General features: G+C 62.1%; 48 protein-coding genes and 5 pseudogenes (1 of these 53 running past the window's edge). 16 read left to right on the forward strand and 37 right to left on the reverse strand.

Features of this window, described 5'->3' with window-relative positions; genetic code table 11:
* From ACDP63_RS09000 to ACDP63_RS09020, 5 genes are all read left to right on the forward strand, one after another.
* Positions 1–681, forward strand: a 681-nt coding sequence (locus ACDP63_RS09000; RefSeq protein WP_409927917.1) for a LuxR C-terminal-related transcriptional regulator, incomplete at its 5' end; no start/stop codon positions are given.
* A 372-nt stretch (positions 682–1,053) separates the two neighbouring features.
* Positions 1,054–1,275, forward strand: a complete 222-nt coding sequence (locus tag ACDP63_RS09005) for a heavy-metal-associated domain-containing protein (protein ID WP_024845349.1) — start codon at positions 1,054–1,056, stop codon at positions 1,273–1,275.
* Positions 1,276–1,361: 86 nt separating this feature from the next.
* Positions 1,362–3,311 (forward strand): heavy metal translocating P-type ATPase, encoded by a 1,950-nt coding sequence (locus ACDP63_RS09010; protein ID WP_409927918.1) that lies wholly within the window; start codon positions 1,362–1,364, stop codon positions 3,309–3,311.
* Positions 3,312–3,408: 97 nt separating this feature from the next.
* On the forward strand, positions 3,409–4,053 hold the full coding sequence (locus ACDP63_RS09015) for a DUF924 family protein (protein ID WP_024845347.1): 645 nt from the start codon (positions 3,409–3,411) through the stop codon (positions 4,051–4,053).
* Between the two features lie 97 nt (positions 4,054–4,150).
* The gene (locus ACDP63_RS09020; RefSeq protein ID WP_024845346.1) at positions 4,151–4,381 is read left to right on the forward strand and encodes a hexameric tyrosine-coordinated heme protein; all 231 of its coding nucleotides are present in this window, start codon (positions 4,151–4,153) and stop codon (positions 4,379–4,381) included.
* 50 nt (positions 4,382–4,431) lie between these two features.
* Here ACDP63_RS09020 and ACDP63_RS09025 read toward each other — a convergent pair whose 3' ends face one another.
* Both ACDP63_RS09025 and ACDP63_RS09030 read right to left on the reverse strand, forming a co-directional pair.
* Positions 4,432–6,783 (reverse strand): heavy metal translocating P-type ATPase, encoded by a 2,352-nt coding sequence (locus ACDP63_RS09025; RefSeq protein ID WP_036749209.1) that lies wholly within the window; start codon positions 6,781–6,783, stop codon positions 4,432–4,434.
* 35 nt (positions 6,784–6,818) lie between these two features.
* The gene (locus ACDP63_RS09030; protein WP_409927919.1) at positions 6,819–8,204 is read right to left on the reverse strand and encodes a mercuric reductase; all 1,386 of its coding nucleotides are present in this window, start codon (positions 8,202–8,204) and stop codon (positions 6,819–6,821) included.
* Between the two features lie 294 nt (positions 8,205–8,498).
* Here ACDP63_RS09030 and ACDP63_RS09035 point away from each other — a divergent pair, with 294 nt between their 5' ends.
* Positions 8,499–9,278, forward strand: a complete 780-nt coding sequence (locus ACDP63_RS09035; RefSeq protein ID WP_024845343.1) for an acetoin reductase — start codon at positions 8,499–8,501, stop codon at positions 9,276–9,278.
* Positions 9,279–9,535: 257 nt separating this feature from the next.
* On the opposite strand, the gene ACDP63_RS09040 is transcribed toward ACDP63_RS09035, so the two are convergent.
* The 3 genes from ACDP63_RS09040 to ACDP63_RS09050 form a co-directional block, all read right to left on the reverse strand.
* Positions 9,536–11,467: a heavy metal translocating P-type ATPase gene (locus ACDP63_RS09040; RefSeq protein ID WP_034330671.1), complete on the reverse strand. Its 1,932-nt coding sequence runs from the start codon at positions 11,465–11,467 to the stop codon at positions 9,536–9,538.
* A gap of 145 nt (positions 11,468–11,612) precedes the next feature.
* Positions 11,613–12,848 carry a chromate efflux transporter gene (gene chrA / locus ACDP63_RS09045; RefSeq protein ID WP_024849400.1) on the reverse strand — a complete coding sequence of 412 codons (1,236 nt, stop codon included), beginning with the start codon at positions 12,846–12,848 and terminating at the stop codon, positions 11,613–11,615.
* 183 nt (positions 12,849–13,031) lie between these two features.
* Positions 13,032–13,955: a LysR family transcriptional regulator gene (locus ACDP63_RS09050; protein WP_409927920.1), complete on the reverse strand. Its 924-nt coding sequence runs from the start codon at positions 13,953–13,955 to the stop codon at positions 13,032–13,034.
* Positions 13,956–14,255: 300 nt separating this feature from the next.
* On the opposite strand from ACDP63_RS09050, the gene istA reads away from it, so the two are divergent.
* Together istA and istB are read left to right on the forward strand one after the other, a co-directional pair.
* Positions 14,256–15,788: an IS21 family transposase gene (istA, locus tag ACDP63_RS09055; RefSeq protein WP_409927921.1), complete on the forward strand. Its 1,533-nt coding sequence runs from the start codon at positions 14,256–14,258 to the stop codon at positions 15,786–15,788.
* The gene (gene istB / locus ACDP63_RS09060; RefSeq protein ID WP_377731491.1) at positions 15,778–16,560 is read left to right on the forward strand and encodes an IS21-like element helper ATPase IstB; all 783 of its coding nucleotides are present in this window, start codon (positions 15,778–15,780) and stop codon (positions 16,558–16,560) included. Before istA ends, istB begins: the two co-directional genes overlap by 11 nt.
* Positions 16,561–16,638: 78 nt before the next feature.
* On the opposite strand, the gene ACDP63_RS09065 is transcribed toward istB, so the two are convergent.
* A complete protein-coding gene (locus ACDP63_RS09065; protein WP_409927922.1) occupies positions 16,639–17,613 on the reverse strand; it encodes a copper ion binding protein in 975 nt (324 codons plus the stop codon).
* A 162-nt stretch (positions 17,614–17,775) separates the two neighbouring features.
* Here ACDP63_RS09065 and ACDP63_RS09070 point away from each other — a divergent pair, with 162 nt between their 5' ends.
* Positions 17,776–17,982, forward strand: a complete 207-nt coding sequence (locus tag ACDP63_RS09070) for a heavy-metal-associated domain-containing protein (protein ID WP_174034565.1) — start codon at positions 17,776–17,778, stop codon at positions 17,980–17,982.
* An 18-nt stretch (positions 17,983–18,000) separates the two neighbouring features.
* Here ACDP63_RS09070 and ACDP63_RS09075 read toward each other — a convergent pair whose 3' ends face one another.
* The gene (locus tag ACDP63_RS09075) at positions 18,001–18,978 is read right to left on the reverse strand and encodes a GlxA family transcriptional regulator (protein WP_409927923.1); all 978 of its coding nucleotides are present in this window, start codon (positions 18,976–18,978) and stop codon (positions 18,001–18,003) included.
* Positions 18,979–19,085: 107 nt separating this feature from the next.
* On the opposite strand from ACDP63_RS09075, the gene ACDP63_RS09080 reads away from it, so the two are divergent.
* The 3 genes from ACDP63_RS09080 (at position 19,086) to ACDP63_RS09090 (ending at position 23,033) form a co-directional block, all read left to right on the forward strand.
* Positions 19,086–19,634, forward strand: coding sequence for a cysteine hydrolase family protein (locus ACDP63_RS09080; protein ID WP_409927924.1), 549 nt, complete (start codon positions 19,086–19,088; stop codon positions 19,632–19,634).
* A 170-nt stretch (positions 19,635–19,804) separates the two neighbouring features.
* Complete coding sequence (locus ACDP63_RS09085) at positions 19,805–20,101, forward strand: hypothetical protein (RefSeq protein WP_409927925.1); 297 nt, start codon at positions 19,805–19,807, stop codon at positions 20,099–20,101.
* Between the two features lies 1 nt (position 20,102).
* Positions 20,103–23,033 carry a UvrD-helicase domain-containing protein gene (locus tag ACDP63_RS09090; RefSeq protein WP_409927926.1) on the forward strand — a complete coding sequence of 977 codons (2,931 nt, stop codon included), beginning with the start codon at positions 20,103–20,105 and terminating at the stop codon, positions 23,031–23,033.
* Here ACDP63_RS09090 and ACDP63_RS09095 read toward each other — a convergent pair.
* The 6 genes from ACDP63_RS09095 to ACDP63_RS09120 form a co-directional block, all read right to left on the reverse strand.
* Positions 23,030–23,347: a nucleoside triphosphate pyrophosphohydrolase gene (locus tag ACDP63_RS09095; RefSeq protein ID WP_409927927.1), complete on the reverse strand. Its 318-nt coding sequence runs from the start codon at positions 23,345–23,347 to the stop codon at positions 23,030–23,032. The genes ACDP63_RS09090 and ACDP63_RS09095 overlap by 4 nt on opposite strands.
* A complete protein-coding gene (locus tag ACDP63_RS09100; RefSeq protein WP_409927928.1) occupies positions 23,348–24,226 on the reverse strand; it encodes a phosphorothioated DNA-binding restriction endonuclease in 879 nt (292 codons plus the stop codon).
* A 163-nt stretch (positions 24,227–24,389) separates the two neighbouring features.
* A complete protein-coding gene (locus ACDP63_RS09105; RefSeq protein WP_409927929.1) occupies positions 24,390–24,551 on the reverse strand; it encodes a hypothetical protein in 162 nt (53 codons plus the stop codon).
* Positions 24,551–25,630, reverse strand: a complete 1,080-nt coding sequence (locus ACDP63_RS09110; protein WP_409927930.1) for a hypothetical protein — start codon at positions 25,628–25,630, stop codon at positions 24,551–24,553. The genes ACDP63_RS09105 and ACDP63_RS09110 overlap by 1 nt, the downstream gene beginning before the upstream one ends.
* Positions 25,620–27,203 carry an ABC-F family ATP-binding cassette domain-containing protein gene (locus ACDP63_RS09115; RefSeq protein ID WP_409927931.1) on the reverse strand — a complete coding sequence of 528 codons (1,584 nt, stop codon included), beginning with the start codon at positions 27,201–27,203 and terminating at the stop codon, positions 25,620–25,622. Before ACDP63_RS09115 ends, ACDP63_RS09110 begins: the two co-directional genes overlap by 11 nt.
* Before the next feature lie 363 nt (positions 27,204–27,566).
* Positions 27,567–27,839: a hypothetical protein gene (locus ACDP63_RS09120; protein WP_409927932.1), complete on the reverse strand. Its 273-nt coding sequence runs from the start codon at positions 27,837–27,839 to the stop codon at positions 27,567–27,569.
* A gap of 245 nt (positions 27,840–28,084) precedes the next feature.
* Here ACDP63_RS09120 and ACDP63_RS09125 point away from each other — a divergent pair, with 245 nt between their 5' ends.
* Together ACDP63_RS09125 and ACDP63_RS09130 are read left to right on the forward strand one after the other, a co-directional pair.
* Entirely contained in the window at positions 28,085–30,235 is a 2,151-nt protein-coding gene (locus tag ACDP63_RS09125; RefSeq protein WP_409927933.1) for an esterase-like activity of phytase family protein, read from the forward strand.
* 300 nt (positions 30,236–30,535) lie between these two features.
* Positions 30,536–31,003, forward strand: a pseudogene (locus tag ACDP63_RS09130) (tyrosine-type recombinase/integrase); the annotation flags it as partial.
* Positions 31,004–31,173: 170 nt separating this feature from the next.
* Here ACDP63_RS09130 and ACDP63_RS09135 read toward each other — a convergent pair.
* From ACDP63_RS09135 to ACDP63_RS09160, 6 genes and pseudogenes are all read right to left on the reverse strand, one after another.
* Complete coding sequence (locus ACDP63_RS09135; RefSeq protein WP_409927934.1) at positions 31,174–32,193, reverse strand: hypothetical protein; 1,020 nt, start codon at positions 32,191–32,193, stop codon at positions 31,174–31,176.
* Positions 32,190–32,870 carry a hypothetical protein gene (locus ACDP63_RS09140; RefSeq protein WP_409927935.1) on the reverse strand — a complete coding sequence of 227 codons (681 nt, stop codon included), beginning with the start codon at positions 32,868–32,870 and terminating at the stop codon, positions 32,190–32,192. Before ACDP63_RS09140 ends, ACDP63_RS09135 begins: the two co-directional genes overlap by 4 nt.
* A gap of 882 nt (positions 32,871–33,752) precedes the next feature.
* Entirely contained in the window at positions 33,753–34,400 is a 648-nt protein-coding gene (locus ACDP63_RS09145) for a hypothetical protein (RefSeq protein ID WP_409927936.1), read from the reverse strand.
* Positions 34,378–37,479: a class I SAM-dependent DNA methyltransferase gene (locus ACDP63_RS09150; protein ID WP_409927937.1), complete on the reverse strand. Its 3,102-nt coding sequence runs from the start codon at positions 37,477–37,479 to the stop codon at positions 34,378–34,380. The genes ACDP63_RS09145 and ACDP63_RS09150 overlap by 23 nt, the downstream gene beginning before the upstream one ends.
* Before the next feature lie 93 nt (positions 37,480–37,572).
* Positions 37,573–37,863: an XRE family transcriptional regulator gene (locus ACDP63_RS09155; RefSeq protein WP_409927938.1), complete on the reverse strand. Its 291-nt coding sequence runs from the start codon at positions 37,861–37,863 to the stop codon at positions 37,573–37,575.
* Positions 37,864–37,926: 63 nt separating this feature from the next.
* A pseudogene (locus tag ACDP63_RS09160) lies at positions 37,927–38,162 on the reverse strand (DUF2274 domain-containing protein).
* Positions 38,163–38,355: 193 nt separating this feature from the next.
* Between ACDP63_RS09160 and ACDP63_RS09165 the strand changes: the two are divergent.
* Entirely contained in the window at positions 38,356–38,661 is a 306-nt protein-coding gene (locus tag ACDP63_RS09165; RefSeq protein ID WP_167874355.1) for a hypothetical protein, read from the forward strand.
* 24 nt (positions 38,662–38,685) lie between these two features.
* Here the strand turns inward: ACDP63_RS09165 and ACDP63_RS09170 are convergent, their stop codons facing one another.
* Both ACDP63_RS09170 and ACDP63_RS09175 read right to left on the reverse strand, forming a co-directional pair.
* Positions 38,686–39,678: an ArdC family protein gene (locus ACDP63_RS09170; protein ID WP_409927939.1), complete on the reverse strand. Its 993-nt coding sequence runs from the start codon at positions 39,676–39,678 to the stop codon at positions 38,686–38,688.
* Positions 39,624–40,247: pseudogene (locus ACDP63_RS09175) on the reverse strand (ATPase, T2SS/T4P/T4SS family); the annotation flags it as partial. The gene ACDP63_RS09170 and the pseudogene ACDP63_RS09175, both read right to left, overlap by 55 nt.
* Positions 40,248–40,458: 211 nt before the next feature.
* Here ACDP63_RS09175 and ACDP63_RS09180 point away from each other — a divergent pair.
* The gene (locus tag ACDP63_RS09180; protein ID WP_409927940.1) at positions 40,459–41,028 is read left to right on the forward strand and encodes an adenylate kinase; all 570 of its coding nucleotides are present in this window, start codon (positions 40,459–40,461) and stop codon (positions 41,026–41,028) included.
* Here the strand turns inward: ACDP63_RS09180 and ACDP63_RS09185 are convergent.
* The 16 genes and pseudogenes from ACDP63_RS09185 to ACDP63_RS09260 form a co-directional block, all read right to left on the reverse strand.
* Positions 41,003–41,479 (reverse strand): CopG family transcriptional regulator, encoded by a 477-nt coding sequence (locus ACDP63_RS09185; RefSeq protein ID WP_111576231.1) that lies wholly within the window; start codon positions 41,477–41,479, stop codon positions 41,003–41,005. The two genes, ACDP63_RS09180 and ACDP63_RS09185, sit on opposite strands and share 26 nt — an antisense overlap.
* Before the next feature lie 9 nt (positions 41,480–41,488).
* Complete coding sequence (locus tag ACDP63_RS09190; protein WP_409927941.1) at positions 41,489–43,480, reverse strand: conjugal transfer protein TraG; 1,992 nt, start codon at positions 43,478–43,480, stop codon at positions 41,489–41,491.
* A gap of 159 nt (positions 43,481–43,639) precedes the next feature.
* Positions 43,640–44,599, reverse strand: coding sequence for a LysR family transcriptional regulator (locus ACDP63_RS09195; RefSeq protein WP_409927942.1), 960 nt, complete (start codon positions 44,597–44,599; stop codon positions 43,640–43,642).
* A 125-nt stretch (positions 44,600–44,724) separates the two neighbouring features.
* The gene (locus ACDP63_RS09200) at positions 44,725–45,267 is read right to left on the reverse strand and encodes an invasion associated locus B family protein (RefSeq protein ID WP_409927943.1); all 543 of its coding nucleotides are present in this window, start codon (positions 45,265–45,267) and stop codon (positions 44,725–44,727) included.
* Between the two features lies 1 nt (position 45,268).
* Positions 45,269–46,615: an autotransporter outer membrane beta-barrel domain-containing protein gene (locus tag ACDP63_RS09205; RefSeq protein WP_409928004.1), complete on the reverse strand. Its 1,347-nt coding sequence runs from the start codon at positions 46,613–46,615 to the stop codon at positions 45,269–45,271.
* 43 nt (positions 46,616–46,658) lie between these two features.
* A pseudogene (locus tag ACDP63_RS09210) lies at positions 46,659–47,966 on the reverse strand (hypothetical protein); the annotation flags it as partial.
* Between the two features lie 116 nt (positions 47,967–48,082).
* Positions 48,083–49,042 carry a helix-turn-helix transcriptional regulator gene (locus ACDP63_RS09215; RefSeq protein WP_409927944.1) on the reverse strand — a complete coding sequence of 320 codons (960 nt, stop codon included), beginning with the start codon at positions 49,040–49,042 and terminating at the stop codon, positions 48,083–48,085.
* A gap of 60 nt (positions 49,043–49,102) precedes the next feature.
* Positions 49,103–50,446 (reverse strand): MFS transporter, encoded by a 1,344-nt coding sequence (locus ACDP63_RS09220; RefSeq protein WP_409927945.1) that lies wholly within the window; start codon positions 50,444–50,446, stop codon positions 49,103–49,105.
* Between the two features lie 297 nt (positions 50,447–50,743).
* Positions 50,744–51,976, reverse strand: coding sequence for a DUF3363 domain-containing protein (locus ACDP63_RS09225; protein WP_409928005.1), 1,233 nt, complete (start codon positions 51,974–51,976; stop codon positions 50,744–50,746).
* Positions 51,977–52,144: 168 nt separating this feature from the next.
* Positions 52,145–52,798, reverse strand: a pseudogene (locus ACDP63_RS09230) (relaxase/mobilization nuclease domain-containing protein); the annotation flags it as partial.
* A gap of 313 nt (positions 52,799–53,111) precedes the next feature.
* Positions 53,112–54,035: a lytic transglycosylase domain-containing protein gene (locus ACDP63_RS09235; RefSeq protein ID WP_390886998.1), complete on the reverse strand. Its 924-nt coding sequence runs from the start codon at positions 54,033–54,035 to the stop codon at positions 53,112–53,114.
* Between the two features lie 4 nt (positions 54,036–54,039).
* The gene (locus ACDP63_RS09240; RefSeq protein ID WP_113501301.1) at positions 54,040–54,375 is read right to left on the reverse strand and encodes a DUF736 domain-containing protein; all 336 of its coding nucleotides are present in this window, start codon (positions 54,373–54,375) and stop codon (positions 54,040–54,042) included.
* A 68-nt stretch (positions 54,376–54,443) separates the two neighbouring features.
* The gene (locus ACDP63_RS09245; RefSeq protein ID WP_409927946.1) at positions 54,444–54,989 is read right to left on the reverse strand and encodes a S26 family signal peptidase; all 546 of its coding nucleotides are present in this window, start codon (positions 54,987–54,989) and stop codon (positions 54,444–54,446) included.
* Positions 54,986–55,504, reverse strand: a complete 519-nt coding sequence (locus ACDP63_RS09250) for a DUF2840 domain-containing protein (protein ID WP_113501299.1) — start codon at positions 55,502–55,504, stop codon at positions 54,986–54,988. Before ACDP63_RS09250 ends, ACDP63_RS09245 begins: the two co-directional genes overlap by 4 nt.
* Complete coding sequence (locus tag ACDP63_RS09255) at positions 55,501–56,991, reverse strand: DNA cytosine methyltransferase (protein WP_409927947.1); 1,491 nt, start codon at positions 56,989–56,991, stop codon at positions 55,501–55,503. The genes ACDP63_RS09250 and ACDP63_RS09255 overlap by 4 nt, the downstream gene beginning before the upstream one ends.
* Positions 56,991–57,671, reverse strand: partial view of a replication initiator protein A gene (locus tag ACDP63_RS09260; protein ID WP_409927948.1) — the 3' portion only. It continues 348 nt past the right edge of the window; 681 of the gene's 1,029 nt are visible here — the last part of the coding sequence; the start codon falls outside the window, past its right edge — the gene reads right to left on this strand; its stop codon occupies positions 56,991–56,993. Before ACDP63_RS09260 ends, ACDP63_RS09255 begins: the two co-directional genes overlap by 1 nt.

Below are 57,671 nucleotides of genomic sequence, written 5' to 3' on the forward strand. Positions count from 1 at the left end.
GGGCGCATGGCGGGGGCCGACGATTATGTGACCAAGCCCATTGATTACGACCTGCTTCGTGCCACCGTTGAAGCGCGCCTGAACCGGATGCAAAGGTTGCGCGCAATGCCGGGAGATCGATCTGGCCTGGCCGCCCTCGACCGCCTGGCTCTTGGTGTGGTGCTGCTCGATGCCAATGGCGGCGTGGTCCATGCCAATCCTCTGGCCCAAAGCTTGTCGGGCGCGGCCGGAATCTCGCTGAGTGGGCGTTTTGCCGCCAGCGGCGAAAATGGCCGGAAGCTGTCCGCGTTGATCGCAGGGTTGGCCCCGGGTAAAGGGATGGCGCCGACGGGGTTGCGCTTGGACGATGGGTGCCAGCTCATGATTATCGGGATGTCGCTGCCAGCGCACTCGCACCATGATGAGGCTGTCGCCATGCTGATACTGAGCGGCACAGACAGCAAACCTCCTATGGACACCGCAACCCTTGGCCAGTTGTTCGGCCTGACGCCGATGGAAGCCCAGGTCGCGTGTTTGTTGGCCGAAGGGTTGCGCCGCAGCCAGATTGCAGACCGGTTGGCGATCTCGGGTACGACCGTCGCCTTCCATCTGCGAAACATCTTCTCCAAGACCGGCGTGCAAAGGCAGGCGGAACTGGTGGCATTGATTCTGTCAGTACCACTGGCGCAGCCCGTGACCTGAGTGAAGCGGCGCATTGAATATCTGACACAGCGATCAAGACCGTTCCGCAACGAACACGAAGGACTTGTAGTCAGTATGTTCTCATATGTTCTCGGGTGCTTCCCAGAAGAAGCGAACCGCTCAGGGATTGCCGGAGGCGTTTTAGTTTGAGTCACGCGGCCATGGGTTGGGCTTCCAGCATGGCGTAATAGCGTTCCTCGGCTTCGGCCGGAACCGACCCCAAAGTGGTCGCCCGATGATTCAGAACCAAGGCAGTGGCCTGTGTATTCGTGCAAGCTTGGCTTGCCGGTTTCGCCAATCGCAATGCGGGTTCGAACCCTTAGATCAATGAGGCAGGGGACACCCCTCCCCACTATCGAAAGGAACCCGATCATGACCCAGAAAACCATCCTTCGCAGCGACGAACTTTCGTGCCCCTCCTGCGTGCCGAAGATCGAGAAAGCGCTCAACGCCCTTCCTGGTGTGGCAAAGGCCGAGGTGCGCTTCAACACCGGCAAGATCGAGGTCGAGCACGACCCCGCGCAATCGAGCGTTGAAGCGTTGGTCGAGGCGGTGCGCGGAACCGGCTATGAGGCACAGCCTGCCGCCTTCTGATCGGCACTCCACCTTTTTCGCCGCGCCGCGCGCCGGCGCGGCCGGCACGCTTTTCCGGCATGGTTGAAGATGAAAGGAGCGATGAGATGAGCAATCTTGTCAGCAGGATCAGGAGCGCCTTCGTGCATCCGGCACGGCGACGCTTCTGGTTGACGGTCGGCAGCGGCGGGTTGATCGCGGCCGGCCTTCTGGCGCGCTACGGTTTCGGCATGGTCGAGGCATGGACGGCGCTGATGGTCGCGGCAGCTTTTGTTGCCGGCTCCGATATCGCCATCCGCGCCTGGCGCTCGCTGCGTGTAAGGCATTTCAGCATCGAACTGCTCGTCACCGTCGCGGCGGTCGGCGCGTTGTTTATCGGCGAGGTCTGGGAGTCGGCGGCCGTCACCTTCCTGTTCATGTTCGGTGGCTGGCTTGAGGCGCGCACCATGGGACAGACCCGAGGGGCGCTGAAGGCATTGCTCGATGGCGCGCCCGCCACCGCGACCGTGCTGCGCGACGGCGATCCCGTCGAAATGCCGGCTCATATGGTCCAGCTTGGCGAGACCGTGCTGGTCAGGGCCGGTCAGCGTATCCCGGTGGACGGCGAGGTGACCGAAGGCACCGCCGCCGTGAGCGAGGCAGCGATTACTGGTGAGCCGATGCCGGCCGAGAAAGCGCCGGGCAGCCACGTTCATGCTGGAACGATCGCCGAGAACGGGTTGCTGCGCATCCGCGCCACCAATGTCGGCGCCGACACCACCCTTGCCCGCATCATTCAGCGCGTCGAGGAGGCGCAGGAGGAAAAAGCCCCGAGTCAGCGCATGATCGAGCGCTTCGCGCAATGGTATACGCCCTCGATCATCGGACTTGCGGTCGTCGCCTTCGCCGTGACGCAGGATATCCGTCTGGCGCTGACGCTGCTGGTCGTCGGCTGCCCCGGCGCGCTGGTGATCTCGACGCCGGTGTCCATCGTCGCCGGCATCGGCCGCGCGGCGCGCAGCGGCATCCTGATCAAAGGCGGCCAGCATCTGGAAAGTGCGGGCCGGATCGACACGCTGGCGCTCGACAAGACCGGCACGCTGACGGAAGGCAAACCGCAGCTCGCCTCCATCGTCGCGCTGGGCGGAGTGACGGAAGCCGAGTTGCTGCATCTGGCCGCAACCGCCGAGGCTGGATCGACCCACCCGCTCGGGCGTCCGATCGTCGAGGCCGGCCGCAAGAACGGGCCGCTTTCCACGCCTGAAACGCTGGAGGAGCACGCCGGCATGGGCCTGAGCGCCCGCATCGACGGCCGGACCGTTGCCGCTGGCAACCGACGCCTGATGGATACGCTCGGCATCGCGCTGGGCCAGGAGGGCGAAGCCGCACTGGACCGCCTGCTGTCCAACGGCCAGACGCCGATCCTGGTGGCGCGTGACGGGCAGCTGATCGGGCTGCTGGGCATGTCTGACATGGCCCGTGAAGGCGCGGCGGAGGCCATCGCCCGGCTGCGCGACATCGGCATAGGCCGCGTGGTCATGCTGACCGGCGACCAGCATGGCGCCGCCGAAGCCATTGCCCGCGAGGTCGGCATCGACGAGGTTCATGCCGGGCTGATGCCCGAAGACAAGCTGGAGTTGATCCGGAAGATGAAGGCAGGTGGCGCGCATGTCGCCATGGTCGGCGACGGCATCAACGACGCGCCAGCGCTTGCCGCCGCCGACACCTCGATCGCCATGGGCGCGGCCGGCAGCGACGTCGCCATCGAGACCGCCGACATCGCGCTCCTGAAAGACGATCTCGGCAAGATCCCCGAGGCGATGGCGATCTCGCGCGCGACGCTGGGCAATATGCGCCAGAACCTCATCATCGCGCTGGTGACGGTGGCCGGACTGCTGGCGGGCGTGTTTTCCGGCAATGTCCACATGGCGGGCGGCATGCTGGTCCACCAGCTTTCGGTGCTGATCGTCATCGCCAACGGCATGCGTCTACTGCGCGTGCCGAAGGCCACCGCACCCGGCGGGAGGGCAGCAAAAGCCGCCGCCACCCGGCCGGCGACTGTGGCCGCGCGAGGCTGACGCCTCGCCTCCTGGCAGACCCCGTTCCGATGCGGGGTCTGTTGTTTTTGCAGCGTCAATCCTGTCTCATCGTCCGGAACTATCTGAAAGGATCGATATGGATGCCAGGACCGCCCCGTGGAACGACGTTCTCGACTTCTGGTTTCCCGAAGGCCGCTCGTCAGGGATAGCGGCTGGAACTCATCGCGATCACTGGTCGTGGCGGCTGCATGGCGGCGCAGACGACAAAATCGTCGCGCGCTTCGCCGACCTCACGAGCAGCGCAGCTTCAGGCGATCTCGACGACTGGGCCGGCGACCCCGAAGGCAGGCTGGCGCTCATCATCGTGCTCGACCAGTTCTCGCGCTCGCTCTGGCGCGGCACGCCACGCGCATTCGCGCAAGACCCTGCCGCGCTGTCGCTGGCGATGGAGGGGTTCTCCAACGGCCACTACGCATCGCTGGGCACGCCCTGGTTCAGGATCGTCTACAGTCAGCCCCTTGGCCATTGCGAAGGCCCGGATCACCTTGCGCGCATCGATCTGCTCATCAGGCTTCGCGAAGAGATCGCAGCGGAAGCCCCCGCTTCCCTTCAGCCGATATACCAGTCACTGGTGAAACAGGCCGGTGATGTGCGCAAGGTCATCGCCGCTTTTGGCCGTCACCCGCACCGCAATCAGGTCCTCGGCCGGGAATCGACGCAGGCGGAAGAAGCTTACATCGCCGAAGGGGATTTCCCGCACGACAGGGCGTTTCAGGCGTAACTTCTGGAAACGAAACTCATCACGGGGTGATGCTTTCGCTAGCTGCTCGGGTAGATTACGGTTGCTGCGCACTCATATTCTCTGGAAGGAAAACATCATGGCTGACACTTGGCTTCCCTCACTCAAGACAGCGACCCCGCAGGAGGGGTTCGACCTTGCCACCAAAATGGCGCGGGTCGGCGTCAAGGTGACCCAGCCTTCCGCCGAGATTCGCGACAAGCTGCGCGCGGCCTACGATCAGGATACCGCGCAACTCATCGCTTCCTCGCAGGTGATCGCCATCCATTTCCAGACGGTTGCGGCCGCCAACAATTATTGGCGCGACTGACGCCCTCGCCTACGACTGATGCGAGGGCGTCCGTCGCGCCAGCGTTTCAGTCAAAGTTTCAATCCGCGCAATCGCAGCGCGTTGGCGATGACGCTGACCGACGACAGCGACATGGCGGCGGCCGCGATGATCGGTGACAGAAGGAGGCCGAAAGAAGGGTAAAGCACGCCCGCGGCAATCGGGATGCCGGCGGCATTGTAGATGAAGGCGAAGAACAGGTTCTGGCGGATATTCGCCATCGTCGCCTGCGACAGACGCCGCGCTTTCACGATCCCCATGAGGTCTCCCTTGAGTAAGGTGACGCCGGCGCTTTCGATGGCGACATCGGTGCCCGAGCCCATGGCGATGCCGACATCGGCGGCGGCAAGCGCGGGCGCGTCATTGACGCCGTCGCCCGCCATGGCAACCACACGGCCTTCAGCCTTGAGACGGCTCACCACGGCGCTCTTTGCATCCGGCAGCACGTCGGCCTCGACCTCATCGATGCCCAGTTGACGCGCGACAGCTTCGGCTGTGGTTTTATTGTCGCCGGTCAGCATCACGATGCGGATGCCTTCGCCATGCAGCGCGTTCAGCGCCTCCTGCGTCGTCGCCTTCACCGGATCGGCAATGGCGAAGATGCCACCCGCCTTGCCATCGACGCCGATATAGATCGCCGTGGCGCCATCATGGCGCAAGGCGTCCGCCCGTTCGGCAAGGGCCGACGCATCGACACCATGCTCCTTGAGGAACGCCGCATTGCCGAGCGCGATCGCCTTGCCCTCGACGGTGCCGAGCGCGCCCTTGCCGAGAGGGGAGTCGAAGTCCACCACGGGCGGGACCTCGATGCCCTTCTTCTCCGCCGCCTCCACAATCGCCAATGCCAGCGGATGTTCCGACGCCTTCTCGACGCCAGCGGCAAGCCGCAGGATTTCCGTTTCGTTAAAACCGCCTGCCGCCACGATCGCCGTCACCGACGGCTTGCCCTCGGTGAGCGTGCCGGTCTTGTCGACGACGAGCGTGTCGACCTTCTCCATATGTTCGAGCGCTTCGGCGTTCTTGATCAGGACGCCGGCGCTGGCGCCCTTGCCGACGCCGACCATGATCGACATCGGCGTCGCCAGCCCCAATGCGCAGGGACAGGCGATGATCAGAACCGAAACGGCCACGACCAGCCCGTAGGCGAAGCGCGGCTCGGGACCCCAGATGCCCCAGACGATGAAGGCCAGAATCGCGATGACGATGACCAGCGGCACGAACCAGCCCGAGACCTGATCGGCCATGCGCTGGATCGGCGCGCGCGAGCGCTGCGCATCGGCGACCATCTGCACGATGCGCGACAGCATGGTATCGCGGCCGACCTTTTCGGCGCGGATCACCAGCGCCCCGGTCTGATTCAGCGTGCCGCCGATGACCTGATCGCCCACAGTGCGGGTGACAGGCATGGATTCGCCGGTGACCATCGCTTCATCAAGCGAGGAGCGTCCGTCCTCGACGACGCCATCGACCGGCACGGTCTCGCCGGGCCGCACACGCAGCCTGTCGCCGAGGGCAACGTGCTCGACCGGAACGTCTTCCTCCACGCCATCGTCACCGACGCGCCGCGCCGTCTTCGGCGCCAGATCGAGAAGCGCCCTGATCGCGCCCGAGGTCTGCTCACGGGCGCGCAGTTCCAGCACCTGGCCAAGCAGCACCAGAACGGTGATGACCGCCGCCGCCTCGAAATAGACCGCGACCGTGCCATCTTCCGCGCGAAAGGCGGCGGGGAAAATACCCGGCGCAAGGGCGGCGACGATGCTGTAGGCCCAGGCGACGCCCGTGCCCATGGCGATCAGGGTGAACATGTTGAGGCTGCGATTGACCAGCGACGCCCAGGCGCGCTCAAAGAACGGCCATCCGCACCACAAAACCACCGGCGTCGCCAGAACGAGCTGAACCCAGATCGATATCCGCATCGGCACCAGATGATGCAGTGCGGGAATAAGGTGACTGCCCATTTCGAGCACGAAGACCGGAGCGGCGAGGACCAGCCCGATCCAGAAGCGCCGTGTCATGTCGGCGAGTTCCGGGCTGGGGCCGCTGTCGGCGGTCACCATCAACGGCTCCAGCGCCATGCCGCAGATCGGGCAGCTTCCCGGCCCATCCTGCCGGATCTCGGGATGCATCGGACAGGTCCAGATCGCGCCCTCGGGCGCGTCCGGAGCGGGCGCCGCGTCTCCTGCAAGATATCGGGCGGGGTCCGCCTTGAATTTCGCCTTGCAGGAAGCCGAGCAGAAATAGTGAGTGTGACCCTCATGGGTCAGGTGATGTTCCGCCGTCTGCGGATCGACCTCCATGCCGCAGACGGGGTCCTTCACAAGATGCGCATGACCCGAATGGTCATGATCATGCGAATGGTGCTGATGCTTACCGTGTCCGTTCATTCTCTAACCCGCCGCCTCACCTGAGCCTGGAAAATTCATCTTTTCGCTACATTGCCGAACAGCGCGTTCAGCCCCTCGGCCATCGTCGGATGCGCAAGAATGGCGTCGCGCAGGACGCTGTAGGGCAACCCGCCGAGCATGGCTGCCTGCACCACGGCCATCACTTCCCCGGCCTCCGAACCGATCATGGCAAAGCCTGCGATCCGGTCCTGCGGATCGACCAGCGCCTTCACGAAGCCCGAGGTTTGCGAGGTCGTCCGCGTCCGCAGCACTGCCTTCATCGGCAGTTTCGCGACGCGCATATCAATTCCACTGGCGTGCGCTTCCGCTTCGCTCATGCCGATGCGGGCAAGCGGCGGGTCGATGAACATGCAATAGGGCATCAGCCGCCCTGTGGTCGTTCTGTCCCCACCATCGAGATTGTCCCGGATAATTCGGAAATCATCGAGCGATGCGTGGGTGAATTGCGGACTTCCCGCGCATTCTCCGATGGCCCATACGTCCCTTGCAGTCGTCTCCAGTCGATCGTTCACCTTGATGGTGCCGCGATCCGTCAGCGCAATGCCTGCCTCTTCAAGCCCTATGCCTTGCGTGTTGGGGGTGCGGCCGGCCGCGACCAGAATGTCCGTGCCCTCGATCGTTCTTGAACCGTCCGGCGTCCGAATGGTGGCGCGCACGCTTTCGCCCGACCGGCCCTCCACCTTCTCGACTTCGGCAGACAAAAGCACCTCTATGCCTTCCGCCTCCAGAATCCGCCGAACTTCTTCGGAAACATCCTCGTCCTCGCGCTTCAGCAGTCGCGGGCCACGGTCCACAATGGTGACGCGACTGCCGAAGCGCTGATAGGCCTGCGCCAGTTCAAGCCCGACATAGCCCCCGCCGAGAACGATCAGGTGGGCCGGCAACCGGTCCAGTTCGAGCGCTTCGATATGGGTGAGCGGCTTGGCTTCGGCCAGACCGGGGACGGGCGGAATGGTTGCATGCGTCCCAAGGTTGAGAAACAGCTTTTCAGCGACGAGCAGCCGCGTCCCGCCATCGTTCAGCGCGATCTCGACCGCGCTTGGCGCGACGAGGCGGGCGTTGCCCATGATGAGTTCCGCGCCCGTCGCCTCGTAGCGTTCCAGATGAAACGTCACGAGGCTTTTGACCATGGCGCGCTTGCGCTCCACAACCGTCTTCATGTCGACCGAGACGGGGCCGGTCGCAACGCCATACTCCCCGGCGTGGGCAACGGCATGGGCGATACCCGCGCTCCAGATCTCGTTCTTGCTTGGCAGGCAGTTGATGTTGGGGCACGAGCCGCCGATCCAGCGCCGCTCGATGACAGCCACCTTCTGGCCGGCTTGCGCCATATGCCAGGCGAGGTATTTGCCGCCTTCGCCACTGCCGATTACGACGGCGTAGCGCTCCGCTTCCGTCATCAACTACGCATCCTTCAGCAACACCGCCCCTATCCAAGCGATGAAAATATGCCACCCGGCCCTCTATGCGGGATCATGTCATACTCTTGCGGGGTCGGACAATTACTGTTGCTATTGCGAGCAGCCCCTTGAAGTAGCCTTACTGCCAGTTTCGGCGCCGTCGCATCATTTCTGGGCCGGGGCCTTAAAATGGGCCATGATCAGGGAGTGTAGTCGGTTTTGCCCTGGCTGTATTGTCCGAAAGGGAACATGCCGACTTGCGAAGGATTGGCCGACTTTCTGTAGGAGAAAATCATGTCTTTGAACGATAAAGTCATATTGGTAACCGGCGCTGGCCAGGGGATCGGACGCGGCATTGCGCTGCGGCTTGCAAAGGAAGGCGCCAACCTCGCGCTGGCCGATGTCAAGGCCGACAAGCTCGACTCCGTTCGCAAGGAAGTCGAAGCGCTCGGACGCAAGGCCACCACCGTTGTTGCCGATGTCAGCAAACGCGACGATGTCTACGCCGCTATCGACCATGCGGAAAAGCAACTCGGCGGGTTCGACGTCATCGTCAACAATGCCGGCATCGCTCAGGTCAAGCCGATCGCCGACGTCACGCCCGAGGACATGGACCTGATCTTCCGCATCAATGTCGACGGCGTGCTCTGGGGTATCCAGGCGGCTGCGAAGAAATTCAAGGATCGCGGACAGAAAGGCAAGATCATCAACGCCTGCTCGATCGCCGGACATGACGGTTTCGCCATGCTTGGCGTCTATTCGGCGACCAAGTTCGCCGTGCGGGCGCTAACGCAAGCCGCCGCCAAGGAATATGCCAGCGCGGGCATCACGGTGAACGCCTATTGCCCCGGCATCGTCGGCACCGACATGTGGGTGGAGATCGATGAGCGTTTTTCCGAGATCACTGGAACGCCGAAGGGCGAAACCTACAAGAAGTATGTCGAAGGCATCGCTTTGGGTCGCGCGCAGACACCGGAGGACGTGGCAGCGTTGGTCGCTTTCCTCGCGGGCGCCGATTCCGACTACATCACAGGACAGTCGATCCTGACCGATGGCGGTATCGTCTACCGATAAGGCCGCCTGCCAAATCGCGAATGTTCAGAAGCGGCCGCACCGGGAAACGGCCTTGTGAGAATTTCTCCCTTCAGCGGAATGGTTCCGTCTGGAAGAGCCGCGTTTTGTCGGAGAGAATTGTCCTCTTGTTCCTGGGCATGGCATCGCCGCCTTCGGCCGCCATTCGCACCACAGGTTCTTGACCGGCATTCGACGCCTACTGAAGAGCGGTCGGTTCCTCATCTACGCGCGTTTCGGGCGGGATTGCCGTCATCCAGTCAAACCCCTGACTGGTATGAAGGCTCTACCGAGCCGGCGTCGGGTTGGCGTCGCAGTGAGGTCGCACTGCGCGCCCGGATCGGGTCGGCGAGCAGCCTGAGGCCGTTCAGCACCACAAGAACCGTGCCGCCCTCATGCCCCACCACCGCGAGCGGCAGCGGCAGGGCGAAGAACAGGCTCGAGGCGACCAGAAGCAGCATCATGCCGATGGCGAAAGTCAGATTCTGACGGATGATCCGGCGGGTGCGGCGCGCCAACCGATGCGCCGCGGCAAGGCGGGCCATGTCCTCCGACAACAGCGCGACATCGGCTGCCTGCAAGGCGACGTCGCTGCCCGCTGCGCCCATGGCGATGCCGACATCGGCCCGCGCCAGCGCGGCGGCGTCGTTCACCCCGTCGCCGACAAAGGCCACCTTTCCATTCTTCGCCAGTTCGCCCACCAACCGGACCTTGTCTTCAGGCAGCAGATCGGCATGGACATCCTTTGCCTCCAGTCCGAGTTCCGCGGCGATCCGCAAGCCGACAGGGCGCCGGTCGCCGGTCATCATGGCGATAGTATCTACCCCAGCCGTCCTGAGCGCAGCCAGTCCGGCGGCCGAGGTCTCGCGCGGACGGTCGGCGACGGTGAGCGCACCATAGACCCGATCTCCCCGCCCCAGCCACACCACGGTCTGGCTACCATCCGTCAGTTTCACAAATTCCGGAGCATCCAGCGATGCGCCCATGCGCGCGGCCATGCGCGGATTGCCGGCCCAGAGCGGGCCCACGGCATCCTCCCCCGTAATCCCCTCACTTGGCACGGTTTCCACATCGCGCACCTCGGCGACGGTTATGCCTTTTTCGTCGATGTGGCGGCGGATCGCATCGGCAATTGGATGTTCGGAATGCGCCTCGAGACCGGCGATCAATGACAGGAACCGCTCTTCGGCCTGTGCTCCCGATTCCGACGCCATCACCTGCGTCACCTCGGCCTTGCCTGTGGTCAGCGTACCGGTCTTGTCGAAGGCGAAGATATCGACCTCGGCCAGCGTCTCCAGCGCCGCGCCGCCCTTGAACAGAACACCGCCGCGCGCGGCCGCCGCCAATGCCGAGAGGATCGCCGCCGGGACCGATATCACTACCGCGCAGGGGCTGGCCGCGACCAGCAGCGTCGCGGCGCGATAAAGCGCATCCTGCATTGTCCAGCCGAGTGCGAGGAATATAATGAGTGCCAGCACCGCGCCGGCCAGCACCGCGATGGTATAGCGCTGGCCGAACCAGGCGCTGAACCGTTCGGAAGGAGCGCGTGCGGCCTGAGCCTCGGTCACCAGTTCGATCATCCGCGCCACGGTGCTTTCCGCGACCGGACGGGTAACGCGGACGAGCAGCACGGCGTTGAGGTTCACCGTGGCCTCGAACACCTTTGCGCCGGGGCCCTTGCCGACCGGCATCGATTCGCCGGTGATCGTCGCCTCATCGAGCGAGCCTTCCCCTTCCGCCACCTCGCCATCGGCCGGCACACGCGCACCGGGGCGCAACACCACCAGGTCGCCGGCCACGAGATCACCCACCGAAACTTCCGTGACGGTGCCGTCAGGAGCGCGCCTGAGCGCGGTGTCGGGACGCAGCGCCATCAGCGCCTCGACGGCATGGCGCGCCCGGCCCATCGCCCGCTGCTCCAACGTGGTCGAGAGGCTGAACAGCGTCAGCAGCACCGCCCCTTCGAGCGCAGCACCCACCGCGGCGGCGGCAAGGGCGGCCACGATCATCAGAAGATCGATGTCGAGAACCCGCTCGTGCCAGAGCGACGTCAGGGCTCGGACCCCGGTCGGCACACCACCGGCCAGATAGACCAGCACGAGACCGACCGGTCCCCAAAGACCGGGGATCAAAAAGGCATCGACAGTCGCAAGCGCCATCCCGGCAAGTGTGATGCCGGTCAATGCTGTCATAAAGCGGTCGGAAGAAAGGTCGATTTGCAATTTGTGTTCCTGGCTGTGCCGCGACGGCGGCAGTGGCTGGGGAAACCGGGCAGCGGTGCGCCATGCAGGCTGGCGTTACATTGCCGGTCGATCAGGTTCCGTTATTCCTTTTCCATCACAGCATCGAGCTTACCTCCAGGACCGCACCGCCGGCAGCCCCGATCAGCACCACGAGCCAGGGCGGAAATTTCCAGCTCATCAGGGCCACGAAGCAGGTCAGCGCCAGCGCAAAGTCACGGGGCGAACCGACCGAGCTGGTCCAGAGCGGATCGTAGAGCGCGGCGCCCAGAATGCCGACCACCGCGGCATTGGCCCCTGCCATCGGCGCCCGCACGCCGGAGCGTGCGCGCAGCGTGTTCCAGAACGGCAGCGCGCCGACAAGCAGCAGGAAGCCCGGCAGGAAGATCGCAAAAAGGGCAAGCGTCGCGCCGGCGATCCCGTTCGGGCCGGGTTCGAGCAACATGCCGAGATAGGCGGCGAAGGTGAAGAGCGGCCCCGGCACCGCCTGGGCCGCGCCATAGCCGGCCAGGAACGCATCGGGCGTGACCCAGCCCGGGCGAACCACTTCGGCTTCCAGCAAAGGCAAGACCACATGGCCGCCGCCAAATACCAGCGCACCAGCGCGATAGAAGGCGTCGATCACCGCCAGCCCTTGCGCGGGAAACATCGCCGCCGCCAGCGGCAAGCCGAAGATCAGGATGAAGAACAGGGCCAGCGCGATTATTCCCGCCTGCCGCGAGACCGGAAAATGCAGCGCTTCACCCGGCGATCCGGCCGTGTCCCGGCAAAGCCAGAGCCCGGCGAACCCACCGAGCAGGATTGCACCCAACTGGCCCATGGCGCCCCCGATCAGCACCGCAATCAGGACGGCGGCGAGCGCGATGGTCTGGCGGGTGCGGTCGGGGCAAAGCGTGCGCGCCATGCCCCAGACTGCCTGCGCAACGATGGCCACCGCCACCAGTTTGAGCCCGTGCAATACCCCGGTGCCGAGCGGGCCTGAAATCGCCCCCGCTCCGAGCGCGAACAGCATCAGGAGCAGGGCGGAAGGCAAGGTAAAGGCGGCCCAGGCAGCCAGCGCACCCACCGGTCCGGCACGCTGCAAGCCCAGTGCGAAGCCGGCCTGGCTGGATGCTGGTCCCGGAAGGAATTGGCACAGTGCGACCAGATCGGCATAGCCACGATCGTCGATCCAGTCGCGGCGGGCAACGAATTCCTCGCGGAAATAGCCGAGATGCGCGATCGGCCCGCCAAACGAGGTCAGGCCCAGTTTTAGAAAAGCGGCCAGAACCTCGCCCGGTGTTCCGTGTTGTTGGCGCTGAGGCATAACATTCCGCGTGTCATTGGCGGGCATGATGTCTCCGTGATGTTCGCAATGCAGGGCTCGCGAGGCGCCTCGGGCAGGCGCGTGCGATCGTTGCCCCTATATTGGGACAATGGGACAGGCAGGTGACTGCGAAAGCACGCGCCTCGTCGTTCCATCGGCATCGCAAGTTGCGTCCACGGGACCGCACCCTGCAGGAGAGATATGGATGAATCATGCCATGCCCGTCCGGAGACCGCTCGCCTGCGGACGGCGGCCCTCCAGAAGATCAGCGTCATCGGCGAGCGCGTCAGCCATGAAATCCATGAAGGCACGGATACGGGCGGTGTTGCGCAGGTCCTCATGGGTCAGCAGCCACAGATCGAGCCGGAAATCTTCCGGAAACATGGCGATCCGGACAAGGTCGGGGGTGCGGTCGGCTACAGCGCAGGGCAACGGCGCAAGACCGATTCCGGACCTCGCCGCGGCAAGGGCGGCCGAGATCGAGTTGGTGCGATAGATCGGCCGCATTTTCGGCAGCCAATCCGCCAACTGATTGCCAATCGCTCCGTGCGACCGACCGAAACCGATCCAGTCGTTGTCGGCAAGATCGTCGTCGATTCCCTGAGCGGCACGGTCTGCCGAGGCATAGGCTCCGAATGCCAGCCGGTCGACGCGCCGGCCGACCAATATTTCCTGCGGCGTGTTGCCGATGCGCAGTGCGACATCGGCCTCGCGTCGGGTCAGGTCCAGGGGGCTGTCCGAAACGATCACCTCCAGTTCGATCCCCGGCTGCGCGGCATGGAAGGCCGCCAGATGCGGCGGCAATAACCCGGTCGCCAGCATATCGATGGCGGTGATGCGGATGAGCCCGCTCAGGCGCTGGTCCTGTCCTATCACCTGACGCGACAGGGCGATAATTTCCTCGTCGATCCGGATGGCGGTCTCCTGCATGGCCTCTCCGGCGCCCGTCAGCGCATAGCCGTCCGGCAACCGCTCGAAGAGCCGGACGCCCAGACGTTCCTCGAAGGCCCCGAGACGGCGAAACACGGTCGAGTGCATTACGCCAAGGCTGCGCGCTGCGCCCGACAGCGTGCCCGCCCGAGCCACAGCGAGAAAGAAGCGCAGATCGTCCCAGTTCTGGTTCTGTGCATCCATGAAGGATCACCCCTTCCAAGCCTGCTCCCATTGCCGGCAGCTTGTCGCCAACTTGCCGGCAACACCGCGCGTTCGCTTTGCCCCGTCAGAAAAGCTTGACCACGATGATTGCTCCACTTAAGTATGTGATTGCTCACTTACTAGGTACTTTATGCGAAAATCCGCGGAATTGCGCAAGGCCGAAATCTGTTGATTTCCGTCGAGACGTGACCCGGTATCCGGCAAAATTTTCATTGAGAATTGACCCATGTGACCCTTCTCCCAACGCAGCAAGCGACGGGGGACCGAGGAGTGATCCACATGGGACTTTTGAATGTCATCCGGCGGATGGCCCTGCGACAGAAACTGCCGATCCGTGAGATCGCACGTCGCACAGGTTTGTCGCGCAACACCATCAAGAAGTATCTGAACTCTGGCACGGTCGAGCCGAAGTTCGCGGTTCCGGAGCGTCCGAGCAAGCTTGATCCTTTTGCGGACAAGCTTGCGGGATGGCTGAAGACCGAGGCGTCCAAATCACGTAAGCAGCGCCGTCCACTGACACGGCTTCACGCTGATCTCGTGGCTCTTGGCTTCACCGGTTCTTATGGCAGAGTTGCGGCCTTCGCCCGGGCGTGGCGAGCAGACCGCCAGCGTGAACAACAAACGACGGGGCGCGGCAGTTTCGTGCCACTGACCTTCCGAGCGGGTGAAGCCTTCCAGTTCGACTGGAGCGAAGATTACGCGGTTCTTGGCGGTGAGCGCACAAAGTTGCAGGTTGCACATATCAAGCTGTCTCACAGCCGGGCGTTCCTCGTGCGGGCATATCTGCTTCAGACCCACGAGATGCTGTTCGATGCCCACTGGCACGGCTTCCGCGTTCTGGGCGGTGTGCCGGAACGTGGCATCTACGATAACATGAAGACAGCGGTGGATCGGATCGGGCGCGGCAAGGAGCGACAGGTCAACATGCGTTTCCTCGCCATGGCCAACCATTATGTCTTCGAGCCGGAATTCTGCAATCCGGCCGCAGGTTGGGAGAAGGGTCAGGTCGAGAAGAACGTCCAGGATGCACGACCGCGGCTTTGGCAGCCGATACCGGACTTTCCCGATCTCGCGGCGCTGAATGATTGGCTGGAACAGCGCTGCAAGGAGCTCTGGCAGGAGATCCCGCATGGCCGTCTGACTGGGACTGTGGCCGATGCTTGGGCTGAGGAACAGGCCGCGCTGATGCCTGTGCCGCCGGCCTTTGATGGCTTCATCGAATTGAGCAAGCGCGTCTCTCCCACCTGTCTGATCAGCTTCGAGCGGACCCGCTACAGCGTGCCGGCGTCGTTCGCGAACCGCCCTGTCAGCCTCCGCGTCTATCCTGACCGGCTCGTCATCGCCGCAGAAGGCCAGATCCTATGCGAGCATGCACGGCGTATTGACCGCTCCCACCAACTACCGCCGCGAACGGTCTACGACTGGCGGCATTATCTGGCGGTCATCCAGCGCAAACCTGGCGCGCTCAGGAATGGCGCTCCGTTTGCCGAACTGCCGTCAGGATTCAAGCAGCTGCAGGAACAGATGCTGCGACGTCCTGGTGGAGACCGTGAGATGGTCGATATCCTTGCATTGGTCCTGCACCATGACGAACAAGCTGTTCTGACCGCTGTGGAACTGGCTTTGGCCGAAGGGGTCGCGACCAAGACCCACGTGCTGAATATCCTACATCGCCTGATTGATGGCAAAACCAACGATGGGCCGCTCATCGATACGCCACAAGCGCTCGCGCTGCGCCGCGAGCCCAAGGCAAATGTCGGGCGCTACGACGATCTGCGGGCCCACAGCACCGGAGGCCGCCATGCGTCATGATCCCGCCAGCGGCGCCGTCATTATCATGCTTCGTAGCCTCAAGATGCATGGCATGGCGCAGGCCGTGACCGATTTGATCGAGCAAGGCGCGCCTGCATTCGAAGCGGCAGTCCCGATCCTAACCCAGCTGTTGAAGGCGGAGATGGCCGAACGAGAGGTTCGGTCGATTGCCTATCATATGAAAGCGGCACGCTTTCCGGCCTACAAAGACCTGTCTGGTTTCGACTTCTCAAGCAGCGAGATGAATGAAGCCACGGTGCGCCAGCTCCATCGATGCGAGTTCATGGAGGGGGCGCAGAACATCGTGCTCATCGGTGGGCCCGGCACCGGAAAGACCCATGTTGCGACCGCGCTTGGCATCCAGGCCATTGAGCATCACCGCCGCAAGGTGCGGTTCTTCTCGACCATCGAATTGGTCAACGCGCTTGAGCAGGAAAAGACGAAGGGAAAGGCAGGCCAGCTTGCCGAGACCCTCGTGCGCCTCGACCTCGTGATCCTCGACGAGCTGGGTTACCTGCCGTTCAGCGCCTCAGGCGGCGCACTGCTCTTCCATCTGCTGAGCAAGCTTTACGAACGCACCAGCGTCATCATCACCACAAATCTCAGCTTCAGCGAATGGGCCACGGTCTTCGGCGATGCGAAGATGACAACGGCGCTGCTCGATCGGCTTACTCACCGTTGCCATATCTTGGAAACCGGTAACGACAGCTTCCGCTTCAAAGCCAGCACCGAAGCAGCCGCCCGAAAAAAGAAGGAGGCTGCGATGACTTGACCCAAACATGACCCGCTTCGCATAATCTAAAGGTGGGTCAGTTCTCGGTGGAAAAGCCGGGTCACGTCTCGACGGAAATCAACAGTCACGCTCCACGCGCGCGGTCTTCGGCTGCAGCCCGACCAGCCGCTTGATCGCCTCGGAGGTACGGCCCTTGGCCTTCGCTTCGAGATAACGGCCAAGCAGGATCAAGGTGACGATGACCGCCGCGGCCTCGTAATAGACATTGGCCGTGCCTGCGGGCAGCACCTGCGGCGCAAAGGTCGCGACCACCGAATAGCCCCAGGCGGCGGCCGTGCCGACCATCACCAGCGAGTTCATGTCCGGCGTGCCGCGCAGCATCGCCGGCACGCCCCGCTTGAAGAAAATTCGTCCCGGTCCAAACAGCACGGCTGTGGTCAGCACGAACTGGATCAGCCAGCTCGTCTGCATTCCGATCGTGTTCATCACAATGTCATTGATCGCCGGCACGAGGTGCGAGCCCATCTCGATGACGAAGACAGGCAGCGTCAGCACCGCTGCGACGAGAAGCGAGCGGCGAAGGCCGTTCATCTCACGCTCGCGGGCCTCCCGTTCGCGCTCGGTTGCTGCGTCGTCGCCGCCGATCCGATGCGGCTCGTAACCGGCGCCGCGGATCGCGGCCTCCAGATCCTCAAGCGATGCGACACCGGCAAGATAGCGCACGCTGACCCGTTCGGTCGCAAGATTGACCGTGGCGGCATTGACACCCGGCACAGCGTTCACGGCCTTTTCGACATGGGCGACGCAGGACGCACAGGTCATTCCCGCTACACCGAATTCGGCCGTTATTTCAGGCACGCCATAGCCCGCGCCTTCGACGGCGCGGACGACAGCGGCCGCATCGGGCTTGCCCGTGAAAGCGACATCGGCGCGTTCGGTCGCCAGATTGACGCTCACCTTTGCCACATCCGGAAGTTTGGCGACCGCCTTTTCCACATGGGAAACACAGGACGCGCAGGTCATCCCTTCAATCGGGATGCTGAGCGTGGAGCCGTCACCGGCCCCGTGCTGCAATGGAACGACATTGGTCATGGCAGTCTTCCTTCTCAAATCCATTCCACCCCAGATAAGGCTTCCAACAATGGGAAGGTCAATGCTTGCGAACAAGATCTTTTTTTCTGGCGGCCACGCTTGACCTTGCCATCGTGGCAACGTCCATATCAGGCAGCGGACACACCATTGAGGAGAGTTCGCATGTTCCAGTTCACCATCCCCGGCATGACCTGCGGCGGCTGCGCCCGCCGGGTCACCAATGCGATCCTGAGCGTCGATCCGCAGGCGCAAATCGTCACCGATCCACCGTCGCGCGACGTGAAGGTCATCTCAAAGGCAAACGAGCAGGCGCTGCTCGCCGCGCTCGGCGAAGCCGGCTATCCAGCGGAGCAGCCAGCGGCCGCATGATCAGACTGGCCGCGTCTCTCACGAGGCGTGGCCGAAGCGCTGGCGGTATTCGCCCGGTGTCAATCCGATGAACCGGGCGAATATCTTGCGGAAGGCCCCCGGATCGGCATAGCCCGTCTCCCAGGCGATCTGCTCGACCGTGAGCGCGCTGAACTGGAGCAGCTCACAGGCCTTACCGACGCGCAGCCGCTGCCCGTATTCCGACGTCGTCATGCCGGTCGCCTTGCGGAAACGGCGCAGGAAGGTGCGCCGTTCGAGACCTGCTTTCGTCGCCAGCGTTTCCAGAGTGATGTCCTTTGCCCCGGTGTCCTGTAACCAGCGCTGAACCTCCAGAACGGCGGCGTCGCCGTGACCCGTCCGCGGCGAGAAGATGCTGTAATAGCGTTGCTCGCGCCCCGGCGGGTCGACCAGCAGGAACTTTGCTGCCTGGGTCATCACCTCCGCACCGCGCAGGCGTTCCACCAGCCGCAGGCACAGATCGGTCCACGACATCACCCCACCTGCCGTCAGGATCTGGCCACCATCGATCAACAGCCGGTCCACATCGACCGGCACGCGCGGAAAGCGGTCTCGGAACTGGTCTTCGAGAATCCAGTGCGTCGTCGATGGCCTTCCGTCGAGAAGGCCGGTCTCCGCCAAAAGGAACGCTCCGGCGCAGACCGAGGCGAGAATTGTGTCGGCGGCATGGCGCTCGCGCAGCCAGGCGAGATAGGGCGCGGCAACTTCGGCCGTCGCCGGAGAACCGAGGCTGGGCGGCAGGATCAGGACATCCGGTCCGATGCCCATGGACGTACCACTATTGTAGACCCGCTGCGGCGGGCTGCCTTCCTTCTCGATACGCCAATGACTGACGGCGATCCGGGTCGGCCCGGAGGTCGCGTGCGGGGCCGGGAACCGGTTGGAAACGACGAAGAGATCGGTCATCGCAAGGATCGCCGACATCTGCGCGCCCGGATAGAGCAGCAACCCGACCTCTGTCTCCTGTTCCGCAGCCATTTGTCACTATTGCCCATGATTATGTCGATATCGCCAATGGGCATAGGCCGGGGCGGCCCCTATTGTCCAGTCATCGCAATCTGATCAGTAAAGAGAAAGGACAAGTCATGAGCAAACGCGCCATCGTCGTCGTCGATCTCCAGAACGACTATTTTGCCGGCGGGAAGTACGAACTTGTCGGCATCGACAAGGCCGCCGAAAACGCAGCCCGTGTAATCGAGGCGGCCCGCGCGAAGGGCGATCGCGTCATCCACGTCCAGCACATCTTCCCCAGCCAGGACGCGCCGTTCTTCACGCCCGATTCAGAAGGCATCGAGATCAATCCGGTCGTCGCTCCGCGCGAGGACGAAACGGTCGTGGTCAAGAATTACCCGAATTCCTTCCTCAAGACCGAACTGAAAGAGATCCTGGACGCCAACGGGATCGAGGATGTCGTGGTCGTCGGTGCGATGAGCCATATGTGCATCGACGCGACCACCCGAGCCGCCAGCGATTTCGGCTACAAGACGACTGTCGTTCAGGACGCCTGCGCGACGCGCGATCTGGAACATGAGGGGGTCACCGTGCCGGCTGCTTCCGTCCATGCCGCCATGATGTCGGCACTTGGCTTCGCCTATGCGACAATCACGGATACCGAGGCTTACGTCGCGCAGTAGCTGTACGCCAATGCCTGATGACGGCCACAGCCGTCATCAGGTCCTCTGGTCCGGTGATTTCCGTATTCACCGGACCCAGAGCGAAATCCATCTGCCGGGGCACGAATACTGCTCCTAGCGGATGGCGCATCTGTTTGCGGCAGCATCAGCCTAACGAAGCCACGCAGGCCATGCTGATCAAGGGCGATAACCGCATGAGCACGTTGGCAACGTGTCTTGCCGCTGCGCCGGATTATCACCTGAAAGAAGGTGAAGCCGCCGCGCTAATCGAGGCGCAGATCGCGGCGGTCGCTGCGAATTGGGACGAAATCTGCAAGCAAGCCGAACTTAGCCCCGTCGACCGGAAGCTGTTCGCCGGACGGCAATTTCTGAACAGCTTCTGCCTTCAAGGTCTGGACGGCTACAAAGCCTTGCAGGACGCCTTTCATGCCGGACGTGAGACTTTGATCACCAGCGGAGACGCCTGATATGGCGTCGCCGAAAACGCTCAAGAGAAGTCCGCTGTCAGGCGCTGTGCTTCGCCCACTCGGGCTTTCGTCCTGGGGAGCGGAGCAAACCGATTCAGGCATCAGCTTCCACGGCGGCGCGCGAAAGCAGGTGCCATTCTCGGACTGGGCAGGTCCTGCAAAGCTCATCAGTACCCTTGGCTTCTCGACTGTCTCAGTGCCGCTCTCAGACGGCACCGAGGTCAAGCTTGCCGGTATCAAATCCAGCGAAGCGACACGTTTCATATCGACCTTGAATGATGCCTTTCGTGAACACATCACGCGGCAATTCAAGACAGCGGAAGATGAACTCAAGGCGCTGGAACAGGCCATCGATCGCCTGAACCAGCCGCGGCGCTATCTTGCCGCCTGTCTGCTGGCGCCCTTCCTTGTGCGCGCGACCAAGGCGATAGACTCTCTGCCCGCGCTCATACCTGACGGCGTCCTCAGCGTCTCTGATCAGCGCCTCCTTGATGCCGTCAGAACTTTCAAAGGCGCCCCAGAACTGGCGCGCAAAGCGGCGATCGAGCGCTTCATCGAAACCGAACTCGCCGACATGAAGGCGTTCTTCGATACGATCGAATCCAATCCGCTGACACCAGAGCAGCGCCTCGCCGTAGTGACAGATGAGGACGCAACCCTCGTTCTCGCCGGCGCCGGCTCTGGCAAGACCAGCGTGATCGTTGCCAAGGCCGCTTACCTGATCGAGCGGGGCATACGGCAGCCGGAAGAAATCTTGCTGATGGCGTTCGGCAAGGACGCGGCATCTGAGATGGCAACCCGCATCAAAGAGCGCTCTGGCGCATCTGTGGACGCTTTGACATTTCACGCCCTTGGCAACAGGATCATCCGTGAAGTCGAGGGCACCGGCCCTGCGCTGGCAGATCACGCCAGCGATGACGCGAAGTTTCGGGCGCTGCTGCGGGACATCCTCGTCAACGAGATAGCCCCCATGGCAGGTCTTGGAACGCTCCTTCTGGATTGGTTTTCCGAGTTCTGCTGGCCGTACAAGAGCGAGTGGGATTTCAAAACGCAGGGCAAGTATTTTGAGTGGGTGGAGGCGCACGAGCTGCGCACCCTGAACGGTGATCGCGTCAAAAGCTTCGAAGAGTGGGAAATCTCGAACTGGCTTTACCGCAACGGCATCGCACACGAATACGAGCCCGTTTACGAGCACGAGCTCCCGGCGGATGCACGCGGTCCCTACAAGCCGGACTTCCGGCTGATCGAAAGCGGCATCTACATCGAGCATTTCGGCGTCCGAAAATCGCGCGGGCCAGATGGCATGATGCGCCTAACCACTGCGCCCTACATCGACCGCGACCGCTATCTCGCAGACATGGCCTGGAAGCGCGAACTCCATCAGGCAAGAGGCACAACTCTGATCGAAACGTTCAGCTATGAGAAGGTCGAAGGTAGACTGCTGGACGGGCTCAAAGAAAAGCTGGCACCCTATGTCGAGCTCAAGCCCATTCCCGACAGCGAGGTCTTCAGCACCCTGTCCGAGATGGGACAGGTCGATGCTTTCACCCAGACCCTCGGTACTTTTCTGCGCCACTTCAAAAGCGGCGGCGCGACCATCGCGCAGTGCAAGACGCGGGGTGAGTCTTCCGAAGACAAACCGCGCAGCCGCGCGTTCATGAAGATCTTCGAGCCGTTGATCGAGGCTTACGAACAGCGCCTCGGTGACATGATCGACTTCGAAGACATGATCGTCCGCGCAACAGAGCACGCAGAAAACGGTCGCTATCAGAGCCCCTATCGGCATCTGCTTGTTGATGAGTTCCAAGATATCTCGGAAGGGCGAGCACGCCTTCTTCGCGCGCTGAAGGCGCAGCATTCCGATGCTCGCATCTTTGCGGTCGGTGACGACTGGCAATCGATCTACCGCTTCACGGGCTCCGACATTCACCTGATGCGCAATTTCGGCAAAGAGTTCGGCGGCAGCTTCGCCGGCGCCGACGACGTACACAGCACGGTGGATTTGGGACGTACATTCCGCAGCGTTGATAAGATCGCCCACCCCGCGCGCAGCTTCGTGCTGCGCAACCCGGCGCAGATCAAGAAGACGGTCGTTCCTGCGGGAACGGCGTCTGCTCCGGCCATCATGGTGGCCTACTACAGATGGGGACAGGAAGGCGCGGCGCTAAATGCTGCACTTGAACGGCTGTCCAAAGAGGCGCCGACCGGCACGAGCGTACTGCTGCTCGGCAGATACCACCATGCTAAGCCCCAAGGTTTTGCTGCACTCTCGGCCAGCTTCCCGAAGCTTTCGATCCGCTTCATGACCGTGCACGCGTCAAAGGGTCTTGAGGCGGATCACGTCATCATTCTCCGCGCGGTGTCCGACACAATGGGGTTCCCGTCAGAGATCGTCGATGATCCCCTGCTAGACCTTGTCTTGCCCGAGCCCGAGAACTTCGAGCACGCCGAAGAGCGCCGCCTTTTCTATGTGGCGCTTACCCGCGCCAGGAAGTCTGTCACCGTACTGGCGGACAGAGAAAAGCCATCGAGTTTCGTCCGAGAACTCGTCAGTTCTCCGGACTACGAAGCCATCGAACTCGGCGAGCCAGGCATAGCGGAACATCGCTGCCCTTCTTGCGGCGGGCGTATGCTCGCACAGTCGGCACGTAACGGCGGCACGTACTTCTCCTGCGAACACCGCAATCTGTGCGGTCAGAAGCTAAGCCCGTGCAGCGTATGCGGCAGCGATTTGCCGGTCAGAGACAAGTCGCACCCCGACAAGATGATCTGCAGCTGTGGCGCAGAGTTCCCTGCCTGTCCCGAATGCGAAGACGGATGGCTCGTCGAGCGCAGAGGACGACGCGGAAAATTTCTTGGCTGCGTGACTTATCCAGCGTGCAAGGGTAGCCAACAACTTCCCAAAACCGACGAAAACACCAGAAACCGCTAGGCATCGCCTTGGTAGAATAGTCCCTTTGAGAAGCTCCCACGGTCTCCGCGTTTCCGCGCGACCAGTTCCAATAGATCGAACTCTTTGCAGCCGTGCTGCTCCGCGATCGCGATGAGAACTTCGATCATGTCGGCCAGTTCTTCTAGTTTTTCGCCGTCACTGCCGGCAGCGAGGAACTCGCCATGTTCTTCGGTCAGCTTTTCGCAGAGCGCATCCAGCAATTCCTGACCACACAGCTCACGGACGAGGGGCTTGCGGCCTTCCGCAGCAATCAATTCGGGAATACGATCCCTGACAATCTTGCCCGGAGCCATCTAAACTACGCCTTTAAAAATCTGTTCGTTGTGCCATTGGACGTACTGCGGTGTCGGAAGCATCGCCTCGCTGCGGGGAAGAGAAATTTCCTTCTCGTGGAACTCGTCATTTAACTTCCGCCCCCAGTCCCCGACGACCCGTTCAGACACTCTGACCTTCATCAGCTTGTCGACAGTGATGGCACCAAGATCGAAGAGTTTGTGATGAATGACGCACAGGGATAGGCCGTTATTGATCTCGTCAGGGCCGCCGGCGGAGTGCATTTTGATATGGGCTGCCTCAAGGGCAACAGCCGCGCCGTTCATCTTGATGTCGTACTTGCAGACGCAGCATTGCTCGTAATACGCAGACAGCACATTTACCCGAAAGCGCGGATCACGCTTGCGGCGGATCACGGCCTCGATTTCATCATTGCCGAGATAGAGGCCTACAGCTTCTAAGATATCCTGATGCAAGCTCGGCGGAAAATTCCGTTCCAGCAGATTCAGCGCGACATTGTCGATGAGCTTAGGGTCGGCTTTAAAGGCGGCGAGTACTTCGTCCGAGAACCCAGCTTGTAGTCTCCGGTCTCGGGCTTCAACTAAACTAAGATCGCCTGACGCATTCTTCTGATGCGGCTCGATCCACCAGATGTTGCTCTTGTCGTTGGCCAGGCGAACGAAGGGATAGGCAACGGTCGTCTTGGCGCGGAACGGCCCGTAGGTTTGGATGAGCGGGCTTACGGCGTCTTCGGCATCATTGAATACGATCCGCTCGGCATTCTCGTTCTTCAGCTTGGCGAGTGCGTATAGCAGGAGAAGTGGCTTGTGCGGCGCAAGCTTGCCGTCTTTTGCAAAGGTGCGGATCGTATCAAACCGCCTTAGAAGATCATCCGCCACGCGCCCGCCCCGCCTTCGAAAGAATTGTTCTTATTTTCAATAGACTATCAGATTGTAGACGATCCGCAAAGCTGACACATAGATTCTTTCGCCCTGCTTCGCCGGAGCCGTCCGTCACCCCTCACTGGCTGAAAGGGGTGCGGCGGCGGAGACGATGCAGGCGTCAAACCCGCCCTGCTTCGCTGGTGAGTTCCCGAGGCCAATGCTCTTCGAAACCTTCCCGATTTGAGCGCTCATGACGCCGCAAATTCGGATCATTCAAAGAGATTGGCTTCACCATGGTGATCACCGGCACGATGCCGATCATCATGACGATTAAGATCATCAATCCCCCCGCCGATAGCCGTAGCCTTTGCCGCGCCCGCGACCATGCTTGTGCCCTTTGTCCTGACCGCGCCGCTTCCAGCCGCGGCGTGGTTTGCGACTACCTTCTTCCTCACCTTCACCATGATCATCGCGACCATCGTCCGCTTCCATTGCTGCGGCTTCTTCATTGAACTCGCGACCAAAGGCGCCTTCTTCGAGAAGTCGCGGATCGGTGCGCAAGAATTCGGCTTCGGCGGATGCTTCCCGCACCTCCAGACCTTGCGCTTTTGCTGCAGCACGAAGCTGCTCTTGGCGCAGCATTCTCTGCAGCGCCTCGCGCTTGAGATCGCGCTCAAACGAAGACTTCTCACGCTGTTCGATCTTTTCCATCGAACGCTTCTTGCCTGCCGATGCTATGCGCTCACGGCCATGTCGGCGGGCAAGCGCTTCCTGTTCCAGGCGATGCCGATCACGCGGATCAAGCCCTACTTTCTCGGTGATATGACCGAGCACTGAACGCAGCGCCGGACGGGTATCGATCAGCTCCGCCACCCGCGCTCTCATGCGGAATAGCAGGCCGCCGCTCTCTGCTTTTTGTGCAGCATCAAGGGCGAGTTTTTCGTCCTGTTGGCGGGTCAGCACCTCCTGCTCGGCCTGCACAAATTCAAGGCGGCGGGCGCGCTGCGCCTTCTCCATTGCTGCGCGCTTTTCATCGATGCTGCGCTGATGACGATCATGATCGCCATGCTGATCATCCCGGTGATCATGCTGGTCATGCTGATCGCGCCGATCAAGCACATGGTCATCGTGGTGATGATCATGTTGCGCGTCCTGCTGTTCACGCCGGCGCTCTTCCTGTGCAGCAAGGCGGGCTTTCGCGAGGTCTTTGGCCTGGTCAACGGATGGCAGCCCATGGGCGTCAAGCGCTGACAGCCGTGCGTTTATGTCCTTCGCGCGGACGCCCTTCACGTAGCGCGAAAGGCTGTGAACGTCACCGAAACTATCCACCACGACAAAGGCGCGGCTGTCGCCCTTGGCGAGCACATAGCCCTTCTCTTCGAGCGCGTTCACAAAGGCCGCAGCACTGTCATGCCCCAAGATCAATCGTCCTGTCCGGTGCGAGGGATTCAAGGAATGCCGTGTCATGGCTGATCGCTAAAACTGCCCCATCATAAGCAGCCAGCGCAGCCTCAAGTGCTGCGATACCATCCAGATCAAGGTGATTGGTCGGCTCGTCCAAGATCAGCAACGGCGGCGGCGGGGTAGCTCCGAGGGCATAAGCCAGACCAGCGCGCAGACGCTCGCCCCCGCTCAACTCTCCCGCGTAACGCAAGGCATCCGCCGCGCGGAAACCGAACCTGGCCAGTGCCGCGTGAGCGATATGGGGATCAGCCAAGGGGTTAAGGTGACGGAAATTGTCGCGAAGGGACAAAGCTGTGTCGATCAGGTGGACATGCTGATCCAGCACGGCAAATGGAACCGAAAGCGCCACGAGGCCACTTTGCGGCACGATCTGTCCGGTGATGATCTTCAGAAGCGTCGTCTTTCCGCTGCCATTCGGCCCGGAAATAACAATGCGCTCGGGACCGGTCACGGTCAGCGACAGATCACGGACCAAGGGATGATCGGGGTCATGGCCGCCCGTCACATTCTCCAGGCGCAGCACCGTTCTTCCGGTCGCGAGGCCGGTTGGGGGGATGTCCATGCGCAAGGGCTGCAGGATTTCGATCTTATCGCGGGCGGCGGACAGCGCCTTATCTGCTGCCTCGCGCCGGGCATCGCGCAGGCGGACACCCGCACCGCCCGACGCTTCGGCCCGCCCCTTGGCGGAGTCCATCAGGATTTTAGGCTGATCGCCCTTCGCTCGCGCCCGGTGTCCGGCACTGTCCTTGCGGACCTTACGTTCGCTTGCCTGCTGCGCGCGACGGGCAGCCTCGGCGCGGGCTTTCTCTGCGTGCGCGAGGACACGCGCTGCCGCATCCATCTCGGTGTCCTTCCTCTGCCGGAAATCGCTGTAATTCCCGCCATACCGGGCCGCGCCAAGCGAGGTGAGTTCGACGATGGCGTCCATTTCTTCCAGAAGCTCGCGGTCATGGCTGGCGATGATCGCACCACCTGCCCAACCCCGGATGAGGTCAATCACCGCCTTGCGACCGTCCCGGTCGAGATTGTTCGTCGGTTCGTCCAGCAACAGAAAATCCGGCTCGGCAAAGATCAGGGCGGCAAGAGCGGCACGGCTGCGCTGGCCGCCGGAGAGCGTCGCCAGGAGGGTCTGCGGCCCGAGCGACAAACCACAGCGCAAAAGCGCCCCTTCTATCCGCGCGGGCAGGGTCCAATCCGCGTCAGCCAGTTCATCGGCATCCGCAAGCCCTGCCTCCGCCCGGTCAAGTAGATCGAGCGCGGGTCGTGCGCCGAAAAGATCGGCGATGATGTCATCGGGCCGCTCCATCGCCTCCTGCCGCATCAACGCGATGGAGCCGGTCACGCGGACCTGCCCCGAAGCGGGATGCTGGTCCCCCGAAATCAGGCGAAGGAGGGTGCTCTTGCCGATGCCGTTGCGCCCGACGATGCCGGTGCGCTCCAAGCCGAAAGTCATATTGAGGTCGGTAAGAAGGGGCGCGTCGTCAGGCGTGGACCAGCACAGGCTGGAAAGGGAAACGGATGCAGGCATGGGACAGAACTTCTCGCAGCGAAATCGAAGGGGCGAATGCGGCGAGGTTCAGGTCCATGTTGATGGCATCTCCAGTTGCGGTATGTCTCAAAAATAGTGGCCGATCGGCGATCTTGCAAGCCAGGGCCAACGGAGCTTTTGGGCTCGAAGCCGACAGGCGGCGGCGCAGCGAGCCTTTCTCGGGGCCCGCGCCGCCGAATCGACGCGCCCGGCCCAAAGCGGACTGTCGGACATTACCTCCGCTGCGATGCAGCATTCCCAACTGCCGTCGCTCAGACGTGTTGCAGCATGCCAATATGCCGCTAGTAAGGGAGGTCCTCGTCAGTTCCGCAAATAGGGTCACGCCAAAGTTGCAGTAGTCTTCTAGGCGATTACTTCTATCTCGTCAGGCTCGAACCACTCTTGCTGTATCATTGCGTCGCGCGCCAGAATCGGATCAGCGGTGTAGTAAACGACGGCGAGGCTTTGCTCGGCGCGGCTGCAGGTCCCGTAGAACAGCCGCCGCGTCCGATCGATAGTCGTCTCTTTCCCGGCCGCTTCATTCTCAAGATCCGTCTTGCTCTTCGCCTTCGTCTCGAAAAGCTTGTCATAGGCGAACATGAAACCACGGGCTTCATCGTCGCTAACGACAACCATTACCCTTGGAAATCCGGCCCTTTTACCCCTTGGTGCATGTCGAACTGCGAGGCGGCACGAACGTAGCGATCATATTGCTCGATCTGATCGAAGGGTGCCTTCAGTGCCAAGCGCCACCCCCCGAACCATCGCCACCAAACGGCGTGAGTGCGGATTTACAGAGATGTCACCCCTTGTTCGCACGGAGGTTACAGAAGGCCTTCACCCGGTTGTGATCGACTTCTTAATTCGACTGGGATTGCCGCATGACCTTCAAATCTGCCTGCCTCACCTCGATCATCGCGCTCTGCGCTGGTCCGGCTTTGGCCGAAATGCACTTCAATCGCATCGCGTCTTTCGCAACACCGCACAACAACGCCGATGCTGCTGCCAACTCGTCAGCCGAGATCATCGCCGCCTCGGAAGACGGCATGACCCTGATTTACACTGATAGCCCGTTGGGCGTTGTGGGGCTGATTGATATTACCGATGCCGCCAAACCGAAGGCCAAAGGCAATATCGACATGGGCGGCGAGCCAACCTCGGTGACGGTCATTGGCAATACGGCCTTTGTCGCGGTGAACACTTCGGAAAGCTTTACCAATCCGTCGGGCAAGCTGGTTTCGGTGAACCTCGCCAACGGTTCGGTGACCGGCGAATGTGATCTGGGCGGGCAGCCGGACTCGACCGCGCATGATGCGGCGGGTGGCATGGTTGCGGTGGCGATCGAAAACGAGCGTGACGAAGACTTCGAAGATGGCCGCGTGGGCCAGCTTCCGGCAGGCTACATGGTCACTGTCGGGGTCAAAAACGAAGCCCTCGCTTGCGACAGCTTGAAAAAGATCGATGTCAGCGGCCTGACCGAAATTGCCCCGGAAGACCCGGAGCCGGAATTTGTAGATATCAACGCGCAGGGCGAGATTGCCGTTACCCTGCAAGAAAATAACGCAATCGTGGTGTTGAACGCGGATGGGTCGATTCAGAACCAGTTTTCGGCGGGTGCGGTCGATCTGGTCAATATCGACGCCACCGATGAGCGCGCGGCACTGCTGTTTGCGGAAAGCCAGCCGGGGCGCCTGCGCGAGCCCGACGGTCTGCAATGGATCGACGCAGACCATGTGATGATCACAAACGAGGGAGATATGGACGGCGGTTCGCGCTCGATCACCGTGTTCCACAAAAATGGCACGCTGGTTTGGGAATCCGGCAACGCCTTTGAAACCCCGATCATTCAGGCCGGGCATTACCCGGACAAACGCTCCGACGCCAAGGGCGTTGAGCCGGAAGGCATGGAAATCGCCACCTTTGGTGAAACGACCTACGCCTTCATTCTGTCCGAGCGCTCTTCGACGGTTTCAGTTTACGACGTGACCGACCCTGCTCATCCGCAGTTTAAACAGGTTTTGGCATCGGGCATCTCGCCCGAAGGGGTGATTGCGATTCCCTCGCGCGGACTTTTTGCAACCGCCAACGAGGTTGATCTCGGCGAAGACGGCGGGGCCCGCGCCCATGTGATGATTTACGAGTTACAAGACGCCCCGGCGGCCTACCCGCAACTCACTTCCGAGGGCGCAAATGAGCTGATTGGCTGGGGTGCAATCTCGGGCATGACCGCAGGCGACGATGGCATGATCTATGCTGTCAACGACAGCTTCTATGGCTTCCAGCCGCGCATCTTCACCATCGACCCAAGCCAAACCCCAGCCCGCATCGTTTCGGCGCTCGATGTGACCCGTGCAGGCCACCCGGCGCAAAAGCTCGACATGGAAGGTATCACCTCCGATGGCAAGGGTGGGTTCTGGGTTGCCTCAGAAGGCCGAACCGACCGCCTCGTGCCGCACGCGCTTTACCATGTGAAGGCGAATGGCGAGATCAAGGAAGAGATCGCACTGCCCGCCGAGCTTCTGGCCGTTGAAACGCGCTACGGCTTTGAAGGCATCACTAAGCTGGGCGATACGCTTTGGATGGCAGTTCAGCGCGAATGGGGCGATGACGAAAAAGGCTTCGTCAAGCTGCTCGCCTACAATACAGAAACCAAAGACTGGGGCGCGGTCCGTTACCCGCTCGACAAGGTCGAATCCGGTTGGGCCGGGCTCTCGGAAATCGTCGCGCATGGGGATTACGTCTATCTGATCGAACGCGACAACCAGATCGGCGAAGCGGCAAAGGTCAAGCAGATTACCCGCGTTGCCGTCTCGGAACTGGTGCCTGCGGCTCTGGGCTCGGACCTGCCGGTGGTGACCAAAGAAGTTGTGCGTGACCTGATCCCCGATCTGGCGGCCAATGGTGGCTATGTGGTGGACAAGATCGAAGGCATGGCGATCGCGCCCAACGGCACGGCCTATATCTCGACCGACAACGACGGTGTTGATGACAGCTCAGGCGAAACCTTCTTCTGGTCGATCAGCCAGTTCTGATTGACCGACAACAGGATCACGAAAGGGGCGCCTTGGCGCCCCTTTCGCGTGCCGCTGCACATTTGGGGGCCGAGGTCACAGCAAAGGCACGACATGCAAATCGCGACAGTCGCCAATGTTTATTCGGAAGCAACGCGGTCAACGGCTGTTTCTTCGATTTGCTGCGGGAGCAATGCCGCAACTTCACCGTCTGCAAACCGCCCGCGAGGCTGCACAGAGCCACTCGGGCGTCTCATGATACCATCGATCTTGTCGGATCATCCGAAGTCAGGGCGGGGTCGGAGGACGGGAGGTAACACCATGTCCACCAAAAATCTTCCTGCGATCCGCCCCGAACGTCCCGCTTGGAACAAGGGACGTATCATCGGCCAGAAGCGCCCCCTGCTGCCCAAACACGTCTGGTCGATCCGCGTCCGCCTGGAGATGGCGGACAACCGACGCGACCTAGCGTTGTTCAACCTGGCTGTCGACAGCAAGCTTCGGGGCTGCGACCTGGTCTGCCTGAAGATCCGCGACGTCTTTGCGGCCGGGCGGGTCAAGGATCGTGCTTCCGTCACACAGAGCAAGACAGGCAAACCGGTCCGGTTCGAAATCACCGAGACAACGCGCCAGTCGCTTGAACGCTGGATCGCCGATCCAGAGATGCTTGGGCTAGAATATCTCTGGCCCAGCCGTCTCCACGGCAGCCCGCATCTGTCGACACGGCAATATGCGCGTATCCTGCGCGAATGGGTTATGTCGATAGGGCTTGAGCCAAGCGCCTACGGGATGGTCGTCTGAAAGCGGGCGGAACTCGATCATCATGCGATGCTGCCACAGAGGCCCAACCGAGGCCAGATCGAAGGATCGCCTTCTACGAGTGGGCGAAGCGGGAGTGTTTGGCTCGCTGTTGCGGAGAATATCGGCCTTATTCTCCGCACTTTCTGCGGTGAATGCCCTTAAGCTGGAAGTATGAGGAGAGGCTCCTCCTTTTCGCTTTCAAGATCTTTCAGGTAGGCAGGGCCGGAAATCTGTTTTTTGATTAGGTTCTGGGCCAGTTCTGATTGCGAGCTGATTGCTGCAACGCTGTCGCGCAAGCCCTGCACCAACACTTCTGCCTGCGGCAGCGCCAGACGTCGCGCCTCAGCGTAGTAAATGGTGTCCGGAGCGCCTTGGCTACAGAGTCGCGCGAGAGCGTCAGGAGTAAGCGACTGGCTTAGGTTGAGGAAACGTTGCGCGCGCCTCTCGGCCAGCTGCTTTGCCGCTTCCAACTCGTCGATCGTAAAGAGGGCACGCAATCCGGCCTCATGGCAAAGCCTGATCGCAGCAGCCAATGACCAAAGCAAATCCAAATCTGCCGCTGTTATGGCCACATTTTGCATGGAGTCCGACTTCTGCTGGAAATGGGCCTCAAGCCGACCTGCCGATATTGCAAGTGTTTGTTCAGCAGCCTCAGCGCTGCTCACCTTGTTTGAACGAGCGGACAGCGTGTCTACCGTATCCAGCTGAGTGCCAACGTCGGCGAAAATCATGCGCACATCATCGGCGCGGCGATCCGAGGTGACATTGGCGATCTTGGCTTCGATGGTTCCGAGATGAGCCTCAATCCCCTTCAGCCGTTTCAGCATGATGGAAAAACCGACCACAGATACCCCCAGCCCAAGGCCGGCAACCGCGAGTGTCCCTAGTTGTAGGTTTTGCAGCATGACCAGAGAGGATTGAATCTCGGCCAATCGCGATTTGATCTGCTGGTTCTGGATGACACTGGCGGCCCCAAGCCCAAGATTCGCAAACCCAACGACGGGGTTGCCGCCACTGTTCATGACGCTGCTGAGAATGGTTTGTAGCATTCCCGTTTCTTGCAGAAATCCGACGCCGCGTCCGGAAGCGACGTCACGGACGACAGACCCTGTAACCTTGTAGAGGCCCGAAGCGACACCGTGGACAAGCTCTGGCGGAACTGCACGCAGAAGTATCATTGAGGCGCTCCTTGAATCCGGTTGCGGCCAGCTTGGACAATGGCGGCCTGTATATCACTTAGCACGCACCGGGCTCCGGGCTTTTCGCCAATCCCAAACACCTGGCGACCTGCCTCGCGATGAAGCCGACTGCAAAGGCGCTCCCGAGCTTTGGCTTTCGCGTATTTTAACGACTGCGAACCTGTGAGAGTGGCAAGCCCAATTCCTGCGGCACCGATGGCAAATAGAGGCCAGCTGATTGCTGACGTCCCCCAGAACGCCAGGACGCTTGTGCTCACTGTCGCGAACGAAATCACGGTCGGGATCGCTGCGAGGGAAGCACCGATCAATCCGACACCAGCTATCGCAGGTAGTGCTTTGTTCACTTGCTCCCAGATGTCGCTATCGAGGTTAATGCTTCCCGGAAGTTGCAGAAATGCCTGATCCAATTCTGCCTCAGCGCGGGTTACCGCTATTGCAAGCTGGTCAGAGCTCCAACGCTGAATGGTGGCTTCTGACAGCGATTTCAGCGGGATCGTAGAGCGAACGAGATTGACTATGCTTGCGTCTTCAGCTTGCTCTGTCAGGTTTTCGAGAAGAGCAGGAAACGCGTCTTCCAGCTGGAAAGAGATTGCCGCCAGCTGCGTGTCTCTCCACGCCAGAAATTCCAGCTGTGCAGCAATAGCCAGAGAACTCAATGGGCACCCCTTGTAAGCCGATTCAGCCAAAGGGTTAGCGGACACAATCGCGTGCGTCCAGCATAAGGCGCTATGGCCCGAGAAATCCGCACAGCGCGATACGATTGTTCCAGTCGCCTTCCCTGTTGGCCTGTCGGAGGGGTTCTCGACCGATCCGGCGAAGATGACGCAGTGGCGGGCCTACTCGGAGGGAACGGCTCTCGAAGGACGTTCGCTCGCGGAGGTCACCGCGGAGATCTGGGCTTGGCTTGAACCGGCATGCAGGGCGGAGGCATGATTGCAGCGTCCGGCGACGATTATCCGCACCGTCGGTGGGGGCCTCGTCGAACGTTGACCAGGTGTTGACAAGAATTTGGAATCACGAAAGCCGAGCGTCATGCTCGGCTTTGAAGTCTTTGATATTATTGGAAAGTTTTGGTTGCGGGGGCACGCAACTACCGATGCCAACATTCCGTGGCAGTGGAAATCTAGACTAGGTGATTGGCTCTAGCCTACCTAGATGAAGCAAGCTTTTTTGTGCCAAGTGGATGGGGTCTCTGGCAGCCGCCTCACATACTCAGTAAGTAAGGTCCGGCCTGACCGCTACCCGCGCACCTGAGCCACGGAAACGCCCGACGCCGCCGTCTGGAAACAGATCGAACGCTTCTCCTCATCCGTCCAAAATCGCTTCGTCCGACGCGCCACGCCATCACCATAGTGTCCACTATCGAGGGTGGAGACTATCCCGCACTCTCACCCCGCGGCAGGGCGGTCAGGCAGGACACTTACCTCAGTAATCCCGCTCGTGCAAACGCTGCTTGATCGACATACAGCTGGCGACACCGACTATATGAGCGGCGACGCTCGTTCCACTTCACTCACGATCAGACGCTATGTCTACGGCTAAGGCCAAGCTAGCAAAGTATGAGCCACCTCAATTAGATGCCCGGTAACACAAGCGTGCGTCGTATGGAAGCGAACGGGCCGACCGCTTACGATAGGAGCATCCCGCTCAGACTGAAGCCCAACGGTAGCGGATCGAAGTGCTAGAATTCTCTTGACGCCACGCCGTGCCACATCCGTTTTCGCATTCATGACGTATCCCAGCATCATCGCCAACGGCAGGCCGTTGGAGTATTGGCCGGTCACAAATCGCATCAATCCTTCATCGACATATTCGCCAACCAATGCACGGACACCAGTCTTATAAGGGACATTCAGCCGTTTGCACTCACAGGCTAGATAGACATCCTCATCATCACCGATCGTCAGGACGAAGTCGATACTGCTAGGTGCCGATACGTTACCGCCGCCGTCTTCCGCGAGCAACTTGTATTGATAGGTGATCCGCCCCGGAACCAGCTTCGTTCGGATCAATGACTGAACGAGGTGCACGGTGATGTGATCCTCATGCGTCATCGCATTCTTTTTGGATTGAAGCGGCGCAATACACACGGGCCAAGCCGCTTCAACCGCATCGGCGATACGCTCTTCAAGACCTCGAAAATGGGGGAGCCACGAGTTTAGATCACCGGCCAGCATATTCACCACCGGCCTTGCCTTGGCGAGCGACGACAGCAGTAAACTCGGCGGCAATCTGCTCCGCATCCGCCAAGGCTGTCGATCTCAGCCAATGCCGGAGTTGCATCGGCTTGACCAAATACATGTCGCTCCCGATAACGAAGCGAAGATCTGGCACCAACTGCACGTTCCCCGGCAGGCGGACTGGCAGATTAGCCTGAATCGACTGAAGGAACTGTCCGACCTCTGGAGATACCTCTTCCCCATATTCATCCCCCTCGGAGGCGATAGTCAGTCTCAAAACCGCGACATCAGCTGATTTGGCGGCGAGCGACGCTTGAATAGGTTGCCGAAAACAGGGCGCAAGGGCCTCCCGAAGCGTAGCGGCATAGGCGGAGCGGTGTTCGTATCTGCTATTGGCCCAGATTTTTTGAAGACCCGCGCTGCGTCGAGGCTGCATCGCAGGAATGATATATCGGAACGTGTCTTCAATCAGCGCAATTTCGTGCGCATTCAGACCATAATAATCAAAGACTAAGTGATCGATTTCATCGAGAGCATCGGATTGTATCGAAAGCGATTCATCGGCCTTCGCAACCTCACGATCGATCAGTTGGATGATCTTTTCCTCCGCGACCGCAGCTCTTGCTGGATCAGGCATATTCACCGCTGCGTCGAACGGTAGCTTCAACAATTCGCCCTGATGAACCTTGGCACGGTCAGTACCAAGATTGGCGGTTTCGTGGAAATAGACCCACGCCGCCAGACTACTGTTTAGGACAGCAGTCATAACCTTTGCGGCACGCTTTTCCTGCTCGGGAAAGGCTATGGCTTGAATGGAATGATGGAATACTAGGCTTTGCTCGCAGTAGGCTGCGCGAACGCGACCGATAGAACGCTCGACACCCTGTGGGATCAATATATGCGGGCCAATAAAGCCTTCGGCAAAACCTGCGCGGTGAACAATTGACGTCGACCAAGGATCAGCCTCAATCGTCGGGAGGGCTATCGATCGAAAGGCTCTGGCATTCAAAAACGGGAAAAGGGTGACGACTTCCGAAGTGGTGACGTCGTAGTCTGGATCGTCAAGCCGGTATTCCTGAGCAGGCTTGAACCCTTGCCCAATGACCCAGTCCTTCGCCCGATCAACCGTGGCATTGGCTTTGCTGACGTCCTTATATTCTTTGATAAACGTGTTCAGTGCGGGGATGGTCCGCAAATACTGAAGCAGCGTTTCCTCCGGGCCACGCGTCCATAGCCGGCGCTTGAACAACGTCGGGTCTTCACCGACCAGATCCGAACGGAATTGAAGGCGATCAGCGCGCGATAAGGTCATCAGCCGCTTGAGTCGTAAATTTAGATCAGCTTTCGGCACCCAATATTCGAAACGATAGGTAGGCTGGTCGCCCTGTGCTGGTGCATAAAGAACGAAAGCCGTTGGCCGCTGCGCGCCATCAAACAACTGGAAGCAAAGGTCCGACAGATTCACAATCCGCCTGACCCGTGCATCGCGTAAAAGCCGTCGTCGCGCGTCTTGAGCCTCTTGCGAGGTGTTGTGCAGGATGCCCATCGCCGGCAACAAAAACGCGACGAGTCCGTCCGGCTTGACCACTTTCAAAGCCTTCCAGACGAAGCCCCAAGCAATATCTTTGGCAGGATTTGGATAACCATTAGCCTTTGCCCATATCTGGGCTGTCGTGACCTGACCGCTCCGTCCCTTCCAGGGTGGATTCCCGATAACCGCATCAAATTTGGGTGCATCCACAAGCTTGAAAAAATCCGACGCTGGGAGCAGCGTGTCGCCGTAGAGTGACGGCAAGAGCTTCCCGGCTTTCAGAAGTGCCGGTAGGTCGGGCGGGTTGGATTGTTCCAATAGCGCGATGTAGAGCGAGAACGCAGCTACACGAACGGCAGAGGGATTGATATCTCCCCCATGTAACCGGCGCGCAATAGACTTCAGTTCGTTCCACGAAGCATGGCGTTTATTCTTGATCCGGCAATGGTGTGCGACGAGGCGCTGGAACAACCGAACAAGAAAAATTCCCGACCCACATGCTGGATCGCAGAATACACCCTTTGCCCGCTGCTCATTGGATAAATCATCCCAAAGCTGATTGACGACGACATCCGCCAAGAACATCGGTGTATAATAGGCACCGTCAGCACTCTTCTTCTCGGCCTCTTCCTTCAGGAAGCGATCATAAACCGCACTGATGAGGCCAATCGACATATATCGGAAATCATAGCCCCATAGACGAAGCTGGCCGGATGCTATCTCTTCGCGTCCATGCCGGAAACGCGCGAGCGTTCGTAGATGCCGCACCGCCAGCTTCGGCGGCGTCGCATCGCCTGTTTCGAAGGCGCAGGGGGCATTGAAGAGATTGCCGTTGAACGCACTCCTTAACCATACAAACAGCGCTTCGAAGTAGGCTGGCGAATCTGCCTCCAACATCTCCGCGAGGCTGGAACATGCTTTGTTGGACGCCTCCTGAAACACCACCTCCTTGAGGATCTTGCGATCTTCAAGATACGCGATGAACATTGTCTGCATGAGCAGCGCTTGGGCTGCCTCGCCACCGAGATCGCCCCGGATGTCGCGAAATGCCTCCAGCAGGTTCGACAACAGCACGCTGTCGACACGATCATCGGGGTTGAAATATTTGTCGTTCTCAAACCAGAACCGCCCGGACTCAGTAGAATCGATCAGTTCCCGAAGTTTCAGCGCATCCGAAAGAAGCGATAGCGTCATGATCAGACGAGGATCGCCGTGCTGGCACTCCTGACGCTGGAATGGCCTCTGGACAAGCGAATAGGCGACAAGCTCATCCTCCTTCAGGACGAGCAAAAGGCTCATCAGGCCCTGATTCCAGAGAACCCGGTGTAATTCGTCGATCCTGGCGAGCGATACATCTGGCTCGTTCAGAAACCCGACCGTCGGAACGTCCTCGATGCAGAAGACAGCAGATAGGCCAAGATCGGACAAGGCAGAGCGGATCGCATCAGCATGCGGCCCCGGCTCAACATCGGACGGAGACGTGTAAAATTCGGGCGCCGTCCGACGATCTAGCGCGAGGGCGTCCCGCCAGTGCGAAGCGAAGCTATCCGCCATGCCTCACCTCCTCTCGCGTCATGGGATGGGCATCAGCATCGCATAAAACAGAACACATCAAAAACACTGCAAATGTATGGGCTATCCTGGCGCTCATTTATCCAGCTCCAGCACCCCTTGCGGATCACCTGCAAATTTTCCGGCCTTGGCGGCACCTCGTGGCTTTTTCTTGCCCGGCTCGAGGCGTTCGAAAATCGAGGTGTAATCAATATTGCGACACGCCATTTCGGCAAGAAGGCTCGCGATTACCGCGAGATGGATTGGGACATCACCTTTCTTCTTGTTGTTGGAAACTGAATTCGGTTGCATGCTCATAAGTTCTGCGAAGCGCCGGACAGTGAGCCCCGCCTTGTTGAGTTCGATGATGAAATCGTCGTAGGTCACGGCAGCCTTCACCCATGATTTAATGAGACTAGCACATAAAATCATGTGCCTACAATCGCCTTCTTACGTGGCTGTGCCAGGCTGTGTCTGCCGCTGGGCCTTCGCAAATGCCCGGCTGTTACAACGAACCGCTCCAGCGTAGGCACGATGAGCCTGACGGGATCGGCAGCAGGCTGACCGCTCTCACGAGCCAACACCTGAGCGTAAGCGGCCAGATCGCGGTGGAGCTGCGCGTGAAGTCCCATCGTTACCTTCACCGGTTTATCGTCGGCCAGCGGGCCGAGTTTCAGCTTGATCATGTTCAACCTCCAGCGTTCTCGAATACGAGGTTACGCGGTACGATCACGCGGACCGGGTAGCGATCCGCGTTCGAACAACCCGGCGGCGCGACGCTTCGATCGAGGATCAGTTCCGCATCAGCCGCGAGCCGGGAAGCGCCAGGGCTGGCAGGTGGTCAGCACCTGCTAGGATGCGGCGATCTCGGGCTCGAGCATGATCCTGCGGCCGGGCATCCAGTCCCTGTTGCAGGATAGGCAGGCAGGCCGGTTCGACATGGTGCTGCCCGCCACTGACAAAGAAACCGCGCCAATGAATACGCCGCTCACCTATGATGATCTCGCCCGCTGCTCCGACGATGAGCTGTATGCTCTGCACGACGAGGTGTTCATCCGGCTGGTGCGCAGCGCTCCGGGGTCCTTCGGCCGCAGCATCGCAATGGCGAACCTCAACACGATCAAGACCGTCTTGCTCGCTCGCGCGAGCGTGCAATATGCCGACCTTCCGGCTGCGACGCGATGAGCCGCAGCCGGAAGACAAAGCGGCCTATGCGGTCGCCCGACCCTCGCCCTGAAGGCTGGCGAGATAGTCGCCGGCCTTGCTGGCGGCGGAGGCCGCCGCGAAGATCGCCTTGCGGTCAGCCTTCATGATCCGCATCCAGTGCTCGATATAGGCGGCATGGTCGGGCCGGGGCTCGACCGTGATCCCGAGATCGCCGCAGAGGAAGGCGGCCCCCAGCTCGGCGACAAGCTCTTCCATAGCATAGGCATCATCGCCGAACCGCTCGCCGAACTGGCGATCGAGGCGATGCCTGGCGCCGGACCAGTGGGTCAGCTCGTGCAGCAGAACCGCATACCAGCCTTCGGTGGCCGTGCTGGTCTTCGTGCCAGTGAAGCGGAAGCGGTCCGGCATGGTGATCGTGTCGCCGGCGGGGCGATAGAAGGCCCGGTCCCCGCCCTCGCGGATGATCGCGCCAGTTTTCCGGATGAAGCGGTCGGCGGCCTCGATCGGGTCGATGGGATCGGCGGTCTGGTCGATTTCGGGGGCGGTGTAGCCATCCACCTGCGCGACGTTGAAGACGCGCGATGCCTTCGCCATGTAGCGGCGGCCCTTGCCGTCCTCGGCCTCGTCGTCGGCGACCTCGAACTCCTTGTAGAAGACGATGAGGGAGGCCTTCTCGCCCTTGCGGACCTGCGCGCCACGCTCCTGCCACTGACGGTAGGTGCCCCAGAGCCCGTTGCCGTAGCCGCCATTGATGGCCGCAGCCCAGAGGGCGACCGTGTTGATGCCCCGGTAAGCCTTGCCGCTTTCCACATTCATCGGGCGGGTGACGCCCGATTCTGAGCGGTGCCAGGGCATTTCGACCGGCCCCGTACCGGCCTCGATGGCGGTGATGATCTGATCGGTGATCGCCTGATAGACGTCGAACCGTTCGGTGGCTTTCACCGCGTTGAAAAGGCCCTGCACGTCCTTCTTTGCGGGCAAAGCGTCGCCACGCCGTCTTTCGTCCGCATGGCGACAAGATTGGGCGCGGCGCATTGCAGCTCGCGCGTGTCCTCGATGATGACGACGCGATCGGCCGTCTTCGCCACCTCGGCGAGCAGCGCATTGGTCAGCGTCGTCTTGCCGGTGCTGGTGCCGCCCGCCACGAGGATGTTGGCGCGGGAAGAAACGGCTGCCCGTAGGGTCGCGGCCTGATCGGCGGTCATGATGCCGGTGGCCACATAATCGTCGAGGCTGAACACCGCGACGGCGGGCTTGCGGATGGCGAAGGCCGGCGCGACGACTACGGGCGGCAACAGCCCCTCGAACCGCTCGCCGGTCTCGGGAAGCTCGGCCGAGACACGCGGGCTGCGGGCATGAACCTCCGCACCGACATGATGGGCGACCAGACGCACGATGCGTTCGCCATCGACAGCCGATAGTAGTTCCCCGGTATCGGCCAGCCCTTCCGACAGCCGGTCCACCCAGATGCGGCCATCCGGGTTCAGCATCACCTCGATGATTGCAGGGTCTTCGAGAAACCGGGCAATGGACGGCCCGAGCGCCGTGCGCAGCATGCGCGCACCGCGCGCGATGGCTTCCTGTCTGTGGTGATTGACAGTCATATCGACCCCGTCGCCTTCGGGGCGCGCGACAGACGCCCCCCTGATCGGGGTCGATTAAAACAACCTGATTTTTGTCCGCTTCAACAAGTATTTACGCGCGTGCGGCGGGATACGGTGATCGACGGCAAAAAGGACAGGTTCGGCCCGGAATTATTGAGCAGGTCAAACTGCATAGATATGAGGACAGGAAACGATGACGGGATCGCACCGAATGAACATCAGCCCGAAAATATACATAATGGGGGCGTCCTGTTCGGGCGTCTCGACACTCGGTGCGGTATTGTCAGAGTGGACTGGCACACCGCATATAGATGTCGACGATTTCTACTGGATGCCGACCGATCCGCCGTTCAGTATCAAGCGCCCACCCGGGGAGCGCGTGCGGCTGATCGCCGAACGGCAAAAAGCGTCTGACGGATGGATTTTGACCGGCTCCTTTATGGGATGGGGAGACGCCCTGATCCATGACATCGACCTGATCGTCTTCCTTTACACTCCTGCAGCCATCAGGTTGCAACGGCTCGACCAGCGCGAGGCGGCGCGCCACGGGAATCGCATCCTCCCTGGCGGCGATATGCATGAAGCGCATCTGGCCTTCCGGGAATGGGCATCGGGCTATGATGATCCGCAGTTCTCCGGACGGAGCCTTGCCCAGCATGAACGCTGGCTCGGTCAGCAATCGGTTCCGGTTCTCAGGCTGAAAGGCGAGAGGCCGACGGATGAGCTGGCGGCTGCGGTAGTCCGCGAGATCCAGCTCATTGCCCAGAGGGCTGGACGTTAGCCGGGTTCAATTGCGGTTCTGACGCCGGGGCTTTGGATTCTTCGCCGGGGACATCCCGAGACAATTCCCTGAGGAACCTGTCGCCCGCCGCCAGCCGTCGGCCGAGCGTCTGCATGAAGCCCTCGAACCGCTCGGTACCCTTGGCACGCGCTGACTGTCGCGCGCTTTCCGGCAAAGGCGGTGTAACCGTCATCCAGTAATGGATAAAGAGCGCCAGGGTCTCGCCGAGGATGGCGACATCGATATCGAGCGCGTCGATCTGGCGGCTGATCCTGTCCAGGCGGCGGGACATGGCCGCTTCCAGATGCTCGGCGGTATCACCAGAGAGAAAAGAGGCAACAGCAGCCTCAATGACGGCGGATTGCGACACCCTGCGGCGCAGAGACAGCGCCTTGACCCGCCCGAGCAGTTCCGGGTCGAAATAGACATTCATGCGAGTGCGTTTCGCCATGGCGCTGCCTCAAAGTTCAATTCCGTCATCTGGGTTCATGGCAACCTGCCGCGCCACCATCCGCATGCGCTGGCGCATTGCCCGGGCTTTCGCCGTATCAATATCCGGCTCGTCGTCGAGCAGTTCGAATGCCTGTGCGGGTGCTGCCTGCGGAGGAAGTATTTCCTCATGGTCCGGCAATTCCGGCTCGCGGCGGATGCCGGCATTGGTGGGATCGCCGCCTGAGCTATCCGCGAGTTTCGCGGCGGACTGGTGCACTGGCGCGACAATGCGGCTCGTCCAGTCATCTGTTGGCGTAGAGAGTGCGTCTCTCGACGCCATGGCCAGATCGGGCGGCGGCAGGATGCGCTCCATGAGCCGCGCATCTTCGAAATACCGCGCCTTCCTCGCGCGGATCGGCGGCGTTCCTGCGACCATGACGATTTCGTCGGTGGGTGGAAGCTGCATGATCTCGCCCGGCGTGAGCAGCGGCCGGGCCGTCTCCTGCCGCGACACCATCAAATGCCCGAGCCATGGGGCCAATCTGTGCCCGGCATAGTTGGTTGAATCCCGCAGTTCGGTCGCGGTGCCGAGCGCGTCGCTCACCCGCCTGGCGGTGCGCTCGTCATTGGTGGCAAAGCTGACACGGACATGACAATTGTCGAGGATCGCGTTGTTCGGCCCGTAGGCGCGCTCGATCTGGTTGAGGCTCTGGGCGATCAGGAAGGATTTGAGGCCGTAGCCCGCCATGAAGGCCAGTGCGGACTCGAAAAAATCCAGTCTGCCGAGCGCTGGAAACTCGTCCAGCATCAGCAGCAACCGGTGACGCTTGCCGGAGGTGGTTAATTCCTCCGTCAACCGCCTGCCGATCTGGTTGAGGATCAGGCGGATGAGCGGCTTGGTGCGGTTGATGTCGGACGGCGGCACGACAAGGTAGAGCGTTACCGGCTCCCTGTTCCCGACCAGATCGGCAATGCGCCAGTCGCAGCGCGAGGTGACACGCGCCACGACAGGATCGCGGTAAAGACCCAGGAACGACATGGCGGTGGACAACACACCGCTGCGCTCGTTTTCGCTTTTGTTCAGCAATTCGCGGGCCGACGACGCGATGACGGGATGAACGCCAGCCTCGCCGAGATGCGGAGTGTCCATCATCGCGCGCAAGGTCGCCTCGACCGGGCGGCGCGGGTCGGAGAGAAAATTGGCGACGCCCGCCAGCGTCTTGTCCTTCTCCGCATAGAGAACATGCAGGATCGCGCCGACCAGAAGCGAATGGCTGGTCTTTTCCCAATGGTTTCGCTTGTCGAGACTGCCTTCGGGATCGACCAGAATATCCGCGATGTTCTGCACGTCGCGGACTTCCCATTCCCCTTGCCGGACCTCCAGCAGCGGGTTGTAGGCCGACGATCTGGCGTTGGTCGGATCGAACAGCATCACCCGGCCATGCTTCGCACGGAAACCCGCTGTCAGCGTCCAGTTTTCCCCTTTTATGTCGTGGACGATGGCGGACGCCGGCCATGTCAGCAGCGTCGGCACCACCAGCCCGACACCCTTGCCGCTGCGCGTTGGGGCGAAGCATAGGACATGCTCGGGACCATCATGGCGCAGATACTCTCTGTCGTAGCGTCCGAGCACCACGCCATCGGGGCCAAGCAGTCCGGCCGCACGGATCTCCCGGTCCTCTGCCCATCGCGCCGAACCGTAGGTGGCGACGTTGCGCGCTTCCCGCGCCCGGATGATCGACATGAGGATGGCGGCGGCGATGGCGAGGAAGCCGCCCGATACCGCGATGATGCCGCCCTCGACGAAGATCGTGGGCGCATAGGCATCGAACGAGAACCACCACCAGAAGAAGGCGGGCGGGTAATAGACCGGCAGGTCCGCCAGCTCGAACCACGGCGCTCCAAGCTGCGGCTGGAAGCCGAGGCGGAACGCCGTCCATTGCGTCGCTCCCCACACCATCACCAGAACGATGGTGAAGACGACGGCGATTTGCCCCCAAAGGATTCTGCCTCCGCGCATACAGGCTCCAGTCGAAAGAGAGACGGAGCCGTTCAGAGAATGGGCGTTTTCGCGGGAGGCAACAGCAAAGACGCTGCCGGAGGGCCACCGGATACTATCGGCGGCAAATAGGACGGGTTGCTGCGGCACGGTTCCCGCACCGGAGCGCGCCGAGCCGAATCAGCTTGGAGGGCTTGCCCGTCCCAATGCTTGAGCGAGGCCAAGCAGGTTCTGGAGCGCGGGATTGTGGTTGCGCGGGGACCAGACGGCCATGAAGGCGATGGATTCAGGCTCGTCCACAATCGGGCGGAAGGCGACGCCTGGCGGGGCCGTCGCCACGTTTTCCTCGACCATGAACGAAAGGCCATGCCCCTTGGCGATCATCGACAGCAGAGCGCTGCGGCCAATATCGAAGCGACGAATGGTCGGAACGGGCCACCGTCCGGCGGTGCGGACCAATATCAGGTCGTGAACCTGCGGGCCGGTTCCCGCCTCGCGCACGATGAAGGTTTCGCGCGCCAGGTCTTTCCATTCGATATGCTCGTGGGCTGCGAGCGGATGGGACGCGGGCATGACCGCCATGAGACGGTCGTGCCAGATCACGCGGGAATTGAGGTCGGGAATTTCATGCGAGCGCGCCATGAAGGCAATATCGAGCCGATCCTCCCGGACCTGTAGCTGTGCGTCCCGAGCGGTGCTTTCGGTGATCTCCAGGGCGACGTGTTCGTGGCGCTCACGAAAATGCTCCAAGAGCGTGTCGAGGAAGCCGCCGGCGACAAGAGCATAGACGCCGATGCGCAAGACGCCTTGTTCGCCGCGCGCGTGCATGCCGGCCGTCGTCACGGCGCGGTCGAGGATTCGCATGGCCTGCTCGACTTCCGCCACGAAACGGCGGCCCGCCTCGGTCAGCCGGACGCCGCGCGTGTTGCGCTCGAACAGCATGATGCCAAGGTCGGCTTCAAGCACCTTGATACGCTCGCTGACGCTGGACTGGCTGACGCCCAGCACCAAGGCCGCCTGACGGAAGCTCAGATATTGGGCGACGGCCAGCGTCTGGCGCAGGGAGACGAGAGGGATTCTGGTGCCAAGGAGATTCCCGGTTTCGGAAATCTCGAATCTCAGGTTGGATGCACGCCTCATCGACTGCACCCTGTTCAGCGGTCGGGCGGGGAACCCCGGTGCAAGGTCCAGCTTGGTTCAGGCGCAGCAAATCGCGCGGTTCGTTCCTTCACGATGATGGATTCCTTTGGTCGGCGGTCAGGCGATCAAGACCCGCCGAGTTCCGCCGCGCGCGTCAGCGCGGAGGTGAAGCCGGAAAGGGAGATCGAGAAATTGACCTCCTGACCGCTATCGTTCGCGGCCGCCTTGACCTTGAGCGCCGTGCCGGCCCGCATCGCGGTCACCGCGTCCGCGTTGAACGTCAGCGGGACAAGGCATCCGGCCGGAAGGCAGGTCGAGAAGCGGAGCGGCGGCAGAAACTCCCCTTCATCAATGGACAGCACCGCGCCTTGATCGAGATTGAGGCCGAATGGTAGCACCAGCGTCCCGCTGGCCGCCTGTCCGTTCTCGGTCGCCGAAAGCTCGACGGCGAGGACGCGCTGCCGATTTTCGTTGCTCAGCTGCGTTTGCGAGATGACGCAGCGCACCGCGCCTTCCGGCACGGTGCAAGTTACCCGCCAGTCGCCATGCGTTTCGTTGAGCGAGGTTGCGCCGCCGGGCAGGCCCTGCGCAACGGAGGGACCGACGCCGCCCAGGAGAAGGGCGGCGGCGAGGATCAGGGAAGTCGGTATCTTGAAAGCATGCTGCACGTTAGAACCTGACATTGAGGCCAAGGGAGGCCGAGTGATTGGACTGATCGCCCGAGAACAGGCCGTCGTAGCGGGCGCGGATCGTCATGTCGTCGGACACGGCCCAGGACAAGCCTCCGCCGATACGCAGCCGGTCGGCTGCGGCGGCCGGGCCACGGATTTCAAACGGGGTGCCGCCGACGAAGCTGTTCATGGTGTCCGGCACGACGTCGGCAAAGGCATGCTCCCACACCGCCCGGCCTTCCAGCGTCAGCTTGCCATGCTCGGTCAGGACCGTGTGCGTCAGCGCAAGGCCGATACCCGTATCGAAGCGCGTCCAGCTCTCCGAACCGGAGGACAGATTGAACACGCCGGCTCCTCGCTCGGTGAAACCGCCGTGACCGGACCAGCCGGCGTCGAGCGTGAACAGCGGCGCGAGCTTGGTGCTGTCCGACAGGTCGAAGGCGTAAGCAGCTTCGCCCGACAGGCCGACGGTGTGCGCCCAATAGTCGGCGGTCGCCGTCTCGTTGATCGTGCCGAAGACGATGCCGCGTTCGGTCGAGACGCGGTTGGCGCCATAGGACAGGGCGCCCGCGACGGTCCAAGGCCCATCGTTCCATGCGCCGTAAGCGCCGAGATAGATGCCATCGCCGTCGAAGGTCGAGCGCCGGTCGGGAATGGAGCCGTGGCTGCGAATGTAACCAAAGCCGAAGCCGCCGACCGCATTGCCCGATCCCATGTCGATCACGCCTTCATAGCCGCCGGCGAGACCCGCGTTCCACCATTCGAGGCGGGCGGCGTTGCCGTCGCTGTCGATGCGACCGTAAGCGCCGAGCGGAGCGGCCCATGCGCCGCGCACGCGGGCATCGGCATAGTCGCCGGCTGGGGCGGATGCGACATTCGCACCGAAGTTGCCCGCGCCGATCCCGGCGATGCCCTGATAGCGCAGGGTGCGGTTGAACAGCGCGAAGGTCTGGTCGATGACGTGCTGGCCGGAAGCGTGAACCTCGCCCGACATGGCGTCGAGGGCCGCATCCGCCTCGGCTGTGCTCAGATGCAACACGGAATCATAGGCAAGATGTCCCGCCCCGAGATCCTCGACGGCGTTCGCCGTCGAACACTGGTTGAAGGTCATGCCCGGCCGGCAGAACGAGGCGACCTGATGGCTGGTCAGGTAATAGTTCTGCCCGTCCGTATTGCCGGTGAAGTCGAGGAAGGCGAAGTCGTCGGTGATGGTCGGATCGGCATCCACCGTCAGGTTGCCGGCCGCGCCGGTTTGAATGACGGTATAGGTGGTTCCCGGCGTGTAGGTGCTGCCGGTGTCGGTGCCGTTCTCGGGCGTGACGAGGATGGTGACGCCGCTTTCGATGGTCCCGGTGGCTGCCGATGACGCCGCGGGCGCTTTGCACGCTGCCGCCCGCCGCTATGGTCAACTGGCCGTGATTGCCCAGTTCGACCGCATCGCCCACCACCCATTCCGAGCCGGCGCCCGTTACCGTCGCAACCCCCGGCGTTCCATAGGCTTGGTTGCCGGCACCCATCCAGCCTTGTGCGCTCTCGACCAGAGCGCCGCCGCTTATCAGCAACTCCCCGCCGCCACTGCCCTGATAGCCGACATGGAGAATGCCATCGAGGCTGAGATGCGAGCGGTCGCCAGTGCCGGCGTCTATTCCCAATACCTCGACCCGCCCGAAGCCCGCGCCCGAACCGATCCGCAGCGATTGACTGGAAGGGCTGTCTTGTTCGACAACGCCGCCATTCGAAATAACGAGTTCACCACGGCCAACTGCTCCAACCGAGATTATATCCCCGACTTCCCAGCGAGACCCCGCGCCCGTCACGGTGACCGTGCCACGCGCGTCGGCATGGCTAACACCGACCGCTCCCCTGTTGCTGGTGACGACACCGCCATCGGCGATGGTCATGTCTCCGATCGCGCCGCCCTGCTGGCTGCCGCTGCCGATATTTAGGTTGCCCGCATTCTCCCAGCGCGAGCCGGCGCCCGTGACAAGGACGGTGCCCTGCGAACCATTCTGCCGTCCAACGCCGCCATGATAACCCACATAGCTTTGTCCGCTCGCGGTCACGACACCACCGGCGGATATGGTCAAGTGCCCTTCGCCACCATCGAAACCGCCGACCGTGACTCCGCTCGTCTCCCAGCGCGAGCCATTGTCGGTAACGGTCACGGTGCCCACCGATCCGCGGCTATAGCCCAGCGTTCCCCTGAAGGATTTGACATGGCCGCCATCGGAGATCGTCATCGTCCCGATGCCGGCATATCCGACCGTGATCCCCGGCTGGCCGGACTGGCCACCGCTTCCCGTCAACGTAAGGGCAGAATTTTCGCCCGTCACCGTGAGCGTGCCCCGCGAGTTCATGGTCACGCCGAGCGTGACATTGCCCGTGTTAAAGGGCGTGTTGACCTCGCCGCCATTCTGGATGGTCAACTCACATTCGCTATTGAGGCCAAGCGTGAGGTTGCTTGTCGTGTTCCACGGGCTTGCTTGAGTGCCGCCGCCGGCTCCGTCGACGACGATTGTGGTGCCGCCGTCGCACACTTCCGCCTGCGCCGGCATGGCGAGGACAAGCGGCAGCGCCGTGGTGGCCATCAGCAGCGCCGGCAGCCGCCAGTGGCGGAATGGCGCCTTGCGCCCGCTCGGGGCATTGGTAGAGACGGTGGCCGCGGGCAGCATGCCGCGTGATCGGTGCTTGGACATGGAATCTCCCGGGGTTCGAACTGATACAGGAATCGCCGAAGCTGTTGAGTATCAGGCCGTTGCGCGAGACTCTTGGGCTGAGCGCCGGGACAAAGCGGAAGGAATGGGCTTTGCCGTCACATCCCGGTGGCGCGGCGGACGTCCGAGGGGGTCATGCCGAAACGGCGGCGGAAGGCGCGGTTAAAATAGGACAGGTCGCCGAAGCCGGTCTCGAAGGCGATGACGCTGATGCCGCCATGCGCGGGCGGGGCGGCACGAAGCCGCTCATGAGCACGCTCCAGCCGGGCGGTGAGCACGAATTCGGTGAAGCTCGTGCCCGTGCCGAGGAACAGGTCCCGGATGTAGCGCGGCGAGATGCCGTGCCGGCCCGCCAACCAGTCGAGCGACAGGTCGGGCCGCCCGAGATTGGCTTCGATGTCGGCCTTGATCGCGGCCAGTCTGGCCTGACGCACACCACGCCTGCTCGCGCGTATGCCCGCATCGCGCGTCGCCCCGGCGGCCATGGCGGCAAGATCGACAAGATGGCCGGCGCAATGGGATGCCGCCTGCGGGCTCAGCGCTTCGAGATCGCCGCCGATCAGCGCCGTCGCATAGCGCGCCAGAAGGATCAGCTCAGGGCGGGGCGGGAGCTTTTCCAACGCGACGGCCCGGCCGGCATCGCTCAAGAGCGGTTCAAGTCGGGCGCGCGGGATGGCGATATCGAGAAAGGAGGAGGCCACGCCAAAGCGGTGTTCGGACGGGACGCCGTTGGTGCCGAGATAGGCATCGCCCGCGCCAAGCAGCGTTGGTTCGGCGCCATTGCGGCTTCGCGCTATGGCCCCACTCGTGACGAAGGCAAGGACGAGATTGTCCTTGCCGTCGGCGAGATGTGCGGCGGTTCGCCGCGACACGCAGGGCGAGCATGAGCCTTCCACTATGGCGATGTCATCAAGCATGCGCACGGCGGAGTCGATGACGAGGGGTTCATCGTTCAGAGGCTCGATATCGATCTGCTCGACGACCGTATACACGTCACGAAAGAAGGCGGTGCGGTCGGGTTCAGGAATATCGCGCGAGGAAAATCGTTGAAGACTCATGATTTTCCGTTTCTCTCACACACAATTCCAGTCTCCAAGACATTACCATGGACGGCCTGTTCAGACAATTGAGCGGTCTCCGGGCGCTCCGTCCATCGCCCTCTCACGGACACGGAGCAGCAGCAGCGCGCCGCATGTGATCAGCGGCACGGCTACCAGAAGGCCCGATTTCTGGTTGGAGCTGGCGGCGGTTATCAGCCCGACTAGGACGGGTCCGATGAAAGCCGCAGCCTGAGCGGAAAGGGCATAGATGCCGAAGAATTCCGCGAGGCGATCCGGCGGCGCTATACGCGCGAAGAGGGTGCGGCTCGACGCCATGACGGCACCAGCGGCCAAGCCGAAAATGGCGGCGGCAGACAGGAACGCCCATTCAGTGGCCGTCCCGAGCATTGCCGCGTCATCGGGCAAGGGCAGCGGCACGATGAGAAGTACGCGCTCGCGCTCGCAGGAGAGCATGACGAGAAACGCCACGGCCCCCATAAGGAGCGCGGCGGTCAGGGTCGCCCTGGCGCCGAACCGCCGGTCGAACAATCCACCGAAGACGGCGCCCGCCACAGCAAATGACGTGGCCAACAATCCATATATCGTCAACTCCGCCGTTCCCCAGGCGTATATCGTGGCAGCCAGGACGCCGCCGAACAGAAAGACGATGTTCATCCCGCTATAGAAAACGACACGCGCGGCGAGAAAGACGAGAACGCTGTCGACCCTGCGCGTCTCGGCCAGGCTCGAGCGCAAGCGCCGAAAGCCTTCCCGGACGACCTCGCGGCGTCCGATCCCGCGCGGCGCACGGTCGGGAACGAAAAAGAAGAACGGCAGCATGAACAGGATGAGCCAGAGGCCCGCGACCGGACCGACGATCCGGTCGGTCTCGAAGTGTTCGGCTGAAAGTCCGAAGAGGGGAGAGGCGGGGCCGAAAGCCGCGTCGACGGTTCCGGGCAGCGCGACGGCGAGCAGAATGAGGACGAGCGCGAGGATGCCGGCGAGCTGGCCCATGGCGATGCCGAACCCGGAAACCAGGCCGATGCGCGCCGACGAGGCGATGGACGGCAGCATTGCGTTGGCGAAGACGAACAGGCATTCGATGCCCACCGCCCCCATGACCACCGCGGCAAGGACGGCATGCGGCGGCGCGCCCGGCGTTGCCCACCAAAGGGCGATGCAGCCCGAGCCCGCGACCAGGGTGCAACCGAGGATCCACGGCTTGCGCGGCCCTCCGGCATCGGCGACGGCGCCCATGAACGGCCCCAGAAGCGCGATCGCAAGACCTGCGATTGCATGCGCGTAGCTCCAAAGCGCCTGGCCCGCCACCGGATCGGCAGCAACATGACTGACGAAATAAGGCGCGAACAGGAAGATGACGATCAATGAGAAATAGGGCTGGCAGGCCCATTCATGGATCACCCAAGACACCTGGGCCAACCGCGAGGCCGGTTCCTTGCTGAAATCCGTAGTGCTTAAAGTCATTCCTGCGCCCCCGTCGAAGAAAACCCTAACCCTAAAGCTGCGTTCGTCACCTCTGCCCAGGTTGAATTTGTTCAGGTTGGCTGCGTGGATGATGAACCGATCTGGCTTCGCTTGTCCAATGCTTGCGAATGAACGCGACAAGCACGGCAGGAGATATCGAGATGGCGAATGGCCATTGTTCCATGGAGGTCTATGATCCAATTGATTTTATTGTTGGTGGCTTTCGCTGAGCCTCTAAATGCTTAGCCCCCTTTGCCGGCCGAACTGCCACGAGACCGAGCCGCCCTGAACCACGCCCATGACCTCGCGGCCGTGCTGGCGGTCGATAAGCGGTCGCCACGGGACAAGGGTGAATTCATGGGATTTCTCGACCACGGCGAACTTGCCGCTCAATAGCTGCACGGTCCCGGTGAATTTGCCGCTGACGGTCTCGCCGTCCATGGCGGCACGGAACGGCAGGCCCTTGGCCTCGGCCATCTCCGCGCCGACACGAGCAACCTCGCGCTCGCGCAGCGTGGCGAGAAGATTGCGCCGATAGAAGATGCGACCGTTCTGCGCTCGGGTCGCGTCGCCCTGTTCGATATGATGCTCGCGGCGCCGGTCCATGGCCTCGCGCACCTGCTGGCCGAAGCCGGCCGGCGCAAGGTCGGCCGTCTCGCCCTGGATCAGCCGCCGGTCCAGCCAGGTCGCGCCGTCCGCGCCGATCTGCTTGTCCAGATCGAAGGTGGATAGGATGCGGACGCTGGCCTGCCGGTCGCGGCCGGCGTCATGGGCGGCAGCGCGGCTGACCAGATCATCGGGGATGCGCCATTGGTCGGCGTCGATCCGCTCGACGATCCCGGCGCGGCGTAGCGCCTCCAGACGGCGGACATGGGCATCGACATAGCCCTCAAAGTCGCCGCCGGGAACGCGGCCCTCAAACTTCGCCTGTTCCAGATGACGGCTCGGTCGATAGATGCCGTCCTCGGCGATGGCCGTGATGGCGCGGTCGGACGGCCGGGCCGTCGCCTCGGCCGGGCCGATCTGGACGACGCTGCCAATACGGGCGTCCTCCAGCCGCTCGGGCGCGATGCCGGCGACGTGGTGCGTCCGCCCGTCGATGCCGTCCACCACGACGGTCAGGTTCTCGCCCAGCTCGTCGGACAGGTGCTTGTCCACGACGCGACCGACGATGGGCGTCTCGGGCGCTCCGTCATGGATGTGGAAGCTCATGGGATCGCGTTCGCCGCCCTGCGGGCCAAGCGCCTTCTGGATGGTGCGGATGATGTCGCCGCGCTCGCCCAGCTCGCGCAGGGTCGGTTCCACGTCCTTGCTCAACTCCCACACGCCCGGCGCGTGCTCAGTCGCCAGCCCCATCTTCTCCAGCTTGGCGAGGCGGCGCAGGCGCAATGTCCGCTCGAACTGCCGCCTCGGCTCTGCCGGTTCATGACGCAGGTCGAGGAAACGGGCATCGGCTTCCTCGGCCATGGCGCGGTCGATCCGGGTGAGACGGTCCTGGTCTATCTCGGCCGACAGCTTGCAGGCCTGCTCGATCTCGGTCACGGGACCGAGTTCGAGGCTGGCAAGCTCGCTGGCGCGCTCGCGCAGGCCGTTGGCGAGGTAGTCGCCATTGATGACCAGATCCCCGCCCGTATCGTCGCGGCCGTTGACGATGACATGCACATGGGGATGGCCGGTGTTGTAGTGATTGACCGCGACCCAATCGAGTTTCGTGCCGAGGTCGGCTTCCACCTGTTTCATGAAGTCGCGGGTGTAGGCGGTGAGGTCCGATAGCTCCGCGCCGTCCTCGGGCGAGACGATGAACCTGAACTGGTGGTGGTCGTCCTTGCCGCGCTCAAGGAAGGCGTCGCCATCGGCGCGGTCCTCGGTCGCCGAATAGAGCTGGCCCCGTTCGCCGTCGCGTGACGTGCCGTCGCGCTGGACATAGCGCAGATGCGCGCGGGCGCGGCCGCCCTTCCATGCGGCCCGGATGCTGCGCTGCTTGACGATCACGCGGCGGCTGCCCGGTTGGCGATGATGCCAGTGGCCGGAGATGTTGCGGGCGCGCACGAAGCTCGCGCCCCGGCCGCGCTTCACGCCCTTGCCGCTGGCGGCGATGGTGTGAGAACGGCCCGGCGATGACGGGTGGACGGATGGCGGCGTGGAAGGGTCGCGGGCGGCGGCCGCCTGATGCTGGCGGGTGATCTTCCTGACCTGGGTGAAGAAGCTCTTGGCCTTGCCAGCCTTCGGCGTGTCGGATCGGATGCGGCCGGGCTTCGGACGGAAGCGGTTTTCGTCGTCCGTGGTCATGGGCGCGGCTCCGGCCGAAACCGACGAAAACAGGCCGATATGGGCCTATAGTGCCGCTCGAAACCCTGCAAGGTCAAGGCTTTGCGCAAAATCGCGTCACGCACAGCCGAAAACCATGGTGCCGCTCGCGATTTCCCTAAACAGTGTGCAGACAATAACAATATTCGGAAGCGGCCCGACATGGTGCCGTCTTCTTTAATCTTGCCCTCCCCCTTCTCTACCGTATTCGCCTTTCCTGTCGTCAATTCAGCCAGGCACAATCCTGCCTGTCTGGACGCCGGAACGGATTGCGCGGAGTGCGGGAACGCCGCCTTCATGGTGTTCCCCCGTCGTCCGCGCGGGCGACGAAAATGCTGCCGTCCTGCGGTTTCGTGCGAGCAGGATCGCGCACCGGAACGGTTACGCGAACGTCATCGGGTCGCGCTTCGGATGACGATGCTACGGCAGTCCGTGCGTCCGCCGAGCGCATGACGAACAGCCCGGCCTCGCGCCAGTCGGGTGGTGGCGGCGGTGCCAGCGCAGGCACTTCGGACGCGGCCGCGCCGCCGAGGATCGGCGCAAGGGTGGCGACATAGGCGCGGGTTTCTGCAGGTAATACCCGCCCGGTCGCAAGGTATTCGTCGTAACGGCCGGGACCGGCATTGTATGCCGCGAGCATCGCGGAGACATTGCCGTAGCGGTCCCACATTTCGCGCAGATAGGCCGCGCCCGCCATGATATTGTCGCGCGGATCGTAGGGATCGCGACCAAGGCCGTGACGGACACGTAGGCCCGCCCATGTGTCGGGCATCACCTGCATCAATCCCATCGCCCCGGCCGTGGACACCGCCAGCGCATGGCCGGCACTTTCGGCGTGCAGAACGGCGCAAATCCAGTCTTCGGGAATTCCGAAGCGCCGCGCCGCTTCGGCGATATAAGCGGTATAGGGCTCAATTGCGGCAGGTCGAACGATCAGTGTCGATTGTGCAACAGCAATCGCCGATCCGCTGCCAAGCGACAGCAGACCGGTTATCAAGACAACGGCATGGCGCCGCGCCGCCCGGGATATGTCGGGGGGCCAAACTGCCAGCATTCTCATCGCTGCCAAAGCCAAGATGCACGTGCCGGCGCAAAGCCGCCACTGACCTCCGCTGTGCGCGCCAACCGTCTTTCGCCTGAGCAGGACGACGGCATGAGACAACCTTTCCGCGATCAACGGGATGTGAGATTTGAGCAAGGGGATGGCGCGGAAATGCATGGCCTTAGTCCCGCTCGTCACGCGGTCTTGGGCGACTCCAGTGCAGCGACCACGACGCGCCCACGTCATCGTCGCGGAACAGGTTGGCGCGGATGGGATGCGGGAATGTTGGATCGTCCAGCAGCACCGAAAGGTATTCGCCAGCCTTTTCGCCGGTGCGTTTCCAGGCTGCACCGATCTCCGGGCCTTCAACGGCACCGTGATGGACGCGGTAGTTGGGGACTTTCTCTGCGTCCGCTTCCTCCACCGGAACGATGATGAGTTCGCGATCGAGGGTGAGTGTGTGGATGCGACCGACATAGCCGTTTTTCTCGCGCGTGAACTGACCGATCTGAGGCATGACAATCTCCTTGGCGGTGAGGTTGGAAAGACCATCAGCGGGCACCGCTCCCGCTGATGGGGAAGCAGTCAATGCGTCGGCGCGCGCCACTCGTAGCGGCTGTCGCCTTCCTCATTGGTCCAGAGCGGGATGGCGCGGCCGATGACGGAACTTGCGGGGATGGGTCCGAAATAACGACCGTCCAGGCTGTCTCGGATTTCCCAATTCATGAGGAAAAGCTGGCCGTCACCGATGACGCGGCAGCCCTGCCAGATGGGCAGATCGCGGCCGAGGCTGTCGCGCTCCAACGCCTCGCCCATCTCGATTCCGTCAACCGTGATCGTGCGGCCGGCGCGGCAAACCCGCTGTCCCGGCAGGCCCAAGACGCGCTTCAAGAGCGGGACGCCTCGCGCGATATAGCCGCGCTCGACCATGTAGGCGGCGAGCGGTTCGGGCGGCATGATGGCGACCAGTTCGGACACGTCGATTCGCTCGGCCGGCACGACTGTGTAGAAGCCGATGGGCGCGCTGGCGGTGGCATTCCAGATCAACCTTGCCGGCATATCGACGACACTCATGGCAGCGATGACGCTGACAGCCAGCACCGTCACCGTGAGGACGCGGCGGCGCGTCATGGCTCGATCCTCCGTCGCCCAATCCAGGCGGCGTGCCGCTCAGGCGTGTAGGCGCTCGGTTCCAGGTTAGCTGTCAGGCGGTTGTGGACGTGCCGCCAGTAATCCGGGGACACGTCGGCCGGATCGAAACCGAGGGCTTCCAACGCGTCGATGACGGCAAGCGCCCGCTGCACCTTCTCCCAGCCAGTGAGGCGCAGAAGGATGTCGCCACCGGGCCGGACGAAGGGCAAGGTCTGGAACGGTTCGCCGCGACCGATGGCGCGCACGATGTCGATGCGCGAGACTACGGTGCCAAAGTCGTTTGCTGCCCATCGCACGAAGGCGAAGATGCTGCCGGGCGGAAAGCCGACGACGCTGCGGCGACGGTCGATGATCTGTTCGTAGCTCTTGCGGCCGAAGCGTATCCAGTGCTCGACCCTCTGCTTCTGAAAGGTCAGCTCGACAAATGTAGTGAACGGCGCGGGTTCGTCCGGCAGCGATCGACCGTGCGCCTTCCTGTGGGAACGACGGATCATGGTTCGTCTCCGGTAATGTCGGTGGATGTGCGGGCGAGCACCGCGTCGAGCGCAGCTTCGGTGCGCAGGATAGCGCCACCAATGGCTTCGGGAATTTGCGGAAGAACGGCGTCGCCGAAAGCTTCGACGATCAGACTGGCCGCAGAAGTCCCTTTGCGACTGCCGAGTGCAATGCGCGTGTCAGCCACCCAGGTGGAAAGCCCATCATCCAGCCGTAGGTGATGGGCAAGGCCGCCGTTCCAGTCAGCCCATGGCTCCGCAGCATCGTCGCCAGCGCCCGCGCTCCCGCCCATTTGTCCGGCGCGCGATCCGTCATCGCCCCGTTCATCACCGCGTCCATGGTCGGAGATTTCCGGCGGTCGTAGGCCGGACTCCAGCCGTCCATCCTGCTGTCTCTCTTCGTCGGCGTCGGCAGGATTTCCGCCGCATGGCGCAACAGGTTCGGTGTGTCGATCTGCGCCTTCGCGCCGCTCAATCGCCTTCCTGTCTCGATCTCCTGCGCGCTCAACCTGCGCCCGCCGTTCGGCTTTACCGGCGTCGGCATCAAACCGTATGGCTGTTCCAGACTGTCGAAATGCAGCGCCTCGCTGATCGTCGGTGTCCGGTCGAAATCGTCCTGGTCCGATGTCATCCGGCCCTTGTGCTTGCGCAGAACGCTCTCCCGCGGTGCGGGGTTCGCAGTCGGCGTTCCCATCATCCCCGCGTGTCGACTGGCATGGCCCTGCAATTGGCTGAGAACGTCGCCCCGGCCACCCCGATCCGCATCCGACTTCCTCGGCGTCGCAAGGATCATTCGCAGCGGATATGTCGATCCCGCTCCGCCGCCCGCGCCATCCTTCATCCCGTCCGATGCCATCGGCGTCGGCAGTGGGCGGTTGCGGAACAGCTCGTAGAGGCCCGATTCCCTCATCGCCCGGCGCGCGCCCGAACCACCCTCCAGACGGATGCCGCCCTGCTGGGACTGCGATACCGGCGTGGGCAAGCTGTTCGGGGTCGTAGCCGATAAGCCAGGACCGCTTGCGGACGTGGTTGGCGCCAACGCTGTCAGCACCCACCACGCACGGTTCGACGGCGTAGCCGAGCGCTTCCAGTTCAGCGAGCAGCCGGTCAGCGCCGCGAGTTCTGAGATTAGCGCTGTTCTCAAAAGCGAACCAGCGAGGGCGGCAATCTCCGACAAGCCGGACGGCTTCGAGGTAGAGGCCCGACCGCTCGCCGTCGATCCCTTTGCCCTTGGTGTTGGCGCTGCTGATGTCCTGGCAGGGCGGGCTGCCGACGATGATGTCGGGCAGGACTCCAAGGTCGGAAACAAGGTGAGCTGCCGTGAGTCCGCGCACGTCCTCGTAGAGTCTGACATGGGGATTGTTCTCTGCATAAAGGATGCGCCGCCATTCGACGATTTCGCAGGCGGCGATGGTAACGAAGCCGGCGCGGTGCAGGCCGAGCGACCAGCCGCCCGCGGCGGCGCTGAACAGGTCGAGTGCGCGCATCATGGCGCACCTCGCCGTGCGGCACCGGCACCATGGCTCGCGTGTACGCGCGTCAAAGAATAGAAGTTAGATTCTTTGTTAGATTCTTCTATAAAGTGCGCGGCGCGATTTGCGCCTAATGTGCCGATACTGTTTGCGCCTAATCTGCCGATAGGTTCCACATGGTTATCCACAGGCACTGTGGATAAGTTTCCGAGGTAAAAACGCACCAATTCGCGCCGGTCCTCCCACTCGATTTCGAGACGGTATCCGGGCAGCGGCTGGCGGGCGGCGATCCGGCGCAGGTCGAGCGCGAAGTCGGACGGCCGTGCGAGGCTGCCGGACTTTTCGTGAAGGTGGCTGATCTCGAAAGCCCAGCCTTCTGGCTGGTGCCCTGCATGTTTGCGGGCAACGCGATAGAGCCATCGCTCGATGCCGCCAGTCAGCCGGAAATAGGCCGGGTCTATGGTCAGGATCAGAGAGCGGTCGATAACACTCTGGTAGAACCATTCGGGCAGGACGAACTCCATGCCCTCTACGCGGCCGGAGCGTGTTGTCATTTCCTCCCACTCGTTGATCCATGAGAATTGCCGCCGGCGCCAGTTCGGGCCGTTACGGATCGTCGTGGCGACAACGGTGGATTGCAGGCGACCAAGCGCCGCCTTCAGAAGCTGATACTGATGGTTCCCGGTCGGGCGTCC

Origin of the sequence: Paracoccus sp. P2, assembly GCF_046335115.1 — a bacterium.
GTDB lineage: Bacteria > Pseudomonadota > Alphaproteobacteria > Rhodobacterales > Rhodobacteraceae > Paracoccus > Paracoccus pantotrophus.

What these genes read in the sequence shown, in the direction of transcription:
- ACDP63_RS09075 (WP_409927923.1), bottom strand. Translation starts at nt 18,978, where the DNA reads ATGGCTGCGGAACAGGAGACAGAGGTCGGGTTGCTGCTCTATCCGGGC.
- ACDP63_RS09035 (WP_024845343.1), top strand. Translation starts at nt 8,499, where the DNA reads ATGTCTTTGAACGATAAAGTCATATTGGTAACCGGCGCTGGCCAGGGG.
- chrA (WP_024849400.1), bottom strand. Translation starts at nt 12,848, where the DNA reads ATGCCCGCCAATGACACGCGGAATGTTATGCCTCAGCGCCAACAACAC.
- ACDP63_RS09225 (WP_409928005.1), bottom strand. Translation starts at nt 51,976, where the DNA reads ATGGCCGAGGAAGCCGATGCCCGTTTCCTCGACCTGCGTCATGAACCG.
- ACDP63_RS09105 (WP_409927929.1), bottom strand. Translation starts at nt 24,551, where the DNA reads ATGATCTTAATCGTCATGATGATCGGCATCGTGCCGGTGATCACCATG.
- ACDP63_RS09030 (WP_409927919.1), bottom strand. Translation starts at nt 8,204, where the DNA reads ATGACGGAAGCGGAGCGCTACGCCGTCGTAATCGGCAGTGGCGAAGGC.
- ACDP63_RS09135 (WP_409927934.1), bottom strand. Translation starts at nt 32,193, where the DNA reads ATGATACTTCTGCGTGCAGTTCCGCCAGAGCTTGTCCACGGTGTCGCT.
- istB (WP_377731491.1), top strand. Translation starts at nt 15,778, where the DNA reads ATGCGTCATGATCCCGCCAGCGGCGCCGTCATTATCATGCTTCGTAGC.
- ACDP63_RS09170 (WP_409927939.1), bottom strand. Translation starts at nt 39,678, where the DNA reads ATGCGCCGCGCCCAATCTTGTCGCCATGCGGACGAAAGACGGCGTGGC.
- ACDP63_RS09185 (WP_111576231.1), bottom strand. Translation starts at nt 41,479, where the DNA reads ATGGCGAAACGCACTCGCATGAATGTCTATTTCGACCCGGAACTGCTC.
- ACDP63_RS09005 (WP_024845349.1), top strand. Translation starts at nt 1,054, where the DNA reads ATGACCCAGAAAACCATCCTTCGCAGCGACGAACTTTCGTGCCCCTCC.
- ACDP63_RS09150 (WP_409927937.1), bottom strand. Translation starts at nt 37,479, where the DNA reads ATGGCGGATAGCTTCGCTTCGCACTGGCGGGACGCCCTCGCGCTAGAT.
- ACDP63_RS09195 (WP_409927942.1), bottom strand. Translation starts at nt 44,599, where the DNA reads ATGAGGCGTGCATCCAACCTGAGATTCGAGATTTCCGAAACCGGGAAT.
- ACDP63_RS09240 (WP_113501301.1), bottom strand. Translation starts at nt 54,375, where the DNA reads ATGCCTCAGATCGGTCAGTTCACGCGCGAGAAAAACGGCTATGTCGGT.
- ACDP63_RS09010 (WP_409927918.1), top strand. Translation starts at nt 1,362, where the DNA reads ATGAGCAATCTTGTCAGCAGGATCAGGAGCGCCTTCGTGCATCCGGCA.
- ACDP63_RS09025 (WP_036749209.1), bottom strand. Translation starts at nt 6,783, where the DNA reads ATGAACGGACACGGTAAGCATCAGCACCATTCGCATGATCATGACCAT.
- ACDP63_RS09070 (WP_174034565.1), top strand. Translation starts at nt 17,776, where the DNA reads ATGTTCCAGTTCACCATCCCCGGCATGACCTGCGGCGGCTGCGCCCGC.
- ACDP63_RS09090 (WP_409927926.1), top strand. Translation starts at nt 20,103, where the DNA reads ATGGCGTCGCCGAAAACGCTCAAGAGAAGTCCGCTGTCAGGCGCTGTG.
- ACDP63_RS09250 (WP_113501299.1), bottom strand. Translation starts at nt 55,504, where the DNA reads ATGATCCGTCGTTCCCACAGGAAGGCGCACGGTCGATCGCTGCCGGAC.
- ACDP63_RS09080 (WP_409927924.1), top strand. Translation starts at nt 19,086, where the DNA reads ATGAGCAAACGCGCCATCGTCGTCGTCGATCTCCAGAACGACTATTTT.
- ACDP63_RS09095 (WP_409927927.1), bottom strand. Translation starts at nt 23,347, where the DNA reads ATGGCTCCGGGCAAGATTGTCAGGGATCGTATTCCCGAATTGATTGCT.
- ACDP63_RS09245 (WP_409927946.1), bottom strand. Translation starts at nt 54,989, where the DNA reads ATGACGCGCCGCCGCGTCCTCACGGTGACGGTGCTGGCTGTCAGCGTC.
- ACDP63_RS09215 (WP_409927944.1), bottom strand. Translation starts at nt 49,042, where the DNA reads ATGAGTCTTCAACGATTTTCCTCGCGCGATATTCCTGAACCCGACCGC.
- ACDP63_RS09040 (WP_034330671.1), bottom strand. Translation starts at nt 11,467, where the DNA reads ATGACAGCATTGACCGGCATCACACTTGCCGGGATGGCGCTTGCGACT.
- istA (WP_409927921.1), top strand. Translation starts at nt 14,256, where the DNA reads ATGGGACTTTTGAATGTCATCCGGCGGATGGCCCTGCGACAGAAACTG.
- ACDP63_RS09015 (WP_024845347.1), top strand. Translation starts at nt 3,409, where the DNA reads ATGGATGCCAGGACCGCCCCGTGGAACGACGTTCTCGACTTCTGGTTT.
- ACDP63_RS09190 (WP_409927941.1), bottom strand. Translation starts at nt 43,480, where the DNA reads ATGCGCGGAGGCAGAATCCTTTGGGGGCAAATCGCCGTCGTCTTCACC.
- ACDP63_RS09235 (WP_390886998.1), bottom strand. Translation starts at nt 54,035, where the DNA reads ATGCATTTCCGCGCCATCCCCTTGCTCAAATCTCACATCCCGTTGATC.
- ACDP63_RS09020 (WP_024845346.1), top strand. Translation starts at nt 4,151, where the DNA reads ATGGCTGACACTTGGCTTCCCTCACTCAAGACAGCGACCCCGCAGGAG.
- ACDP63_RS09120 (WP_409927932.1), bottom strand. Translation starts at nt 27,839, where the DNA reads ATGGTTGTCGTTAGCGACGATGAAGCCCGTGGTTTCATGTTCGCCTAT.
- ACDP63_RS09180 (WP_409927940.1), top strand. Translation starts at nt 40,459, where the DNA reads ATGAACATCAGCCCGAAAATATACATAATGGGGGCGTCCTGTTCGGGC.
- ACDP63_RS09050 (WP_409927920.1), bottom strand. Translation starts at nt 13,955, where the DNA reads ATGGATGCACAGAACCAGAACTGGGACGATCTGCGCTTCTTTCTCGCT.
- ACDP63_RS09065 (WP_409927922.1), bottom strand. Translation starts at nt 17,613, where the DNA reads ATGACCAATGTCGTTCCATTGCAGCACGGGGCCGGTGACGGCTCCACG.
- ACDP63_RS09085 (WP_409927925.1), top strand. Translation starts at nt 19,805, where the DNA reads ATGCTGATCAAGGGCGATAACCGCATGAGCACGTTGGCAACGTGTCTT.
- ACDP63_RS09125 (WP_409927933.1), top strand. Translation starts at nt 28,085, where the DNA reads ATGACCTTCAAATCTGCCTGCCTCACCTCGATCATCGCGCTCTGCGCT.
- ACDP63_RS09255 (WP_409927947.1), bottom strand. Translation starts at nt 56,991, where the DNA reads ATGCGCGCACTCGACCTGTTCAGCGCCGCCGCGGGCGGCTGGTCGCTC.
- ACDP63_RS09115 (WP_409927931.1), bottom strand. Translation starts at nt 27,203, where the DNA reads ATGCCTGCATCCGTTTCCCTTTCCAGCCTGTGCTGGTCCACGCCTGAC.
- ACDP63_RS09165 (WP_167874355.1), top strand. Translation starts at nt 38,356, where the DNA reads ATGATCCTGCGGCCGGGCATCCAGTCCCTGTTGCAGGATAGGCAGGCA.